This is a genomic window from Nitrospiraceae bacterium, from assembly GCA_035623075.1.
In the GTDB taxonomy this organism is placed as follows: domain Bacteria; phylum Nitrospirota; class Nitrospiria; order Nitrospirales; family Nitrospiraceae; genus DASPUC01.
In genome coordinates this window covers 1-56,960 of sequence record DASPUC010000029.1, presented here as the reverse complement: position 1 = coordinate 56,960, position 56,960 = coordinate 1, and the positions used below count along the sequence as shown (strand labels likewise).

Genomic DNA, 56,960 nt, shown 5'->3' with positions numbered 1-56,960 from the left:
GAAAGACTTTTTCGTCCTTTTTCTTCTTGGCTTTCCCCTTCAATTCTTGCGCGATGTGCCAGGCAATCGCTTCACCCTCGCGATCAGGGTCTGGCGCAAGATAGACCTTGTCCGCCGCTTCCGCTTTCTGCTTGATCTCGGCTAACACTTTCGATTTACCCTTGATCGTCACATAGTGCGGCTTGAAATCGTGCTCTAAATCGATCCCGAGCTTGCTGGTGGGTAAATCCTTGACGTGCCCGACCGAGGCCATCACCGTATAACCCCGACCAAGATATTTGGTGATCGTCCGTGCCTTGGTGGGAGACTCAACAATAATGAGCGATTTGGCCATGAACACTCCGTCTCTGAAAGGTCGCTAGCGTATTATCCGTATCAAATATAGCAGACACATGCAACTGGGCGACTTCCTCCGGCGCCTCCTAGGTCTTCAGGTAGCGTTGCCCCGGCAGCTGACGCACTCGCTGTTGTAGTTCGAGCGATAAGAGCGCAGTGACCACTGCTGACGCGTGGAGGCCTGTCTGTTCAATTACAATATCCACTGAGGCTGGGATATACGAGAGAGCATCATACACGAGCGCTTCCTCTTTTCCCAAGTGATCAACGGTTTTCTTGAGCGGCACCGAATCGTGCAGTTTCACCCGGAGCTCCGGGTCCAACTGCGGCATCAATACATGTAACACATCCTGCGCCTGCTCGACCAATCCAGCTCCATCTTTCAGCAAGCTATTCGTTCCTCGACTTGTCTCTTCCTTCACGTGACCGGGCACCGCAAACACTTCCCGCCCCTGGTCCGCAGCTAACCTCGCCGTGATCAACGACCCACTGTTCATCGCGGCCTCGGTCACGATCACGCCCAAGGACAATCCGCTGATGATGCGGTTACGGCGCGGAAAATGATGACTGTGGGGCGACGTGCCCATCGGAAGTTCAGACAGGACGGCACCGTGTTCTTCGATTTGTTTCCGAAGGCGATCATGCTCCGGCGGATAGGTACGGTCAATTCCACACCCGAGGACGGCGATGGTGCGCCCATTCGCGTTTAACGCACCTCGGTGCGCCGCTGCATCAACACCACGGGCCAATCCACTGATGATCGTGACGCCTGTCGCAGCAAGATCGCGGCTCAGCTCTTCCGTCACGAGCCGACCAGAAGGCGAAGCTCTGCGCGCACCGACGATCGCCACGGCCAGTCTATCTTCGTCAGTCAAGGTCCCGGCGACATACAGGAGGGGCGGCGGGTCCGGGATCATCTTCAGTCGAACAGGATAGTCTCGATCCAAGACGCTAAGCATCCGTGTACGATGCCGTTCGATAGCCGTCCACTCGCGATCGATCCTCCGTCGACTGTGCGTATCAGGTCCCTTGTGAATGGCCGCGGCCAGTTGGAGACTGCACCCTCCTTCCATCAGTTCATCGATTGACGCTGCACATACGGCTTCTGGAGTCTTCCACTGCTGGACAAGTTTGAGCACTGTCGCATCTCCCACCCCTTCGATGGCTCGCAACCAGAGCCAGGATTCCAATGAAGTTCGGTTCATTCGAGGAGTCAACGTATGGAGGGCACATCCTCGCGGGAGTTGAGCAGGCACACCGCTGAGAGACTCGCCACGCTTCGTCTACTTCCAATAGCATCCATTTAGACCACCGTTAAGTCATACTGTTCCAGATGAAGCCGTTCATCCGGCATCACGATCATTTTCGCCGAACAGTCCCGTTCGAGAGTCTCGATTCCCTGACGTTCTTCATCTTGGAGTAATCCTGCAACGGTCGGATGCGCTCCGATCACGATCCGCTGCTGTTCCGCTCCCTTCCCGATTCGGCGAATCTCTCGGAAAATTTCATACGCCACGGTCGTCGGAGACTTGGTATACCCCCGCCCTTCGCAATAATGACAAGGCTCCGACAATGAGCGAAGCAGATCCTCGCGCACGCGTTCCCGTGAGATTTCGATCAATCCCAGATCAGAAATTCTCGAAATCCTCGTCCTCGCCTTGTCCGCCGCCATGGCGTCGACCAACGCGTGATAGACTTTGTCGCGGTTTTTTTCTCGTTCCATGTCGATGAAGTCGACGATGATAATGCCACCGATCCCCCGCAACCTGATCTGATAGGCTACCTCCTTGGCCGCCTCCAGATTGTTTCGAAGGATGGTTTCTTCTTGGTCTCGCTTTCCAACAAACCGGCCGGTATTGACGTCGATCACCGTCATAGCTTCGGTATGATCGATCACGAGGTAGCCGCCTGATTTCAGCCACACTTTCCGGCTGAGGGCGCGCGTGAGCTCTTGTTCGACACCGAGATGATCGAACAGACTCTCCTCCTTATCATAGTAATGGATGCGGGAGGTCTGTTCCGGTGAGAATCGCTGAACGAAATCACGCACCGCTTCATACTCCTGTCTGGAATCGATCCACAAGCGGTCGACCTTCTTTCCAAACAGATCGCGCACGACGCGAAAACTAAGACTTAAATCGGCATGGAGCAATGCCGGCGCAGCTAACTGAGCCCGCTTGGCCAGAATGTCCTGCCACAGCACGTGTAAGAATTCCACGTCGGATCGCAGCTCATCTTCCTTGACCCCTTCACTCACCGTTCGCACAATATAGCCACACCCCGGATGACGTACTCGTTTCATGATGTCTTTGAGCCGTCCCCGTTCCTCGTCTCGCGCAATCCGTCGTGACACTCCGATATGCTCCACGTTGGGCATAAAGACGAGATACCGTCCCGGGAACGAGACATAGGTCGTGACCCGGGGTCCTTTTGTGCCGATTGGGCCTTTTGAGATTTGGACCATCAGCTCTTGCCCTTCGCTCACCAACTGCTCGATGGGTTTCGAGCTCTGCCGGCGGGGCCGTAGCATATCCGCGTCCTTGTCGTCATCTTCATCTGTGTCCACCAAGGTATCGCCCGGCTCGGAATCCAACGACAAATCGGAGACATGCAGAAAGGCGGCCTTGTCGAGACCGATATCCACAAACGCTGCCTGCATGCCAGGCAACACCTTTGCTACCTTGCCCTTGTACACATTCCCAACAAAGTCTTTTTGCTTGGCACGATCCCCGAAGAGGTCCGTCACCACTCCGCCGTCTATGACAGCTACACGGGTTTCTTCTCGTGCGACCGAAATCGCAATTTCCATACTCATACCCTACTCCTTCCGTTCAGAAGGATGATTGACGCGACGTATCTGCCGAACGCGGGAGAGCCCGAGGTTCAGTGTGTCTTGTTATGATGCGTCGAGACAATTGTCCTTCCGATAATAAAAATGTATCGATGTGTCGGCTCCTCCACGGGACGCCAGACACCACATTCAATAAAACAAACTCAAGCGTCGCCGCTTGACGTTGAGTAATAACCCCAATGAGGCCATTGTCATGATGGTCGCACTGCCGCCGTAACTCATCAGCGGAAGCGGAATTCCGACGATCGGGAACATACCGGCAGTCATGCCGATGTTCACCACCACGCAGAAACACAACATGCAAATGATGCCGACCGCGAGCAAGGCCCCCAATTGATCCTTGGCTTTGGCCGCAATCTCCAATGACAGCCAGATGAGCGCGACGAATAAAAGCAACAAGGCTAGCACCCCGAGAAAACCCCATTCTTCCGCGAACACCGAAAACACGAAATCGGTGTGGCCTTCGGGCAGAAACTTCAACTGGCTCTGGGTCCCTCCGTAGAGACCTTTTCCCAACAGCTCGCCTGCGCCGATGGCAATTCTGGATTGCAACGCATGATACCCCTTGCCTCCAGGGTCATAGGCCGGGTCGACGAATGCCATAATGCGCTGTCGCTGGTAATCATGCAAGGAGCCCCACATCGCTTCCCAGGCGAAGGGGAACAACATCAGCGAAAACAAGAGAATGACGCCCAGCGCCTGAGACCGCATACCAACGATCAACAACATCGCAGCATACACTGCTAGAAAGCTGAGCCCGCTTCCCAGATCCGGCTGTTTCAGAATAAGCAATAGTCCGGGCAACATCAACAATCCCGGCATCACCACACGTTGCAACCACCCGACGCGAGGCACTTTGGAGTAGTAGTGGGCCAGCACGAGAATCAGGATCAGTTTGGCAAATTCCGACGGTTGAAACGCGAATGGCCCGATTGGAATCCACCGTTGTGCTCCCCGACTTGTTTTTCCTTCGACCAACACCACCGCCAACAAGACGAGGATGATGGCGTAGGCAGGATAGGCCAAGCGGGCAATCCGATGATAGTCCCATACCAGCATGACGAAGAAGGCGACCGTGCCCAGCAGAATCCAGATGATCTGCTTGGCAAAAAACGGGAGCCCCGGCCCTGTCTGGTCATGCGTTACGCTGAAGATTGAGAGCACTCCGATGGACAGAATCAGAAACACGAGAGCAATGAAGCGGATGTCAAAATTGTCGACTCTCCGTGTATCCATCATCCGATCAATCATGAGTCACAACCTCGGCGATGGAAGCTGTAGGAACAGACTCAGCCTTTGCTGCCAGAGTCGGCGGCTGAGACCAGAGCTTCGCATGCAATTCAATCAGTTCTTTGGCCAACGGTGCCGCAGCCGATCCCCCGTGCCCCATATGTTCTGCCAACACGGCGACAGCGATTTTCGGGGACTCTACCGGTGCAAATGCCACAAACCAGGCATGGTCACGCAACTTCTTGGGAATGTCCTTCTCGGGACCGGTCCGGAGTGCTGCCGTTTGGGCTGTTCCGGTTTTTCCTGCAATCGCCACGACGGAAGATTTGGCCCTGGTTCCTGTCCCCTCCTTGACCACGCCGGCTAAGGCATCTTGAATGAGTTCGAGCGCTTGAGGCTTGACCGGCAATTTCCGTTTAGGAGCAGACGGCAGCTGCTGCAACTGGCTCGATGTTCGATCCATAATCCCCTGAACCAACCGGGGCCGGTACATCACACCGTTGTTCGCGACTGTCCCGATTAAGCTCGCCATCTGCAATGGTGTGACGGTCACATACCCCTGCCCGATGGAGGCGGAGATCGTTTCGCCCGGCAACCACGGTTCATGCTTCGCTTTCTGCTTCCAGTCCGTGGAAGGAACGATACCGACTCGCTCGGAGGGCAGCTCGACCCCAGTCTCTTCGCCCAGACCGAACTGGTGGGCATAGGAGGCAATCGTATCGATGCCCATCCGTTGCCCGACGGTGTAGAAGTATACGTCACACGAGTGGACCAGGGCTTGATGAAGGTTGACAGATCCATGACCTCCGGCTTTCCAATCTCGATAGACACGTTTTCCAAACTGGTACCCGCCGTTGCATTGTACGGTGCTCGAAGGACTCACAGTCTTCGTTTCCAACGCCGCCGCAGCCATCAAGATTTTAAACGTCGATCCAGGTGGATACTGTCCCTGCGAGGCCCGATTGTTCAAGGGGCGACCCTCATCCTGAACGATCTCCACCCACTGTTTTGGCGTCAGTTCCCGTGAGAGGACATTCGGGTCAAACGCCGGCCGGCTGGCCATCGCGAGGATATCCCCGTTGGTCGGATCAAGCGCCACAATGGCGCCGGATTCCTCTCCCAAGAGCTTTTCCGCCAGAGCCTGGAGTCTGAGATCTATCGTTAGATAGAGATCGTTCCCGGCCTGCGGCTGGTCGACGACGACCGTCCGCTTCTCATGGCCCAATGCATCGACCTCGACGCTCTTCAATCCGGCCAGTCCTCGCACATGCCGATCAAAAAATTTTTCCACTCCGTATTGTCCGACGATACTCCCTTGATGAAGATCGGCATATTCCGGCCTCTCCAATTGTTCAGCCGACACTTCTCCGACGTACCCCAAAAGATGCGCGGCCGTGACGCCGCCAGGATAATTCCGTTGCGATTCGACTTGGATCATGACGCCAGGCAAGTCCAACCGGTGAGATTCGATGAGCGTCGCCTCGCGAAGCGTCAGCCGATCCTTGATTTTTCGAGGAAGCTGCTTTCCACCACGACCGGCGAGTTTCTTCTGTACGACTGCAGGATCCAATCCGATGAGATTCGTCAGCGCATCGATTAAGGCATCGCGGTCTTTCACATCTTCAAGCGACACATAAAGACTGAAACTCGGGACATTGTTCGCCAACAAGACACCTTGTCGGTCGTAGATAAGACCGCGAGCCGGTTCCAGCGTAACCGAACGAGTGCGATTGTTTTCCGACAGGTCTCGATAATACGGGCCTTCTCGGATCTGCAGGTGCCAAAGTCGGAAGGCTAACAAGCCGACGACGAGTAACAGGCCGACTCGCAGGACAGCCAATCGTCGTTGCACCTCTCCTAATTCCGAATCCTGAAATCCGATGCTCGCCATCATTCGGCCCGCTGTTGATCACGCGCCATCGCTAGTACCGAGACGCCATGCTGAATCGATCCCTGATGAACCACTCGGACCCGAGCCAATATATTCCTGCCGCAAGAAGAGCGTCATAACAGGCCTGCGGAAGCATGATTGACCACACCCGCCACCATGACCCGGAAAGGGATGTGAGAGTGAGGATCTCTACGAGGCCGCTCAGGCACGATAAGGCAAAGACCCCAATTCCCATGAGCGTGGGCGATACATGAGCGAGATGCCGTCCCATCATCCCAGCACAAAATCCGGCTCCTCCCTTTGTCACAAGACTGATCCACAATTCACCGGCCGAAAAGAGATTTAATGCCCACCCGATTACAAGTCCGACAACCACACCCTGGAGTTCGCCTGTGAACAAGCCAACAAAGCAGGCGGCTATGAGTCCCATATCCGGTTTGATCTCCCAGACTGTCACGTGGAGTAGGAGCGTCGCTTGGAGTGGAATGAGAAGCAAGACCAATCCGCTATAGATCAAGACATTCATGGTGATGGCTCAGGACTTCTTGTCGCTCCTTCAATCCGAACTGGAGGACTGGCCGCGCGGGTCCTGAATGACGAGCACCTCTTCGAGACGCCCCATGTCAACGTCAGGCATCAATTCTGCAGATTGAAAGAGAGCGCCTTCCGCTCTGTCGATCCCTGTAATTGTGCCGAGCGGCAGGCCTCGCGGGAACCCTCCCACGAGGCCGGACGTCACGACCCGATCTCCATTGCGGACAGTCGAGAGCAATGGAATGTATTTCAATCTGGCCAATCCCTGCTGAGTGCCCTCGACAATTCCTTCATCCCTCGTGCGCTGAATGAGGCCAGCGATGGCATTGTTGGGATCGGTGACCAACAATACGACTGCCGTCGCCCCGGTCGTTTTCACCACGCGACCGACGACCCCCGCCGGTGTCACCACGCCCATATCCGACCTGATGCCGTCACTCTCACCTTTATTGATGATCACTGACCGATATAGGTTGGTCGCATCTCGTCCGATCACCTGCGCCGCAACGATCGCAGACGGCGCCTGTTCCTTGAACTTCAAAAGAGACTTCAATCGCTCGGTGGCCGCAGCGGCTTCGCGAAGCTGACCATTTTGCCCTCGGAGGAGGTCCATATCCTTCCGCAACCGCTCGTTTTCTTCTCTCACCCCTTGCAGGGCGACATAGCCCGCCCAGAGTTCGGAAATCCCGTGATCGATCGAGCTAATTGCCTGCAATGGAAGACTCAACACTTCGCCCAGTGGACTGCTGACGTATTGTAACAACCCTTGACTTTGGCTGGGGAGCAGGAAGAGGGCGACCAATAGCAAGACAATCGACGCCAGCACCAGGCGTCTGGTCCCAGAAGGCGAGCGAAAATTGACCATCCACATGAAGGATGGAACCTTACCGGAAGGTGTTGGCTTGAGACATCACCGAGACTTTGGCGAGCAAATCGAGCTCATCGAGGATCTTACCGACCCCCAATACGACAGAAGTTAAGGGATCGTCCACCGTAATAATCGGCAGGTTCGTTTCCTCCCGGAACCGAGTATCCATGCCCTTCAGTAACGATCCACCGCCCGTCAGCACAATGCCGCGATCGATGATATCTCCCGCCAACTCAGGTGGGGTATTTTCCAACGCCACCTTGATTGCGTTGACGATTGTTCCGATGGGTTCCTGCAAAGCTTCTCGAACTTCCGCGTCGTCGATCACCAGCGTCCGCGGAATGCCGGAGATCAGATCGCGGCCTTTTATCATCATCGTTTTACGTTCTTCGAACGGATACGCGGACCCGATTTCGAACTTGATCCGTTCCGCCATATGTTCGCCGATCAGGAGATTATATTTCTTTTTAATGTAGTTCATGATCGCATCGTCCATGCGATCGCCCGCCACCTTGACGGATTCGCTGTAGACAATCCCCCCGAGTGAGATGACCGCGATATCCGTGGTGCCACCGCCGACGTCGACGACCATATTCCCGGACGGCTCGGTAATCGGGAGCCCCGCCCCGATCGCCGCAGCCACTGGCTCCTCGATGAGATAGACTTCTCGAGCACCAGCCAGTTCCGCCGAATCCCGGACAGCCCGCTGTTCCACCTGAGTGATCCGAGAGGGCACACCGATAATGATGCGGGGGCGTACGAACGCACTCCGATTGTGGGCCTTCTGAATGAAGCGTTTGAGCATCTGCTCGGCCATCTCGAAGTCGGCGATGACACCTTCTTTCATCGGTCGAACCGCAACGATGTTGCCTGGCGTCCGGCCCAACATCTTCTTGGCATCAGCCCCGACAGCGAGCACCTTTTCGGTTTTTTTCTCGACGGCCACAACCGACGGCTCGTTTAAGACGATGCCTTTCCCGTGCACGTAGACCAGTGTGGTCGCCGTCCCCAGGTCGATCGCCAGATCGTTGGAGAACCATCCGAAAATGTCGCTCGCAAACCCCACGGTCAATCTCCCTTCCGTCTCGATTGGCCCAGTTTCTCTACCGGTCAGTCAGGCAGCGCCAGCCGACCCGCATCGACGACCTGAGTGCCGGCAACCTCATCACCAAGCCGCCGTCCCTGTTCATTACCAACGACCAACACAGTTTCAAATGCCAGAATCGCCACCGATGCAATCCACCCTACATACGGGACTGCGAACGCGACCTGAGCGGCAGCAAACGGAAGATTGCGGATGATGGATTCCCGAAACCCTGCTGTTTCGCGTGTGCCGGGGAGGATCGTTTGGAGACCGATCAGCCGTTTCCCGATACTCTGCCCACCGGCAAATCCATCGGCCACCAAGACATAGGCTAAGCCGGCGAGGAATCCGATCGGAGCCAATACTTCACTTGCCGCACCAACGATAAAACAGTCGATGAGCTTGGCGATACACCGGTTCAGAACCTGCGCCTTGGGATAGACCGCAGAACCGGCCGGATGGATCCTGCCCACCTCCTCCGCCAAAGGCTCTCCTCGTAATTAGTGGCAAAGTATAACAAATTGCCCGATCGAGCACAAATAAAGACCGTTCTTTGTCATCTGGGCAAGAGCCCCGTCTCAACCAGTCTCCCGCATGCGTATTCACGGTTTGTTCGAACGCGGCGCAAACCGGATCGTCGTCCCTTGCGTTTGAAAAATTCCCTGAGTAGAATCCGCAGGCGTCGGCTCATCAGACAACCTGTGCGAGAGCACGCATGATCAAAATACTCCGGTACACGCACGATCGTTTTCCGTGGCTGTTGGCGGTCGCGATGGGGTTCATCGCGGTGACCTTTGTCGTAGGAATGGGTTGGTGGGGATTTGGTGGGCAATCCGGCAATGTGGTCGCCTCGGTTGGGGATCTCACCGTGTCCCGTGATGAATTCAAGCGCGCGTATGAAAACACCTATCGAGTATACAAAGAAAAAGTTCCAGGAGAATTCAAGGACGAAACAATTAAACAATATGTGGTGGAACAGCTCGTCGAAAATAACTTGTGGCTCATCGTGGCGAAGGAAATGGGCATGACGGTTTCCAACGACGAACTCCGCGATGTGATCACGAAAATACCGGACTTCCAAAGGAACGGAACGTTCGATTCGGAAATCTACCGCCGAGTGTTGGCCATCAATCATATGACTCCGTCGGTCTTTGAGGCCATGGAGACGAAAGACATTCTGACGATCAAAGCTAAAATGGTGGTACGCGATGCGGTGGCATTAACCCCGAGCGAACTAGCCGAAGCGCAGGCTCTCATGGTTCGGCAGCCGGAATCCGATCCTGCCAAGGCTACAGCTGCACGGGACCGTGCCGTGCAAGACATGCTGTTTCAGAAACAACAACGAGCGCTGACGGCGTACACCGAGGCTCTCAAAGCAAGACTTCCGATTAAGATACATCGGGAACTGTTGTAGAAATAAGCACGGGCCGTTGTAAGAGGAACCGGCCCACAAATTTGCAGTCTCCTCCCGTCAATCACTCACCGGGGCCTTTTGCCGCTTACAAAATCAGCATGGCATCCCCATAACTGTAGAATCGATAGCGGGCACGCACGGCCTCTTCATAGGCGTGCCGCAGCAGCGAGTTGCCCGCCAGTGCGGACACGAGCATCAAGAGCGTGGTGCGCGGTAGGTGAAAGTTCGTCAGCAGCGCGTTCACGACCTTGAACGAAAATCCAGGTACAATGAACAAATTTGTCTCGCCCTGATACGGCTGAAGCTTCTCCCCACCTTGAACAGCAGTTTCCAACGCACGGACAACCGTGGTCCCCACAGCAATCACTCTTCCTCCCTTCGACTTGGTGTACTCGATGGCCTGAATCGCTTCAGGCCCCACGTCAATCCATTCACTGCCCATCCGATGGTCTTCGATCCGATCCACGGTAACCGGCTTGAAAGTTCCAGGTCCGACGTGCAGGGTCACGGCCGTCAATCCGACGCCCCGGGTCTTCAATCGCCCGAGAAGCTCGGACGTGAAGTGAAGCCCCGCTGTGGGAGCTGCAACAGCACCTTCATCCTTTGCAAAGACCGTCTGGTACCAATCACAATCCTCCTCTGTCGGCGACCTCTTGATGTATGGCGGCAACGGCATGCGGCCATACAAGCGGAAGAACTCTTGGACGGCCTCTCCCGTCTCGATCCGAACGGTGGTCCGGTCAGCCTCACGCGCGATGACGACCACATGGGCGTCTGGACCAACCTCAATGATCTGTCCTGGCGTCAATTTGCCTCTGACCATCACCTCCCACGTGTGATCGGGCAGCTCCTTGACAAACAGCATCTCAATGGAGACTCCTGACGGACGTTTCCAACCCGCCACTCGGGCCGCACGGACTTTCGTGTCGTTGACGACCAACAAGTCGCCCGGATTCAACAGCTCAGGCAGCTCTTTGATGGAGCGGTGGGCTAGAGACTGGTCCGTCGTGTTAATGACCAACAGTCTGGCCCGGTCCCGAGGAAGAACCGGATGCATTGCGACGAGCGAGGAATCAAACGGGAAGTCGAACTCGGACAACTGCATCAGGAGGACGGCAGGGTCGGTGGCTTTGTCAACGCCATGTTTCGCAGTTCGGTACCAGGATAGTAATAGTTGAGAATAGTGGTATACGAATAACCCAGTTCGGCCAGTTGCTTGGCCCCCCATTGGCACATACCCACAGCATGGCCGGCTCCATAGCCCGACAAAACAATATCTTGACCGATCGAGTCGACCGTAAATTGCGTGCTCGGGACGAGCGAGTATCCGATCGCCTTCCGTAAATCTTCACCACGCAAGACCAATTCGCCTCCTGAGTGGAGGATTCGGAGCGTCGCCACACGACCAGCTCGGCTGAATGTCACCGGCGTCAGGGTCGCGATTGTTCCCACGGGAAAACCCTGTTGGCGCAGGTTCTGCTCTAGCGTATCGATCTTGAACGAAGCTTTCCACTGATAGAACGGCGATTCAAGATCAAAGGGACACTCCACGCCCTTCAGATAGGGAAGATCCTTCGACCAAACATTCATGGCGTCTTCGGTCAGCCCGGCAGCCGTGGAAGAGAAGGCCGCATAGATGGGCGCATTTTGATAGGTGATTACTAGGCCGCGCGTCGCTTCCACCGCCTGCTGCACGCCGACGTCGATGCCGTGTTTACCCCGATAGACCTGATCCTGCACCGTGGCAACGACGTCATAGTCCCGGGTCGCACTCAACATCTGCTGGTAGAGGGCGTAGGTCCGGGCCGCGACCGCCTGCGATTTGAGCATCTCCGGATGCCATGTCGAATTGACTTCAGCAGGCACGACGCCTTTCACATATTCTTCAAGATCCACCTGGTTGATGAGGAGAAACCCGTTTCCTTTCCGGACCAGGTGAACCAATCCGCTCACCGGCACCGTCGTCCCCGGATCGCTTCCGGAACCACTCATTCCATAGCCATTCCCCGTTTGCTTGCGATAGATCAGCGTGAGCCCTTGTTCTCCAGCACGAAGAGTCAGCTGCTCGGAGGCAAGGCGCACACCATTGAGCAAGAAGCCACTGCCGTTGACCGTAATCTGTGCCGCGGACTTGATGGCTTGTCCGCGATCCTTGGAGTCCGTCATCCAGATCGGCCCCTCCGCGCGGACATCCAGCCTAAGTACCTCGGCGGACAGCAGGACGCGGATGGACTGGGCCGCTGCCGTCCCGGACAAGGAACCCATTAATAGGACCCCGGCCACAAGGCCCAGCCCCAGCCCTCGCTTACCTCGACCTAGCGGCGAAATAACCATGATACTAAATAGAATACCAGACTGAGAACCGCACTGAGCACGAGGCTGGTAACTATTGGAAAGTGGAAAGAGAATTGGTCCCGCTTAATGGACACATCACCGGGAAGCTTGCCGAGCCACCCGAATAACGCACCGAGGCTTGGGAACCGGTCGCTGAACACGATCAACACGCCAACCGTGGCCACGGCCAACCCAATGGCGATCAAGATCCTGCCGAGACTTTCCCATTCCGTCATCGACCTCTCACCAAGCATTCAGCGATTTGCACTGCGTTGAGCGCCGCTCCTTTGCGGAGATTATCCGATACCACCCAGAGGTTCAGACCGTTGGCGATCGTGGTATCCTCGCGGACCCGCCCCACGAAGACCTCATCCTTTCCTGTTGCGTCCAACGGCATAGGATACAACTTTTTCCCAGGATCGTCATAGACGATCACGCCCGGCATCGCCGCCAGTGCTGCTCTAGCTTCGTTTTGATTCAGTGGCCGCTCCAACTCAATATTGATCGCCTCGGAATGGCAGCGCATCACGGGAACACGCACGGTCGTCGAGGTGACCCGCAAGTGGGGAGCATCCAATATCTTTTGCGTCTCGCGCACAATTTTCACTTCTTCCGAACAGTCTCCGCCCTCCGAAAATGATCCAATATGTGGTAGGAGATTGAACGCAATTTGATAGGGATAGACCTCAGCTTTCACGTCGCGAAACGACATCAAGGCTCTGGTCTGATCGAGAAGTTCATTCATCGCCGCCGAACCGGTTCCTGACACGGACTGAAACGTCGTCACGATCACGCGCTTGATCCCGGCTGCCTCATGAAGCGGCTTCAGTGCCATGACGAGCGGCGTCGTGGTGCAATTCGGTATCGAGACAATCCCGCGCGGGATCGTCTGCAAAGCGGATGCATTGACCTCAGGTACGACCAGCGGGACATCTGCCTCCATCCGAAAGATGCCGCTATCATCGATGACGACGATTCCCGCCGCGGCTAAACGCGGCCCGTACTCTCGGCTAATCGCATCGGTGGCAGAAATGAACGCGATATCGATACCGGCAAACGAGGAGGTCGTCGTCAATTCCTCGACCTTCCACTCCCTGTCTTGACAGGTCATCACTTCGCCGGCCGATCGTTTCGAGGCGAACAGGCGCAACGATTCGAGCGGGAACTTCCGTTCTTCCAGGATGTCGAGAGATTCCTTCCCGACCGCACCAGTAGCCCCGATGATCGCGACGACGTACGATGATTTCTTCTTCAACATGGATCCCGATCCTACGGCTGTTCGATTTCTCTGATGCGGTGATTAAAGGTGTCGGCCACAAAGAGATATCCGGACTGATCGATGACAATTCCAAAAGGATAGCTCAGACTCGCGTCCAAGGCGGAACCTCCATCCCCTCCATACCGGGCCGCTCCTTGTCCAGCCACCCGTTCAAGCTGTCCGGTGGTACGATTCCATCGCCTGATAAGGTGATTGTCCGAATCCGTTATGTAGAGGTTGCCTCGCAGGTCAAGGGCAATACCGGATGGGCGCGAAAGACTGGGGGAAGTAGGCTCAGTTGGCCCCTGATACCGATATTCACCTCCATCGCCCACGACGGTCCTGATCAGACCGGTCGCAGAGTCGACTGCACGGATCCGGCCGTTGAAGGTATCGGCGATATACAGGGTTCCATCGGAGTCCAACGCCAAGCCGCTTGGTCCAGCAAGACTCGCTTCGGTAGCGGGAATTCCGTCTCCATTATACCCGGCTGTTCCGGTCCCCGCGACGGTGCGGATCAATCCTGTGATCAAGTCCACTGCGCGCACTCGATTGTTGCTTTGATCCGCAACGTAGAGAATGTCCTTCTCGCTGATCGCCAAAGCCGCCGGCTCATTGAGCGCAGCAGCCGTCGCAGCGCCCCCATCGCCAGCATATCGTGATTGTCCTGTTCCAGCCACTGTCGCGATCATTCCATTCATCGTATCCACGCGACGAACCCGATGATTCATCGTATCCGCGATATAGAGATAGCCGTCCCGATCAACCGCAACAGCAGTCGGAAAATTCAAGAGCGCTTCGACTGCCGGACCGCCATCGCCACCGAACCTTGTTGCAACTGCGGTAGCGTTGACAATATATCGCACGGTCCCGCTCAGATCGGTTTGTTGGGCGAATTGATGAGACCCGGTTACTTCCCCATCAGCCAGAGGGTCCGAGCTTTCAATTTCTCCTGGCCCAGTCCCAATCCCTGTCTGGGGAAGGGCCGTCGCTCCTTGAGCAGACCCAGCCACGGTACTGATCAGTCCGGTCATCCGCTCAATTCGTCGCACCACGTGATTCTCGGAATCGGCAATGAAAATGTTCCCGTGGTTGTCGATCGTGACATGCTTCGGTTCATTCAGAAGGGCGGCAACCGCCGCACGGCCATCACCGGACCATCCGGGGTCCCCGATACCGGCGACCGTCACAATCCGTCCCACTTTGCTTGTGGTGCCCATTAGCGTTCCGTTACCAACCCTTAATTGAGATTTCGCAGAATCGCATCACCCATCTCACTCGTACCGACGACGCGGGCGCCGGGTCCCTGAATGTCCTTTGTCCGATAGCCGAGATCCAGGGTCTTTACAATCGCCTGCTCGATCGCCTCCGCTTCCTTATCGAGTTGGAAGGCATAGGACAGCATCATGGCGGCCGACGCAATCGTAGCGATGGGATTCGCGATATTCTTGCCGGCAATATCAGGAGCGCTTCCATGTATTGGCTCAAACAGTCCCACCTGAGCCCCCACGCTCGCCGAGGGCAACATGCCGATCGAACCGGTCAACATGGCCGCTTCGTCGCTCAGGATATCACCGAACATGTTATTGCACAGCATCACGTCGAACTGCCGTGGATTGCGCACGAGCTGCATCGCTGCATTATCCACGTATATATGGTTAAGCTCGACATCCGGGTATTGCGTCTGAACATCACTCACGATTCGGCGCCAGAGTTCGGACGACTCCAGGACATTCGCTTTATCGACCGATGTCACTTTCTTGCGCCGTTTTCTCGCAGCGTCGAACGCGACTTTTGCAATGCGTTTGATTTCCGCCGTCGTATAGATTTCCGTGTTGATCCCCCGCTCTTCTCCATTCGGCAGCTTCTCGATGCCTTTGGGCTTGCCAAAATAGATGCCGCCGGTCAATTCCCGGACTACGAGAATGTCGATTCCTTCGATGATCTCACGTCTCAAGGACGAGGCGTCGGCCAACATTGGGTATAACTTTGCCGGCCTCAGGTTCGCATATAGACCCAGATGCTCACGCAAGCCTAGGAGTGCTCGTTCTGGTCGCAGACTGTATTCGAGCCCTTCCCACTTCGGACCACCGACTGCCCCTAGGAGGACGGCATCACTCTGCTTGGCCAGGGCCAGCGTATCTTGAGGCAGGGGAACTCCGACCTTATCGATGGCTTGCCCACCAACATCGCCCGTGGCAAATTCAAAGCTATGGCCAAATTTCTCAGCCACGACTTTGAGAACCTTGACAGCCTCGGGAACGATCTCCCGTCCGACTCCGTCACCAGCCAAGACTGCAATTTTCGCTTTCACAGTGCCCATCTCCCTCTTGTTCCTAGAACCAACCCTCTACTCCAGAATCACTTCGTCTTCCGGCTTCCACGCAGGATCGACGAGGCAGAGAAACTCGATATCAATACTTCCGGTATTCTCCAGTGACTGGGTCTCTCCTGGAGGCACATAGAGCGTCGTCCCAGCCTCAACCGCGATGACCTGATCATGGATCATGAAACGTCCTTGACCGACAATGAAATAGTAGACTTCCGAAGAAGCCAAGACGTGCCGCCTGGACCGTTGACCTGGTCCCAACGTCCCATGGGCAAGGCTATAACCCAGTTTCAGCTGGTGCTTAGCTGGATGGAAGATCTCCCGTAGACGGGTATGGTCGCCGGCTAAAAACACTGGGCGCTCTAATGGTGTGACCTTGAACACGAGTGCGCCCTCTCACTCCTGCAGCAGCATTCCTCAAGTTATTCGCGCACTCTACCGTGGCGCCACTTCTCAAATCAAGTTCACCTTCTGCTCGCCTTGCGCTTGCTTCGCTGCCAAATACGCGAGCTTGTTCAGCGCGTTGAGGTAGGCCCTTGCCGATGCTGCGATGATATCCGTATCGGCTCCGTGGCCGGATACTGTGCGTCCATCCTCTTGAACTCTTACCGAAACTTCACCCTGGGCATCGGTCCCCCCCGTAATCGCTTTCACCGCATACATGAGGAGCTTGCTCTTTGTCTGAGTCATCGCCGCGATGGTACGATACACCGCGTCAACCGGCCCATCGCCGGTCCCGGTTTGTTTCACAGACCGTCCGTCTATTTCGAGTTCGACCATCGCAGTCGGTACACGATCCGTGCCGCTCTCAACGTGGAACGACTTGAGCCTCATCCGCTCCGCCATCTTCGCCAACTCTTCAGAAACAATGACTTCAATATCTTCCTCGTAGATCTCTTTCTTCTGATCGGCCAACTTCTTGAACCGTTCGAAGGCATGGTTAATCTCCTCATCCGTCAATTTGTATCCCAGTTCTTCGAGTCGTTGTCTAAATGCATGCCGGCCGGAAAGCTTGCCCATCACCATCTTGCTCTCGATCAACCCGATCGATTCCGGCCGCATAATTTCATAGGTCGTCTTGTCCTTCAGCAGTCCATCCTGGTGAATGCCCGAAGTATGCGCAAACGCATTCGCGCCCACGATGGCCTTATTGGGTTGCACGACCATCCCGGTAATCTTGCTCACAAGCCTGCTGGTCTTGGAAATCTCTTCTGAACGAACCTGTGTGTCGGCATGGTAGAGATCTTTTCTCGTCCGGAGTCCCATGACGACTTCCTCCAAGGAAGTATTGCCGGCTCGTTCGCCGATCCCATTGACCGTGCATTCGATTTGACCGGCTCCCTCAAGCACAGCCGCCAAGCTATTGGCCACAGCCAATCCTAAGTCGTTGTGGCAATGGATCGAGATCACAGCCTTCGCACTATTTGGCACCTTGTCACGAATACCCCGAATCAGCTGGCCGAATTCCTGCGGAATCGCATAGCCGACGGTATCCGGGATATTGACGGTCCCAGCTCCGGCCGCGATCACCGCTTCGATAACCTCATAGAGATAGGCCGGGTCGGACCGACTCGCATCCATCGGTGAGAATTCGACATCATCGACGTACCCTCTCGCCCGCTGGACCATCTCAACCGCACGTTTCTTCGCTTCCTCACGGGTCATACGAAACTGGTGTTTCAAATGAATGTCCGATGTGGAGAGGAAGGTGTGAATCCGGATTTTTGGCGCCCCTTTGAGCGCGTCCCACGCTCGATCAATATCCTCCGGGCGGGCCCGTGCCAAACTGCAGATCGTCGGCCCTTCCACCTCCTGTGCGATCCGCCTCACTGCCTCGAAGTCGCCGGGAGAACTGTAGGCAAACCCGGCTTCGATAATGTCAACGCCGAGATGCGCCAGTTGCTTCGCCACCATAATTTTTTCTTCTACGTTCATGCTGGCGCCGGGAGATTGTTCTCCGTCTCGCAACGTCGTATCGAAAATCCGTATCATACGTGTCATGTCACACCTCCCACTCGACAAGCTGCTCAAAAAGTTCTTGCTTCTTACCCGCCCACCCTTGGCGCGCCGAGACGCACCGTTTCCCAAGCAAGGCCGCAGGGAGAGAGAACCCCGAGGCGTACATGTTCGCTACGTCGAGGGGTTCGAACGACTGAGAACGAGGCAGGAAGGCTTTTTCAGCAGCTTGAAGCACAAAAGCCTCCATCCCATCAGACAGGGACGAAGGCTCTACGCACTCCGTGGTACCACCCTGGTTCGGTCATGGACGGCTGGTTTTGCCGTTCATCACCCTCGATTCGGCCCGTTACGGGGGCAAGACGGAATCCGCTACTCTCGGTTCACGGATTCGGCTCAGAGGCGAGTTCCGCGCTCAACGGGCTGGTTCACACCATCCACCAGCTCTCTTGTTTCCGTCCGAGGCGCGTACTATTCCTCGTCACAGCCACTAAAACTTCGGTTCGATAATCGACTGCTCGGCTCTCCCCATCGGACGCTTTCCGATCACTTTGGCAACGAGCCCGACGAGCCGCTCCGCCGGACCGAGCAAGGCATATCCGGCGAAGATTACAAATAACATAACTTGAGGCCACGATGCTACTAGCATCAGGGCGAGAATTCCCCACACCAGATAAGTGAAGTGGCGCCCGCCCCGAAACTTCATATCCTTGAAGCTGCGGTACTTAATCGTGCTGACCATTAAGAATGACAGAGATAGGGTAATGAACAACACGAGAATTGGCCTGATTTCTGCCCCCATCCGCACAATGTAATGATCGAAGATCACGAGCGATGCCACTACACCCGCTGCAGCAGGGATGGCCAACCCGGTGAAGTATTTGCTATCGGATAACGCCACGGTTGCGTTGAACCGCGCCAGCCGCACGGCTCCCATGGCGACATAGGCAAACATCACTGCGATTCCAAAGGTTCCTTGACCGCTCAACGCCCATGAATAAATCAGCAGGCCCGGCGCCACGCCGAACGATACCACATCGGACAGGGAATCATATTCAAGTCCGAAATGACTCGTGCTGTTGGTCAGCCGAGCGGACTTTCCATCCAACACGTCGAACACCATCGCGACCAGAATTGCAATCGCGGCCGCCATGTAGTTGGCATTGAACACGGACAAGATCGCATAGACTCCGCAGAATAAATTGCCTGTCGTGAACAGATTGGGGATCAGATGCATGGCATGCCGCTGCCTGGCAGCTCGTCCCATCGCTTGACGCAAACCGGCAGTTTTCATCGCAGCACCCCCACGATCGTTTCGCCACCCTTTACCCGATCACCGACTGAGACCTTCAAGGCTGTCCCAAGCGGGAGAAACGTGTCCATGCGGGAACCGAATCGGATGAGTCCGAATCGTTCACCCCGCGCCACACGGTCACCCGGCGAGAGCCAGCAGACGATACGCCGCGCGATCAGCCCCGCGACTTGGACACAGAGCACTTTCGCACCCTGCGACGTTCGGAGAAACAGAGCATTTTGTTCGTTCTTCAACGTCGCTTCCGGTTTGCTCGCCACCAGATAAGCTCCTGGCTGATACTGAATGTCTTCGACCACCCCTTCACACGGGACGCGATTCACGTGCACATCGAAGACGTTCAAAAAGATCGTGAGCCGAACACTTCGATCCTTTATAAATCGAGGTTCAAACTCCTCCTCGATGCTGATCACCGTGCCGTCGCCTGGCGCGACGACTAATCCGGGTCCTTGAGGAATGACTCTCGCAGGATTTCTGAAAAACCAGGCCGTGAAGAGGGTGAGCCCTCCGGCCAGCAATGCAACAACCGCCCACCCCAAAAACCCTGCAAGCAGTGTAACGCCGCCTCCGATTCCAACGAAAGGAATTCCCTCTTTGACGATCGGCACGCCGACGGCACGGTCCGCCACAGGCTCCTCGAACTTCAGTTCTTACTCTTATCGACCAGCTGGTCTTTCTTGAGCCAGGGCATCATCGCCCGCAACTTGGCTCCGACCGCTTCGATTGGATGGCCTTCGCCTTTGGCAAGCAGCGCATTGTAGACGGGGCGATTGGCTTGATTTTCGAGCACCCATTCCTTGGCGAATTGGCCACTCTGAATCTCGCCGAGGATTTTTTTCATTTCCTGCTTCGTCTGGTCCGTCACTATGCGTGGGCCGCGGGTGATGTCGCCGTACTTGGCCGTTGTGCTGATGGAATACCGCATATTGGCGATGCCACCCTGGTAGATTAAATCGACGATCAATTTCACTTCATGGAGACATTCAAAATAGGCCATCTCAGGAGAGTAGCCTGCCTCGACCAACGTTTCGTAGCCTGCTTGAATGAGAGACGTCAGGCCTCCACAGAGCACGACCTGTTCGCCGAAGAGATCGGTTTCCGTTTCTTCTCGGAAGTTCGTCTCGATCACGCCGGCTCGTCCGCCCCCGATGGCACTGGCGTAAGCTAATCCGACCTGCCGCGTGGTGCCGCTTGGATCTTGGTGAATAGCCAGCAAGCAGGGTACCCCGCTGCCCTTCGTATATTCTGATCGGACGAGGTGACCCGGCCCTTTCGGCGCCACCATGAACACATTCACGGTGGACGGCGGCACGATTTGACCGAAATGAATGTTGAATCCGTGGCCGAACGCAAGATACGCCCCCGGCTTGAGATGTGGTGCCACGTCCTGCCGATAGATCGCCGCTTGCGCTTCATCCGGGGCTAAGATCATCACGACATCGGACGCCTTCACCGCATCGGCCACCGGCATGACTTTAAGGCCGCTCTGCTCAGCCTTCTTCCAGGACGCGCCCTCTCGTAAGCCGATGACCACCTCCACACCGCTCTCTTTCATGTTCAGTGCATGGGCATGGCCTTGACTGCCGTAGCCGATGACAGCGACCTTCTTGTTGCGAATCTGTTGAAGGTCTGCATCCTTATCGTAATAAATCTTCATCATCTACTCCTCACTAAGACATGTCCTGTTGAGAATGCTGTCGGGGTCCCGAAGATCGTCGAAGTTCTATTCGCGAACCACCTTCTTGGGCTGGGCCGACACGGACCGGATCGGTTCGCGTGCAACAGCCACTCGGCCTGTTCGCGTGAGTTCCTTGATGCCGAGAGGCTGCAGTAGATTGATGATGGCTTCAATCTTCTTGGGATCGCCCGTCACCTCGATGGTGTAGGTCGCTGGTGTGGAGTCGACTACATTGGCGCGGAAGATATCCGCGATCCGCAAAGCCTCCGCCCGATCCTCTGCTCGCGTATGAACCTTAATGAGCGCCGTTTCCCGCGACACAAAGTCACTTTCGTTCAGATCAACCACCTTGATGACGTCGATCAACTTGTTCAGCTGTTTGACGATCTGCTCGATGATCCGATCGTCTCCCGACGTGACGATCGTCATCTGCGACATCGATGAATCGAGAGTTGGAGCTACCGAGAGGCTTTCAATGTTGAACCCTCGACCGCTAAAGAGCCCAGCGATCCGGGACAACACGCCAAACTTATTCTCTACGGTAACGGAAATAATGTGTTCCATGCGCGAACGGCGCCGAAGGCGGGTCTATCCATTCAACCTTCGGCACTCCCCTTCTAAGCCGTCAGGACGGTATCTTTGTCTTCCGGCAGAACTTTTCCTACCGCAGATTGTTTCTTTTTCAATTCGGGTGGATCTTCGAGAATCATCTCGTGGTTGCAGCCGCCGGCTGGAATCATTGGATAGCAGTTCTCATAGGGATAGGTCGGCACATCGACGATCACCGGTTTGTCGACGGCGATGGCTTCCTTCAACACGTTGTCGAGATCCCCAACTTTGTTTGCCCGGAGACCCACTGCACCGTATGCATCGGCCAGTTTCACGAAATCAGGCGTCGTATCCAGATAGCTCGAGGCATACCGTCCGTTGTAGAAAAGGTCCTGCCACTGACGCACCATGCCGTGGAATCGATTGTTGAGGATAATGACCTTCACCGGCAGCTTGTGGACGACCGCAGTCGCCATTTCTTGCATATTCATTTGAATACTGCCATCCCCGGCGACACAAAGCACGAGCCTGTTGCGGAACGCCGCCTGTGCACCCATAGCTGCGGGCAATCCAAAACCCATCGTCCCAAGCCCACCGGAGGTCAGCCAGCGATTCGGTTGTGCGAGCTTGAAATGTTGGGCGGCCCACATCTGGTGCTGGCCCACGTCCGTGGACACGATCGGGTCCCTATCCTTTGTCAACTCATACAATCGACGGACTACATGTTGCGGCTTTATCGGCCCATCTGTCTCCTGCTGATAGGTCAACGGATGCGCCTGCTGCCACTCTCGAATCTGGTCCCACCACGGCTTGCGAAGCTCTTTCTGCTCACCATTGACGGTCGCACGCAAAATCTGATTCAACTCTCTGAGCACCGCCTTGCAATCTCCCACAATCGGAATGTCCACGTGAATGTTCTTCCGAATGGATGTGGGATCAATATCTACGTGAATGATTTTGGCATAGGGACAGAATTCCGACACTTTACCCGTTACCCGGTCGTCAAACCGCGCCCCGATCGCGATGACGAGATCGGAGTAGTGCACGGCCATGTTGGCCTGATACGTTCCGTGCATCCCCATCATGCCCAGGGACAGCGGATGTTCGCCGGGAAACGCGCCTAACCCCATAAGTGTCATATCGACGGGGATCTGCGTCATTTCGGCAAGCTCAAGCAATTCCTGCGAGGCACCGGAAAATACCACGCCTCCGCCAACATACAAGATGGGCTTCTTGGCCTTCATGATAGCTTCGGCGGCTTGCTTGATTTGCCACTTATTTCCTTCGTACGTCGGATTGTAGCCACGGATCGAGACGGAGTTCGGGTAGTGATACTCTGTTTGGTTCTGGGCAACGTCCTTCGGAATATCGACCAGTACCGGTCCCGGGCGGCCGGTCGTCGCGATATAGAATGCTTCCTTAATTGTGGTCGCGAGGTCGCTCACGTCCTTCACGAGGAAATTATATTTGGTACAGGGACGGCTCAGTCCGACATTGTCCGCCTCCTGGAAAGCATCATTTCCAATGAGGTGAGTCGGTACCTGACCGCTAAAGCACACAAGCGGCACAGAATCCATATAGGCATCCGCCAGCGCCGTAATAACGTTGGTCATCCCGGGACCGGAAGTGACCAAGGCCACGCCAGCCTTGCCTGTCGCCTTGGCGTACCCTTCCGCCATGTGACCAGCTCCCTGTTCATGGCGGGTGAGTACAACTTCAATCTCCTTTTGCTGATGCAGCATGTCGAAAATCTTCAAGACGACACCACCCGGCAGCGCGAAGATGGTTTTCACCCCTTCCCGTTTCAGGCATTCGATGAAGATTTCAGCCCCTGTGAGCTTCATACCAGCCCTCCTCTCCCTCGCCATTTCTCCATAACCCGGCGGAGGGAATCGCTCGACATGCACGGCAAACAATACACAGACACCTCCCCCCAGATTTTTCAGAAGCATCTGAAAAATCAAGAAGAAAGATGTGCGATCCTATCACCACCCCTTGTACCCGTCAATAGGATGTCGGTTAAGCCGAGTTCCATCGCCTTCTTCCCCGCTCGCAATAATTCATTTGGAAGACTGACTAGGGATGGGCGGTAAACAAGTATAAAAGCGCGCTGGAGAGGATCTATAAGCCGGATTCTGTCCCGCCTGGATGTTGAGTCCCAGACGGAGGTGATCATTTCTCTGGGATTCGAGTTGCCTCGAACCTCGAGCGACCTACCCGAAGACCTCGGCCGGGCCAGCCGTTCCGCAGGATCGCGAACAATCGCGCGGGTGTCTTCCTATTTGGCCTTGCATCGGGCGACGCTTACCGTGCCGGTGATGTCGCCACCACCGCGGTGGGCTCTTACTCCACCGTTTCACCCTTACCTGATCCGCAGCGACTAGAAATGGGGTCCCATCGCCTTGGCCATCGGCGGTCTATTCTCTGTGGTGCCGGTGTCGGATCGCTCCGCCTGGGTGTTACCCAGCGCCCCGCCCCTGAAGTCCGGACTTTCCTCTCGCAGCGTTGCCGCCACGAGCGATCACCCGATCATCTTCAACGCGCAGGCTCAGTATAGGAGAGGTTCGAAGAGGTTGCAAGGGTAAGACGAGTACAGAACACTCAACTGAGGGCTTAATCTACTGAAGCCGCGAGCTTCGTTTTCGATTCATCCCACTTGTACCATACCCCTGCGAGCTGCTTCTGTTGCTTGACAAAACGTTTGAGCCGGGTTTGGTCTTCCTTGGAGGAGCGAATAAATTCCAGCCCCACCCGGTTTTTTTCAACCCAGCGCACGACGGCCAGGGGAACATTCAACGGGATCTGATGATCAGGTATGAAGACACGGAGGTGTACTGAATCCCCGCGCTTCATTGCCTTGTGCGCCCCCTCGAGTTGGCACCCAGAGAGCGAGACATTGCTGATCCGGCCTTTGCCGAGAGCCAGCTCTCCTACGTAGACCACAGCACACTCGAGCGGAACACGGGCCCCATATCGAGACGCCATTGGTACCTCCTAAGTGACAAGAGTCGCTTCGGAGAGAATCGCATACCTAACCACCGAGGCCAACCCTACGAAAGGCCGGACTCGCGCAGTACGAAAGGAGGTGCCGGCAGATGTCCGCTCAGGACCTAACGGCTTCGAACACCAAAGTTAGCGGGCCGATATGGCAGGGAGTTCAGCAGCTGGTACAGACTGCCGGGTTTGATAGATATCCATTGCTTCCGGCATCCATTTCTTCAGTTGGGCAATCCTCGTTTCATGGCCTGGATGGGTCGATAGGAACTCAGAAGGTCCCCCTCCGCGAGTCAGCTGTGCCATTCGTTCCCAAAGGTGGATAGACTCACGTGGGTCGTATCCCGCGTCCGCAGCGAGCAAAATCCCGATGTAATCAGCTTCGGATTCGTGAGCCCGACTGAACGGAAGCAACACCCCAACTTGAGCCCCCGCTCCCAACGCCGCCATCGCCCCCTGAGACAACAAAGGATTCATGTGACTGGCACCTGCAGCCGCCCCAACCACTTGAAGCGCCGCATTCGTAAGTTCACCTTGGCTCATCCTCTCAGCACCGTGACGCGCCAAGGCGTGAGTTACCTCGTGCCCTAAGACCGCGGCAAGTCCCGCTTCGGTTTTCGCGACCGGAAAGATACCGGTGTACACGGCAATTTTCCCGCCCGGAAGCGCAAACGCATTCATCGTCTTATCATCCTTGATCACGGTGACTTCCCACTGAAATTGCTTGGCCATCTCGGCGTATTTGGAACGTTTGGCCGCCTCGATGATACGGGCCGCCACTCTCTTAACCGGCTCGATCTCACGGGGATCTTGCGATAGGTGCACTTTGGGATCATTTTTTACCTGTTGGTAAGCCTGCGTACCGAGCTGCATCTCTTCAGGAACAGACGTCATGAGTAATTGAGACCGTCCGGTATAGGGATTGGTTTCGCAGCCGCTCAGAAGGAACAGCGGACTACTGCCCAGGACCAACAGGACAATGCGCGTTACCCATCTGATCATCGTTGAAACTCGCAGCTCAGCATTTGCTTATCAGCTTGATCAAAATTGACCGACCTTCGGTGCTCTGCTAGATTAGCGCGCCGCCAGAAGATTTTCTACCAGGGAAGCTTGGCTGTGGCCGAGAGCACTTCGCGCGCTTCGATCGAACGCATCGGCATCGACGAATCCGGCAAAGGAGATTATTTCGGTCCGCTGGTGATCGCGGCCGTCTTTGTCGACGCGACGACGCAAGGCGAACTTTCCCTCATGGAGGTGCGAGACAGCAAGAAGATTTCCGACGGCCGCATCCTCGAAATGGCACCGGACATTCGTACGATCTGTCCTCACAGCATCATCGCGATCGGCCCCCAACGATACAATGAACTCTACAGGAAGATTCTCAATTTGAATCGCCTGCTCGCATGGGGTCACGCCAAGGCGTTGGAAACTTTGCTGGAGCGCGTCTCGTGCGATCGCGCTATCGCCGATCAATTCGGTGATGAGCGATTGATTCTGAGTGCGTTGCAAGAGAAAGGTCGGAAGATCACGCTGGAGCAGCGACCCAAAGCGGAGGTTGATCTCGCCGTTGCAGCCGCCTCGATTCTCGCACGCGCGGAATTCCTAGTGAGATTGAAACGGCTCTCGACCGAGGTCGGGACTATCCTCCCCAAGGGGGCATCGCCAGCCGTTGAGCTCGCCGCCCGTATGATCGTGAAGAAGCACGGGCAAGACCGCTTGAGCACCGTCGCCAAGCTTCATTTCAAGACCACAAAGGCCGTGCTTGGGGCAGCAGCTCTTACCTAGACGGATTCGCCAACTTCGAGATCGGAAGGTTTGACCTGATCCTGCGGTGGCTTCTGCTCGGGCGACACATCGCCATCCCAATACAACATCCGATGGCAATAGGGACAGGCGTGGAGATCCTGGGAACGTTTCACTTCAGCAATCAGTTGCGGGGGAATCTGAAGCCGGCATCCTGAACAGATGCCGCCTTGCACCGAAGCCAGTGCCTGGTCTTTCCTGGCTGCTTTCAGTTTTGTGTATCGTTCGAGTAAGCTCTTATCTATATGGGCCGCGCGCTCCCGTTGTTGCGCCTCAAGTTCGGCCAGTTCTTGCATGAGTCTCTGATCGCGTTCCTCTAGTACCTGCTTTTCCTGCACGAAGGACTTCTCCGCAACATTGACCTTCTCTTGCGCTTCCTTCGAAACCCGCTGCAGTTGTTCGATTTTTTCCATGCAACCCAAGATCTTGTCTTCGATCTCAAACTTCTTCTTGTTCGCTAACTCCAATTCGAAAAGATGGGCTTGATACTCCTGGTTGGTCTTTAACTGCGACGCCCGCTCCTTCAATTTTTCAACACGATCTTCATGAGCTTCGAGATCCTTCTCATTACTCTTCCGCTCTTTTACCAGCGCGTCGATGGCGGACATCGTACCTTGCAACACCCGTCTTGCTTCCTGCAGCGGAGCCTCGACCGCATAGAGCCGTTGTGGGATTTGTCGACGTTCGTCTTTGATCTCCATGATGCGGAGGTCAAACTTTTGCAGCTCGATGAGGGGGGAAAGATTCGAGTTCAATGCACTCCTACATACGGAGGCCGCATAGACGGCCCGACTGCGCCGCGCACCGGCCTCGCTGGTGGGCCCACTAGGACTCGAACCTAGGACCAGCTGATTATGAGTCAGCCGCTCTAACCACCTGAGCTATGGGCCCCATCAGGAAGTCTGCGGTTGACCCATCGCGCCTGGCCCGCAGACACGAGCGGCTGATTGTAGGACGCTGCTGAAACGGAGTCAATTGACGCCGGCATCTGACCTACATGCTTTCGACGAAGCTGCGCAGCTTCTTGCTGCGGCTCGGATGGCGCAATTTGCGCAATGCTTTGGCTTCGATCTGACGGATGCGTTCGCGCGTCACTTCAAAGTCTTGACCGACCTCTTCGAGTGTATGATCCGTCGCCTCGCCGATACCAAACCGTTTCCGAAGCACCTTCTCTTCCCTTGGCGTCAACGTTTCCAACGCACTATTGATTTGCCGCTGCAAGTCATAGCGAATCGCCGCTTCCAACGGAGATATCGCCTTCTTGTCTTCGATGAAATCGCCCAGATGGCTGTCTTCCTCTTCACCGATCGGAGTTTCGAGCGAGATCGGCTCCCGCGCGATCTTCAGAATCTTCCGGACCTTATCGAGCGGCAAGTCCATTCGCTCCGCGATTTCCTCGGGGGTGGGTTCGCGTCCAAGCTTTTGCACGAGATGTCGTGAGGTCCTGATCAGTTTATTGATCGTCTCAATCATGTGGACTGGAATGCGGATCGTCCGGGCTTGATCGGCGATCGCTCGCGTAATGGCCTGACGGATCCACCAGGTAGCATAGGTGCTGAACTTGTATCCGCGTTTGTATTCGAATTTATCCACGGCCTTCATCAAGCCGATGTTTCCCTCTTGAATCAAATCCAAGAATTGTAGCCCGCGGTTCGTGTACTTCTTGGCAATACTGACGACAAGCCGAAGATTGGCCTCAACCAATTCGGCCTTTCCCCGTTTGACCTTTTCTTCCGCCACATCGAGATGTTTGACGGCATCTTTGATCTCATCGGCGGACACCAGCGCTTCTTCGGTTTCCAATTGCCTGATGCGGGCCTTGGCCGCCTGAAAGATTTTTTTGATGTCGGAGAGGGTGTCTTCTGAACAGCCCGACTTGCGCTTAACGGTGAGAAAACTCTTTCGATCGCGGCACAGCTTCCTGAGGGCCTCGGCGCCTGCTTCACCGCCGATTCCGAGCCGTCGCTGACAACTGCCGATCTCCCGCTCCGCCGTCCGAATCTGGACCGCCAAGTCTCGCACGCGCTGGACCATGCGATCCTTGAGCACGCCATGGAGGTTGACAGACTCCATCTTGTCGACGATCTGCTCGCGGATGGTGTCGATCTGCTTTTTGATTTTTTTCAGCTTTGTCGCATCGCCGTTGGCATGGCGAGATTTCTCATACAGTCCCTTGAGCGAGGTCGAGATTTTTCTGACGGAGTTCAACCCTTCGAGAGTCTTGAGGCGAAGTTCCTCGTAATCTTTCTCGACTTCCTCTTCTTCAAAATCTTCCTCGGTCTCCTGGATCGGCACAATCTCGCGCACGTCGATCTTGCCGTTCTTGAGTTGGTCGCGCAACGACAGTACAAACTCGATCGTCATCGGCATTCCATAGATGACAGAGGCGATATCTCGCTTGCCTTCTTCGATCCGCTTGGCAATCTCGATTTCCCCTTCACGACTCAGGAGCGCGACGCTGCCCATCTCCTTGAGATAGAGGCGAACTGGGTCATCGGTCCGGCTGAGCGCTCCCGGAGTCAGATCGATTTCTTTCTCGCCATCCTCTCCAGCATCCCCTTCATCGTCGTCACTCGCTTCCTCGCTGTCGCGGCTTTTCCGAGGCCGCTCCGCTCCGCCTGCCGGAGCGTCGACGATTTCGATGTCCATTTCGCCGAACATCGCCATGATGCTCCCGAACTGTTCGGAGGACACGACTTCCGCGGGTAACGTACTATTCAACTCGTCATAGGTCAGAAAGCCTTTTTCTTTCCCGATCGCGATCAGCTTCTTGACCTCGACGAGCAACTCTTGTTTCGGCATGACTACTCCTTTACCAGAGAGAGAGACCCGGCCGACGATTGACCGGATTTTTGCATTCGCAATTCGTTCACGCGGGCATTGAGCGATCGCGCATCTTCTGTACGGCCCTCACGTTCTGCTTCCTTCAGTTGCGCGATCAGCTCCCGCAGCACCGCCTCCGCCCGCTTACGGTCTAACGTATCCAGACACCCTTTCACATGAGCCCGCACATCGTCAAAGTGGTCCTCGCGCATGGAGAGTTCTGTGGCCACGGTTCCGCACTCCGGATGGTCGACGATCGAATCGAGCAAGTTTCGAAGACCGATCCGACCATCCCGATCAAGACAGGTCAGCGCGGCTTCAACGATGAGGCGACAAGCCGGTACCGAAAAGGCCTCCGGCCTGAGTCGTCGCACATCAGTTGGTGACAGCTGTCCCTGAAGCAAGAGAAACACGAGATCCCGTTCCTCAGCCGGCCCCTTGAACAACTGTGCAGAAGGGGCAGTCTCCCCTCGGCGAGTCGTTACTCGAGGTGCAGACTTCTGGATCAGGGCCGGATACCGCTCGATCAACCGCTGTTGATTGATCCCGAGTCGCTCCGCCACGAGCCGGATGCGTTCCTCTCGTTCGATTGGGTGCTCACTCTTTTGCAAAATTCGCAGGATTTCGTCCACGCTTCGGATCCGTTCCTCGAGCGTACTCGACTGCGCTGCCTTCAAACTCTGCTCCAACGCAAAATCCAAGAGACTCGGAGCTTGTGCTTCCAATCGCACAAACGCATCCGGCCCTTCGTGTCGCACATAGGTATCGGGGTCTTCGCCTTCCGGAAGCGTAACGACCGTCACTCCCATCCCGCTGTTGACGAACAGATCCAATCCCCGTAACGCCGCCCGGACCCCGGCTTGATCGGGATCGAACAGCAGCACAACTTTCGAAGCAAATCGCCGCAATACCTGAATATGCTCGGGGGTTAGGGCAGTTCCCAATGTGGCCACCGTATGCGTGAGGCCTGCTTGATGCAACGCGATGGCGTCAAAGTAGCCTTCAACGACGATCACGGTCTTCAAACGGGCAACGGCTTCACGGGCCACATCGAGCGCGAAGAGAGTCTGGCCCTTCCTAAACAGCGGCGTATCAGGAGAGTTCAAATATTTTGGCGTACCTTCGCCGAGAATGCGCCCTCCGAACCCCACTACGCGCTTACGGAGGTCGACGATCGGAAACATCACACGACCGCGAAACCGATCATAAAACCCGGACGCATGCTCTCGCGCCACAGTCAATCCAGCTGCTGCCAACTCGCTCGCTGAAAACCCTTGTTTCGCGAGTGCTGTGCTCAAGCCATCCCAGTCAGGTGGTACGTAGCCAATTCCAAACCGTTCGATGATCGCCGCCTCAATGCCTCGACTGGCTAAATACGCGCGGGCCGGCGCTCCAGTGGTTTGGTCGCGAAGATTGCCCTGAAACCACGAAGCAGTCGCTTGATTGAGTCGCTCGATTCGACCTGACGGTGCTGCTTGAGAACCTGCACCGCCCGCACTCTCCTTGACTTCGACGCCAACCTTTTCCGCTAGCTCGCGCACCGTGTCAGGAAAACTTGCTCCTGTAATGCGCATTAAAAAACTAAACACGTTGCCGCCAGCACCACAGCCGAAGCAGTGAAAGATTTGGCGCGAGGAACTGACCGTGAAAGAGGGAGTTTTTTCCTGATGGAAGGGACACAGTCCCTTCAAATTTTGACCGGCCCTTGTCAGATTGACGTGCTGCCCAACGACCTCAGCAATGTCGATCCGATCCCGGATTTGATTGATCACGTCTTCGGAAATCAGTCCTCGACCCACGGGAGTCGCAGCTCCTCATTCCCCCTCGAACCAGACCAGGGGTTTGAAACGTATCTTCTCGAAAAAATTGATCGGTCAGGTTATCAGACGGGCAAGAATTCTGTCAAACCTGGTAGAACTTGAGGCCATGTCTCGGCACATGGGCATGGGGAAGGTAAAACGAGGCTTTTTTGACGTCTCCCTACCCAGGCGGCCAGGCCATATGTCGGCCGCCCAAGATGTGGAAGTGCAGGTGAAAAACTGACTGTCCCCCATCCCGCCCAGTGTTAGTCACCAACCGGTATCCGTTCTCGGCCAGTCCCTTGAGTTTGGCGATCTTTGTACAGGCCAGCACCAGTCGCCCCAACAATCCTTGATCTTGTTCCTCCAATTCCTGCACCGACACCACGTGTCGCTTGGGAATGACCAGCGAGTGGACCGGGGCCTGAGGGTGCAGATCGTCGAATGCCACGACCTGGTCGTCTTCATAGATCAGCTTCGACGGGATCGACTTGTTGGCAATCTTACAAAAGATGCAGTCGCTCATGAACCGGCCCCTTTCCGCAAACCTGGCTTACCGAACCGAGTCGCCAATTCTTGATAGACCTCTTGAAGCGTAATGTCATGATAGCCGAGGGCAATTAAGGTGTGGAAGAGCAGATCCGCCGTCTCATAGATGATCTCATCTTTCTTCCCGCCCTTCCCCGCCAGAACCACTTCGCCAGCTTCTTCCACGACTTTCTTCAGTACCCGATCGACGCCTCCGTCCAAGAGCCTGGAGGTATAGGAGTCGTTGGATGGTTGTCGCTTACGATCCTGGATCGTCTGATAAAGCCGCTCGAGAATGCCGCCCCAAGCCTCGGAAGTTTTCACACCCGGCTGATCAATGCGGGAGAAGAAGCAGGTTTTCTCACCGGTATGGCAGGTCGGACCGGTCGGCTCGGCCTTTACCAACAGAGCATCACCGTCGCAATCCACGAAAAGATCCTTGACTACGAGCTTGTGGCCGGATGTTTCCCCCTTCTCCCAGAGTGTCTCACGGGATCGGCTCCAGAAATGCACGGATTTGGTCGTGACTGTTTTGTGCAGCGCCTCCTTGTTCATGAAGGCCACCATTAGCACTGTGCCGTCGCGCCAATCCTGCACCACGGCTGGAATCAAACCCTGAGCATCAAACTTCAGCTGAGTAAGATCCATTATCGAACCGCGACTCCTTTTGCACGGAGATACGCTTTGGCTTCGGGAATCGTATGGGTCCGGTAGTGGAATATCGATGCGGCCAACACCGCATCTGCCTTCCCGGTCACGAAGCCATCGTACAGATGATCTAATGTGCCGACACCGCCCGAGGCGATCACCGGAATCGAAACCGTTTCTGACACGGCGGCCGTCAAAGCCAAGTCATAGCCGGTTTGCTGCCCGTCCTGATCCATGCTGGTCAACAAAATCTCACCGGCGCCGTACTGCTCCATCTTCTTTGCCCACTCCACAACGTCGATTCCAGTCGGTTTTCGGCCTCCGTGCGTGAAGACCTCCCAACCTTCAGCCGGAGAAGCACGGCGCTTTGCGTCGATGGCTACAACAATGCACTGCGTCCCGAACCGTTCCGCCGCTTCCTTGACGAATTCCGGCCGTTCGACCGCTGCGGTGTTGATACTCACTTTGTCGGCTCCAGCATTGAGCAAGGCACGGATGTCTTCAAGCGTGCGCACTCCTCCGCCAACCGTTAATGGCATGAATACCCGCTCGGCGGTCCGTTCCACCACGTCGATGATCGTCTTCCGGTTTTCATGAGAGGCCGTAATGTCGAGGAAGCAGAGTTCGTCCGCTCCTTCGCGATCATAGACCGTCGCCACCTCGACCGGATCGCCCGCATCGCGCAGGTTCACGAAGCTCACACCCTTAACGACGCGGCCACCCGTCACATCGAGGCAAGGAATAATGCGTTTGGTCAGCATACTCGCACACTACGCTCGCTCATAGCACGGGATAAGGGGCTAGCGTTAGTCTCTCCTCCGTCGAATCAATTCCTGCTGATCACCTCTCGCCTCTCGCCTCAAACCCCTCGTCTACTGATGCCGCGGCAGTTGCATAATCGAGGTTGCCATCGTAAAGAGCCTTCCCCACGATCGCCCCTTCGACTCGAGGCCCAAGCGACCGAATCGCGCGCAGGTCTTCTAGACGCGTAATGCCACCCGACGCAATGACGGGGAAAGACGAACGCTCAACGACTTCACGCAGCGCCTGGATGTTCGGCCCGCCCAGCATGCCGTCACGGGCAATATCGGTATAGATGACCGCGCCCAACTCGTAGTCCGACAATTCTTTCAACAGGTCAATCGCCTTGGTTTCAGATACCGATGTCCAACCCCTGACAGCCACTTTCCCGTCACGGGCATCGAGCCCGAGCAGAATGCGGCGAGGGAACTCCTTGCACGCTCGTTCCAAGAATATCCGATCCGTCAAGGCGGCGGTGCCCAGCACCACACGGGAAATTCCCGTAGCGAGGTACCGGCGTACCGTATCGATATGCCTGATACCCCCACCCACTTGCACCTTCACACTCACGGTTTCGACGATCGACTGAATCTCTGGAAGATTGCGCGGTTCGCCATCTACGGCCCCGTTCAGGTCGACGACATGGATCAACCTTGCCCCCTGCTCTTGCCAGCGGCGGGCCACAGCAGGCACATCGCTGGAATAGACCGTCTCCGCCGCCATATCGCCTTGACGGAGCCGCACACAACGTCCATCTTTTAAATCAATCGCCGGAATAACGATCATCCGAGAACCAGTTTCGACAGGCTACTTGCTGGGGGAACCGAACGGGAATTCCTTCAAGACCTCGTCGACACCATATTGAGCAAGCTCCTCTGCCGTGACGAAGGCACCCCACCGCTGGAGAAAACCCAACATATCCTCGGTCATGGGCCGCTGACGCTCGTAATAATTGCCGATCCAGAGGACCGTCTCGTCGGGCGCGACGACTTTCACTTCAAATCCCACAGCGGCTGGAGGATCGGCTCCTAGCCTGCTGCCTACGCGTTCTTGGAACACGAGCACACGGCCGACCAACGCCGCATCCGTTTTGAGTTGTGCCGCGATAGCGGCCCCGACCGCCTCCGACGTCGTCTTGGTCAGATCCGCGTTAGCTGAAGATGCCTTCACCGACTCGCTCGGAAGCGAGACCGTGACGCCTTCTTTTATACGCAACCTCGTCCAAAAAAGTTGCGTGATCTTCTCGGCCGCATAGGCCGGCACAGTAACCGTTTGCCGCGTCGGCGGCTCTGCGCTCGACGGCACCGCCACGGATATATCGGATCGACGTACGCTCTGCGGCGTCGCAAAGAACGGATCGCCGAGCTCCCGTACTTGCGGCGTGTTCAATGTCGTGAAGGGCACCAGCGCCAATGTCCGAACCGGATACCGAGTCAATTCTGATGACGACTTCGTCGTGACTTTTTGGCCGCTGCACCCGATAGCTGCGAACACAGCCAGTCCGACCGCTGCTGTCGACCACCGTCTCCGGCTCACCAGACTCACTTCCATGCCCCAAAGTTCTTAATAAGCTGCAACCCGACCGTTTGACTCTTTTCCGGATGAAACTGGCAACCCACCACATTGTCCCGCCAGATGCTCGATACAAACGGAATACCGTAGGTCGTTGTGGTCGCAGCGATCTGCCGATCACTGGGATCTACGAAATAAGAATGTACGAAATACCAATTGGCGCCATCCGCAATTCCGCTGAACAACGGACAGGCCCGCTGGAAATGGGCCTGGTTCCAGCCCATATGCGGGATTTTTAGACGCCTGCCTTCATGCTTGTCGACCATAAACCGTCTCACCCTTCCAGGAACGATGCCGAGCCCCTTGTGGAGCCCGAATTCTTCGCTTTCCGTAAACAGCAATTGCAGTCCGAGGCAGATTCCCAGAAAGGGTTTCCCTGATTGAATGGTCGACCTGATCGGCTCGATCAAGCGGTATCGCTCTAGATTTGCCATGCAGTCGCCAAAGGCGCCGACCCCGGGCAAGACAACGTGACTGGCGTTCTTGATCGTCGTTACGTCACGCGTCACGACCGCTTGATGTCCAACAGCTTCAAACGCCTTATGGACACTTCGCAAGTTGCCCATCCCGTAGTCGATGATCGCAATCATAGCCCTTCGTGGAGGCGAGGGGTTCGAGGCCTAAGGGGCTAGAGGAAGCCTCTTGCCTGACCCGACGGCACTAACAATACCGCAACCTGCGGCGTCCTGCTACTCCCATCCGTCCAAACAAAAAGAGGGACAGGTTGCTCCTGGAGCCTGTCCCTCTTGCCCTTCCGGCCCTCTCAACTCTGAGGTCGCTTACAATATTCCCTTTGTGGACAATACTTTCCCCGCCAACCGCTCCTCCAGCATCGTTGCTTGATCGAGTGCCTTGGCTAGCGCCTTGAAAATCGCCTCCATGATGTGGTGCGGGTTACGGCCATATAGAAGGTTCACGTGCAGATTCAGCCCGCCGTGTGTGACGAAGGCTTGGAAAAAATCTTCGAAGAGCCCGAGGTCGAACGCCTTGATCTTCCGATCCGTTAGTTTCACGTTATACACGAGATAGGGACGCCCGCTGAGATCGACCGTCACTTGCGCCAGCGTTTCATCGAGCGGCGCCGAGGCAAACCCGAATCGCTTGATCCCCGCCTTCTCGCCCAAGGCCTGATGCAGGGCTTGGCCCATGACAATGCCGACATCTTCGACCGTGTGGTGTTCATCGATATCGATATCACCTTTAGCGAGAACAGTCAGGTCGAAAAACCCATGTTTCGCCAGTAGCTCCAGCATGTGATCGAAGAAGCGGATCGACGTGTTAATTTTCCCCTGCCCGCTGCCGTCTAATGTCCATTCGACGCGAATGTCTGTCTCCTTGGTCGCGCGCTGGACCGACGCTTGCCTGGGAGCTGCTCCGTTTTTTTTCATGAGAACCTGCTTTGGGCCGACTTTGCATGGGCGTCGAACCCTTCAATGTGCGCGAGGCGAATGAGATGGTCTTTCACCTTACTCAGCTCCTCTTTCGTGCAATGCACAATGTTGCTAATCTTCGTATAGTCATGGACGGACAAGGCCGAGAAGAAGCGGGCCGTGCCGCCTGTCGGCAAGACGTGATTTGGGCCGGCCACGTAATCTGCCAGCGACGGCGGGGTATACCGACCGAGGAAGAACGCGCCTCCATGCCGGATTTTCTCCAGATAATCGAAAGGCTCATCCACCGAAAGCGTCACATGCTCTGCCGCGATCTCGTTGGCTAGATCGATCGCCTCGTCCATCGTGGTGACAACAAACGTCACCGCATGTCGCGAGATCGATTTCGCCGCAATCTTTTCGCGCTGCAACCCCTTCAACTGATCGCCAATCTCCTGGGCCACATCTTTCGCCAACTGACGGGATGTCGTGACTAAATACACCTGTGCGTCTTCATCGTGCTCCGCCTCGCAGAGGAGATCGGCCGCTACATGCTCCGGCTTTGCGTTGTCGTCTGCAACGATGAGCAACTCGCTCGGGCCCGCTACCATATCGATCCCCACGGTCCCGTAAAGCATGCGCTTTGCCGTCGCTACGTAGATGTTGCCAGGCCCGATAATCTTATCGACCCTGGCGATTGTGGCCGTTCCGAAAGCCAACGCGCCGATCGCTTGCACCCCTCCCACGCGGTAAATTTCCGTCACACCGGCGAGATCCGCCGCCACCAACAGATAAGGGTTGATTCCATCTTTCTGTGGAGGCGTGCACATGACGATGCGCGGCACGCCGGCGACTCTCGCGGGTATGGCGCACATCAGTACTGAGGAAGGGTACACCGCCTTACCACCAGGCACATACACCCCGACGGAATCAATCGGTGTGACGAGTTGTCCCAACGTAGCTCCATGGTCTTGATACATCCAGGTTTTCATGCGTTGGCGCTCGTGGAACGCTGCGATGCGCTGCGCGGCAAATCGCAAGGCATCCCCTTCATCTTTGCGAATGCGATAATAGGCTTCTTTGATTTCTTCCGCAGTCACTCGGACAGCCGCCGGCTTCAACGTTACGCGATCGAACTGCTTGGTGTAGCGGAAGACTGCGCGGTCCCCTCCCCGTTCCACTGCCTGGAGAATCGTCTTGACGGACTTTTCCACTGCCGCGCCCTGAACCCGTGCGCGGCCTGCGACCTTCTTGACCGTCGTGGTAAACGCGCGGTCGCTTGACGATACGATCTTCATGCTCATTTGCGAGCTCGTTTTGCGGTCCGGCTCGACCTTCGTGGAGCGGTACCCTTCTTGACTGCTGCCACTGTCCGCAATTTTCGGATCAGCTCCGTCACCGCTGCATGTTTCAGTTTGAGGCTGGCCCGATTCACGATCAATCTGGCCGTGGAGCGGGCAATGAGTTCGACTTCGACGAGATCGTGTGCTTGTAAGGTGCTCCCCGTTTCGACGAGGTCAACGACCCGGTCGGCTAAACCGACGATCGGTGCGAGCTCGATCGATCCATAGAGCTTGATGAGTTCGACCGGCACGCCGTGCTGATTGAAATACTGTTCCGTGATGTTCGGGTACTTCGTGGCCACCCGAATCTTCGACGACAATCGATTGCGCGACCCCTGCCCCCGAAGCGCAGCGACGGCAATTCTACACGCTCCGAACCCTAAATCCAATGGCTCGTAGACATCGCTATCCTGCTCCAGGAGCACATCCTTTCCGCAGATTCCGACATCCGCAGCCCCATATTCGACGTAGGTCGGCACATCGGTCGGCCTCACGATAAGAAAGGTGATCCCGATCTCAGGGCAGGGGAAAACCAGCTTCCGGCTGTCCGTCGTCACACTCGTAGACGCATATCCGGCCAGGCGGAATACCTCCAGCGTGGGATCGAGGAGCTTGCCTTTGGATAACGCGATCGTCAGCATGGGTTCATGGCCCGGGTGTCGTGGCCATCCCTTCCTTCCTGCGCTCAATCTTGGCCCCCAACCCACGGAGCTTTTCCTCGATCCGCTCATAGCCACGGTCGAGATGGTAGACGCGCAAGACCTCGGTCACGCCTTCCGCCGCCAGACCGGCAAGAATCAACCCCGCGCTGGCCCGAAGATCGGAGGCCATGACCGGAGCGCCGGCGAGCCCTGTCGGACCGGTGACGACCGCGCGATTCCCTTCGATTTTGATGTCCGCTCCCATACGCCACAGTTCTTCGACATGCATGAAGCGGCTTTCGAACACCGTTTCGGTAATCACACTCGTCCCCTCGGAAACGGTCATGAGCGCCACCATCTGCGCCTGCATATCGGTCGGAAATCCCGGGAATGGTAGTGTCCGGATGTCCACACTCTTCAGTCGTTTCTCCACGCTGAGCTGTACCCGTTCTTTTTGAATGTGGACGGTTGCGCCCGCTTCGCGCAGTTTGATCAAGAGCGCCTCCAGATGGTCGGGCCGACACCGATTCACGGTGACCGACCCTTTCGTGATCGCCCCAGCTACGAGATGTGTTCCGGCTTCAATGCGGTCCGGAATCACTTCGTGATCGCTGCCTCGGAGCTCGCGAACTCCTTCGATCGTGATCACATCCGTCCCGGCTCCCGTAATGCGCGCGCCCCGCTTGACAAGAAAATTGGCTAGGTCGACGATTTCCGGCTCTTTCGCGGCATTTTCGATGACTGTTGTGCCCTGTGCGAGTGATGCAGCCATCATGAGATTCTCGGTGCCCGTCACGGTCGTGGTATCGCAATAGATCCTGGCCCCTATCAATCGCTTCGCCTTTGCCCGAATGTAGCCGTGCTCGATAGACACTTCCGCTCCCAGCTTCGCGAGTCCTGCGAGGTGCAGATTGACGGGCCGGGAACCAATCGCACAGCCTCCGGGCATCGAGACTCTCGCTTCGCCCCATCGCGCGAGTAGCGGCCCTAAGACCAGGACGGAGGCTCGCATGGTCTTCACAAGGTCATAGGGTGCCTGTGTCGAATGAATGACGTCGGCCCGCACGACGGCACGATTGCCTTCATGTACAACGGACGCGCCCAACATGCGCAGCAGCTTGCCCATGGTCATGACATCAACAACGCGGGGCACGTTGGTGAGAACACACTTCTCACCACCCAGGATCGTCGAGGCCAAGAGCGGCAAGGCCGAATTTTTGGCGCCGCTCACTTGCACTTCTCCGTGCAGTGGAACTCCACCTGTGATGACGATGCGATCCATGGCGAATGTATCTACACCTCTCGCCGTTCTGCGATCACGACCCGTTCAATACCTGCTGCATCCCTGAGAAGACACACAGGCCCATAACCATCGATTGATTCCAAGATCTGGCGTATCGCTCCCCCTTGGCCTGCTCCGATTTCCATGATCAACGCACCACCAGGAGATAGATAACGTCGCGCGTCCTTCAGGAGTCGCTCATGACCCTCTGTCCCATGAGGCCCTGCCACCAGTGCCTGCCGTGGTTCGAAATCCCGGACCTCCGGCTGCAGATCAAGCCAGTCGGCTTCAGTCACATACGGGGGATTCGCGACTATCACGTCCACGCACCAGTCCAGCTTCATCTCTTCCAGCGGCGACAGCATGTCCCCTTCCAGCCACGTGATTGGATCACTCAGCGCATGACGGAGAGCATTCTGCCGAGCATTTTGCAGCGCGGCACGCGAAACATCGATTGCGATCACGCGAATACGGGGCCTGAGACGAGCAACCGCCACAGCAATGCACCCGGATCCGGTGCAGACATCGACAAGAGTAGCCTCCTGTGCTGGAGAAACACGCCGAATCACTTCCTCAACAAGCAATTCAGTCTCTGGCCTCGGAATAAGCACGGCCGGTGTGACCGCACACTCCATCCCGCAAAATTCCTGCGTCCCAAGAATGTACTGGAGTGGTTCGCGCGCGAGGCGCCGAGCGACAAGAGCCTGCACCCTGGCGATTTCGCTTGTGGAGAGCAGCCGGTCGCGCTCGATGATTTGCGCCACGCCTGAGAGACCGATCACAAACTCGACCAACCAGACCGCTTCTTGCTGGCTCGACTCAATCCCAGCCGTCGCTAACCGCGCACGGATGTTTCGGATAAGCGATCCGACCGTCACGCATGCAGCATCTGCCGTGGAGGTACAATCGCTCCTCATGACGCCTCAGCCACGGCGGCGTGACCCTGTTGCACGCGCAAGGCATCGATGAGCTCGTCGAGATCACCGGCCATGACATAGTCCAGCTTGTGCAACGTCACGCCGATTCGATGGTCTGTCACGCGATTTTGCGGAAAGTTGTACGTGCGAATCTTTTCGCTGCGATCGCCGGTCCCGACCTGGGCTTTGCGGCTCTGTGCAATTTCTGCTTCCTGTTTTTCTCGTTCAGCCTCGACAATCCTGGCACGCAAAGTCCGCATTGCTTTGTTCCGGTTCTTCAACTGTGATCTCTCATCCTGGCAACTCACCACGATTCCGGTGGGAATGTGCGTAATCCGTACGGCCGAATACGTTGTATTGACGCTTTGCCCGCCGGCACCAGAGGAACAGAACGTATCGATGCGTAAGTCCTTGGGGTCGATCTGAACTTCGACCTCATCGACTTCGGGCATGACGGCGACCGTGACGGTCGAGGTATGAATACGGCCGGCCGCCTCCGTTACCGGCACTCGCTGGACTCGATGCACCCCGCTCTCATATTTGAACAGTCCATATCCACCCTTGCCCTCGATCACGGCGATCACGGTTTTATAGCCACCCTTACCAGTTTCGGAGGCCTCAACGATTTCGACCTTCAGCTTGTGCCGCTCCGCGAATTTCACATACATGCGAAACAGATCACCGGCAAAGAGGGCCGCCTCATCCCCGCCGGTTCCGGCACGGATCTCCAAGAAGAGGTTCTTCTCATCGCGAGGATCTTTCGGCGTCAGATACTCCAGCACCTGCGCTTCGACCTCGCTCCGCTCCGTACTCAACCGCGCGCGCTCTTCGACAGCCAGCGAATGGATCTCCGCGCCGGCGGCCGGATCGTCGAGCATGTGAGCGGCTTCGGCCAATTGCTTCGTGAGCTCCTGATACCGGCGAAACAGCTGTGCGACTGGTTCAAGCTCGGTCCGTTCCTTGTTGATCTTATGCAGTATCGCGGGCTGACTCATGAAAGAGGAATCCATGAGCTGCGAAGTCAGCTCGTCGTATCGCCCCGCCACGCCTTCCCATTTCTTCAAGAGTGCTGCGTCCATGAGGCCTTTCCCATCCTTCTCTGTCTCGACTCCTTGCCCACAAAAAAAGAGACCCTGCTCCATCGCGAAGCAGGGTCTCTTCTATGGTACTCGGAGTTGCTACTTCCCCTTTTTCGCGTACTTCTTCTTGAACCGTTCGACACGACCTTCGGTATCGACGATTTTCTGCGTTCCGGTAAAGAACGGATGGCAATTCGAACAAATGTCGACATTAATATCGCCCACCGTCGAACGCGTCTTGAACTTGTTGCCGCAGGCACAATGGACCGTGGCTTCTCGGTATACCGGGTGAATCCCTTTTTTCATAACCGTCAACTCCTTACATCACGGTTGCAGTACGGCACAGCCCCGTGCAGTGGCGCGACACTGTATCTCGACAAGGGGTCAAGATACAAGCGGCCTGCTAGCGGTTCATCGACTGCAGAAATTCTTGGTTGGTCTTGGTCCCCTGGACCTTGTCCATCAGGAATTCCATCGCCTCCATGGTCCCCAATGGGCTGAGCACCTTGCGGAGGATCCACATCTTATTAAGACGATCCTTGTCCACCAGCAGCTCTTCCTTTCTTGTCCCGGACTGACTGATATCAATCGCCGGGAAGATCCGCTTATCAGCCAGACGGCGGTCAAGATGTACTTCCATGTTACCGGTGCCCTTGAACTCCTCAAAGATCACGTCGTCCATGCGGCTACCCGTGTCAACCAGAGCGGTGGCCATGATCGTCAGACTGCCGCCGTTCTCAATATTCCGCGCTGCGCCAAAGAACCGCTTCGGTCTCTGCAAGGCATTTGAATCGAGGCCGCCAGACAGAACCTTGCCACTGGGCGGCGCGATGGTGTTATACGCTCGCGCAAGGCGCGTAATGCTGTCCAGCAGGATCACGACGTCCTTCTTGTGCTCGACCAGCCGCTTCGCCTTCTCAAGGACCATTTCCGCGACTTGGGCATGACGCTGGGCCGGTTCGTCAAATGTCGAGCTTATGACCTCCGCCTTCACTTGTCGCTGCCAGTCAGTCACTTCTTCCGGCCGTTCGTCGATCAGCAGCACGATCAAGGTCACTTCTTTATGGTTCTTGAGGATGGCTCGCGCGATGGCTTGGAGCAGCATGGTTTTCCCGGTTCGAGGCGCGGCTACGATGAGTCCCCGCTGTCCCTTCCCGATGGGCGTAATCAGATCCATAACTCGCGTACAGTATTCTTCGCGGTCGAATTCGAGGTTGATTCGTTCTTCCGGATAGAGGGGAGTCAGGTTGTCGAAAAGAATTTTGTCGCGGGCGACTTCCGGATCTTCATAGTTAACCTTCTCGACCTTGAGCAGCGCGAAGTATCGTTCGCTTTCCTTCGGTGGTCTAATCTGTCCTGAAACAATGTCCCCCGTACGAAGATTGAATCGGCGAATCTGCGAGGGGGAGATGTAGATGTCATCGGGGCCGGGAAGGTAGTTGGAGTCGGGAGCTCGCAGGAATCCGAATCCGTCCGGCAGGGTTTCGAGGACGCCCTCGCCAAAGACCACGCCGTTTTTTTCCGTCTGAGCTTGGAGGATCGCGAAGATCAGCTCCTGCTTACGAAGGTTGGCCGCCCCCTCGATTTTGAGGTCCCGCGCGACGTCGTTTAAGTCGGCGATGGTTTTCTGCTTCAACTCAGCAAGATGCATAACCTCCCCCTTGGTTTGTGGCATACGAATCCTCTCAAGCTCCAGGCTTACTGCTCACAAGACACTCCCGAATCGGACAATCATGGGCCAAACGGTCGACAACTGGATGGTGAATGAATTGACGCTGGTTCGTGTGCTCGTTTTTGAAATGGAGAGGGTTTAGTTCTGAAGGGCCTATTCGTTTAGGTCCGCTGTCGTCACGCTTGAGCTGCTTGCGCGAACTGGGAGGGCGTCCGCCATTTCACAACGATGCTGAACTCTCTCGTCTCTCATTCGACTAATGTAGCTTTTTTCGAGACAGGCCCCGGAAGTCTTATCAGCGGAGGAATGTTTGAGCCGAACGCTAACCTTGATTAATGATACCTCGCACGAATCTCCTTGTCAATATATACGATTTTCCCACGGACCTCGTCAGCGGCGGAACGTATTTGGTGCTATGCCCTCTACGCATGCTACCTTGTACACCCCAGCAAGGTTGCAGCCTAGAAGGGGGTGTGTTAAAGGAAAGAGCGCAGCGAGGTATCCAATGGCGAACGGCGAAGAATACGAACGCACATTCACCGTTTCCGAAGCCAATCATCTGATTCCGCAGCTTCACACGCGGTTTACCTCGATCCAGCAGGCCAAAGCAATCCTCCTCCAGACAAAGCAGGAGATTCAGAAAGCGAGTGCTCAGGCTCGATATGGAGGTGGTAGCTCCGTAGGTCACTTGTATATTTCAGGCTTGCAGCAGGTCAGCACCAACCTGCAAGCCATTCACGAACTCGGTGTGCTCGTCAAGGATGTGGATATCGGACTATGCGACTTTCCCCATCTCCGGGACGGACGCATCGTCTACCTCTGCTGGAAGCTCGGCGAAGATGAGGTACGATGGTGGCATGAAACTACGACCGGCTATAAGGATCGGTGCCCCCTCGAAGAACGCCGGTAAGAGCGACGTCTGCTCGTCGACTGTTTGGCTATCACACCTACCCATGAAATTCGTGATTCTAGGATTCGACGGCCCTGACGGAGAAGCCAAACGAAAAATTCATCGACCCGCCCACTTAGCCAATCTCGAACCACTGAGCGCGCAAGGGCGTGTCGTCCTGGCAGGCCCACTGACCGACAAAACCGGAAGCCTCATCATCATCGAAGCCGACTCCTTGGAGGACGCCCAAAAATTCGCCCATGCCGATCCCTATACCGTCCATGGCGTCTTCGAGCGGGTCGAAGTGCATCCCTTCTTGCAGGTCTTGCCTAAGACCGATTGATCCCTCCTTTTACTCTGACAACCCGCTCAACCTCGCAACTCATTGAATCATATATATTCTTTCTGAGAATACGGTCAGCCAAGTCTGAGCCAGTTCTTCCACTTTCGATGCATTGCTGGTGTACCTATTGAGCGGTATATTTTCATTATGATTCTACAGCGATTCATACGGCTTTTCCTCATTCCCCTGTTGATCGCTTCCTCAACAACCCCGAGCCTCGCGGCCTCCACAAAAATCGTGGTTGCAGAAGGCCAGTATGTGATGGCGGATGGAGACACTCTCGCAGGAGCGGAGGAAAAGGTTCTGCAACGAGCGCAACGCCGAGCGGTGGAAGAGGCAGGGATCTATTTAGAATCAACCTTCCTCGACGTGGAAAAAGATTCGGGAGGACGCGTTTCACAAACGAGTTCCTTGGAAATACGGACCATTGCTGCCGCAATCACTCAAACCGAAATTCTTGAATCACGGCGGTCGTTTGAAAACGAGCGTCCGGTGTTTTTCATCCGCATCAGGGCCACGGTCAATCTCGACAGCCTCGCAGAGGCCGTCAGGCGGATGAAATCGGACGAACAACTGGCACGCCATTTCCGCCAGCTACAACAAGAGAATCATCAACTACGGGCGCAGCTTCAGGATCTACAATCGCAGCCCTCAGGCGTTCGCACACTGGTGATCGAACCAACCGGCCGAGGAGAAGCGTACTATCGTACCCGCACCCTCTTGGATCAAGCCATTCATACCAACAACCTGACTGACAAAATCGCCCTCACGTCGGAAGCCATCGATCTCGACGGACGACAGGTTGAGTCATTGATTGTAAGAGGGCAAACATTTCTGCAATTGGTTTCTCTGGCATTTTCTCAACATAAAAAAACAGCCGACTACGAACCATATCTCTACAAAGCAAAGGCCGATTTTGACCATGCGGTGACGATTGACAACAAAAACGCGTGGGCCTGGTTGGGGCAAGGAGACGTCTACAGTTGGCTCAAGCGTACTGAGGACGCCGCAACCTCCTATGAACGGGTTCTTGAACTGGATCCTTTTTTTGACGTCGCGCGACAACGACTGATCGGACTCTATACGACTCAAGCACGACGACAGGCGGAAGCAAAACAATGGCAGCCGGCTCTCGGTACATTGAAGAAACTCCTCTCCACGGAGACGTCGGAGAGTTGGATTCCCTATCAAAAGGAAGCCTATCTCCTTCGTAGCGAAATCTATGTGAAGCTGAATCAGCCAGAGCAGGCAATCGACGATCTGTCCACCGTAATTCGAGTGGATCCCACGAACGCAAATGCTCTCTTAGCCAGAGCGAAATTGTACAGAGAACGACTTCAAGGTCGATTGGCGAAGGATGATCTAGAACGGGCCTGTGTCCTGGGTTCAATCCATGCGTGTGAGCAATTGCCGTAACGGAGAGACACCGTCTAACCAATTGAATTTAAATACGTATATTCCGTGCGTGTTCGCAAATATTTTCATACGCTCAGGAAATGCAGCACCATTCTGTTAGTTTGACAATGTCGAAGACGGCCACCTATAATGCGCGCTCCGATCTCGCTGGGGCCTTCGACATTCGCATCCTCTATACTGGGACAAAAGGCCTAAGCTGGTCCGGTCCGATAGCCCAAAATTCCCCTACGGTGGGCCTTCTGTCGGGTTGCAGAACGACTTGAAAAAGCTTAGAGTGAACAAAGGTTTCACGAGTTGAATGACGAGTCGGTCCTGTCCTTCTAATCCCTTAGCGTCGGAGAGTAAGTCCGCATGACTCAGTATCGCGTACTCCCAGGGCCAGAGCATTTTTTACCCCCTGCTGCGGCAAGCATGGGAATCCGCTTGCCAAATCCCGGAGAGGCTCATATCAATGGCGTAATCGTGCCGGAAGAGAAAGCCTACGAGGAAGCGGCCAGGCAATTCCTCATGGCAAAAGTTCCCACGATTTTCCCAGGACCTCTCGTCCTGTGGGCATGGAACGAAAAGGCCGCGAAGAAGGCGACCGCCATCCGCCATCTGTTCAACACCCTCAAAGTATGCGTGCAGCCTGGACAGAACCCGATGCTGATTCCGATGCCGGATTATCGGCCGAAGTACCCCAAGATCAATCCTGAAGTGGAAATCAACCCAAACCATCCGAATCTCACCATTTGGCACAACAAGATCGATGCCTGCATGTTTGTCGGCGTCCACTGCCACCAAGCCAACTTGTCGTTGAAGATTATTCGCGGCGGCACGTCCTGCTATACCATCGCGATGTGCGCGCAAGCAGGCCATGAAGACGCCATGCTGTCGTTCCGTGACGCATCCGTCGAAAAAATTATGCGATTAGCGGACACTGTGAAACGATTGAAAGGTAGCGTCCAACCACGGCTGGGAACAGCCGCGAGCACCGCCTCAAACTAGGTGTTTGAGGGACCGGGCAAGAGGGAAAGGAGGCTGGGGCCATGGCAGACACACACTCAGTCATCGGCACGCAAAATAAGAAAGGCCAGACGTACACCGACACATGGAAAATGATGAATGAGGCCCCGCGCACGCCTTCCTTCTTCACCGGAAGCGAAGTGATCAAGGAGGCCATTCGCCGCGCCAGCTGTGATGTCATGATCGCCTATCCGATCACGCCACAAAGCGAAGCCGCCGCCTTGATTGGCGAACTTTTTGCCGAAGGCTACATTGGCGACTACTTCCGTGGTGAGAGCGAATTCGCCGTCATGTCGCAGTGTGCGGGCGCCGCATTCGGCGGAGCGCGCGTGTTTACGACGACCGCTGGGCCAGGCACGATGCGCGCGATGGAAAACTTCCCGATGTGGGCCGGCGCCAGGCTCCCGATCCAGATGATCGTGACCTGCCGTGGCATCAATTCGCCGCTGTCGATCCAGCCTGACACGCTGGAAATTTCCTATCTGCTAAACACCGGCATGTTGGTGTGGCACGCAGAGACCGCACAGGACTTCTTTGATTGGATTCTCAAAGGCTACATGGTCTCGGAGGAACCGGATGTTCATTTGCCGTTAGCGCTCTGCTGCGATGGGTTCTTCGTCACACACACGAAAGACGTCGTAAACCTGACACCGGCCGACATGTGTTTGCCACCCTATGATCCCTATCGCTCACCGGTCCCCTGCATGGATATGGAGTGTCCGCCGGTCCGGATGATGCGCGACCCCTTTGTCATGAAGAGTAATTACATCAGCTACGCCACCCACGCGAGTTGGCAACAGGAAGTGTGGGCAGCAGTCGAGCGGTCCCGAAAGCATTCGATTCATTGGCTGAACGGATTGATCGACAGCGAAAATACCGACGCGGACATCATGATCGTGACCTCCGGCACCGCCGTTTCACAAGGACGTGAAGCGATCCGCTTGTTGGAGGACGAAGGTATCCGATGTGGACTGGTCAAGATCAAAACGTTGCGACCCTGGCCGGAAGAGGAAATTCGCGAAGCCACGAAGAACGCGACACATATCTTCGTGCCGGAATTCAACGTGACAGGCTGGCTGGCAAAAGAAATTCGCGCATCAATCCCAAATCACCAGCGAGTCCATGCTGGCCCGCACGTGTGTGGAGGCATGACAATGCCGCCGGAAATCATCGTGTCCGAAATCAAGACCGCCCTTGGCATGCGGACCATGTCGTTGGCTGGTCGTGGAAGCTGAGCAGCGGAATATTGACGAGAAAACTAATTCCGATTGAGTTGCCCTGAGGAGGCCTTCATGAGTAAAGAACGGATCAAGATCTCAGACGCCCTGTACGACATCATGCCGTCGGACTATCAGGACCTCGTAAAGAGCGCCACCTACGGCAAGGAAGATCGAGGGTGGAAGGACATTGGCACCTCAAAGGAGCTGATCGAACAACATTCTCTGTGCGCCGGTTGTCCGGAATCGATGGCCTTCCGCTACATCCTGGCTTCGCTCCCAAACCCGGAAGATACGGTTATGGTGGGCTCCACCGGATGCACCAGCTTGGTGTTTCCTATGGTAGCTGTGCATAACATTCACTCCCTCTTCGGGAACCAGAACGCGATCGCCTCGGGCTTGAAGCGCGCGTTGACGGTTCGTTTCCCCGGACGTACGAAGGACGTTGTGGTCTTGGCCGGTGATGGCGCGACAGTCGACATTGGGCTCGACATGACGTTGCAGGCCTGGTTTCGTCAGGAGAAGTTCACCACGATCTGCTTTGACAACGAGCTCTACGCTAACACCGGCGGTCAAGAGAGCGGGCTCATGCAGAAGGGCTTTGTCGCCAAGATGGCGCCGGTTGGCAAGCTGTTCGACAAGGTTCGCCTCCCGGAGATTGCTCGGGAATCCGGCTGCCACTATGTCGTCAACTGCACAGTCAGCAAGCCGTCGCTCGTGGAAAAGGTCGTTCGCAATGCCGTCATGGTCGCGCGAGAGATCGGCCCGACCTACTTGCAGCTGTACACCCCCTGCATTCTTGAAATCGGCAAGAACAGCATGGAAGGCCTCCAAGAAATGCGCGACTCAGAGAAGCCGACTGAGCGGTTCGCCTACAAAGAATACGTCAGCGAACCGGCAAAACAGTTGTTGGCCGAAATGGCCGCGAAAGAGAAGGAACGCAAAGCAGCTGCTAAGCAACTTACCTCACAGGAAGCCTAGTCCGAATCTGGAGGAGAGACGGCCATGATCAAGAAAAGACTGAACATCCGGATGTCGGGACTCGGCGGTCAGGGCGCTGTCACGGCCGCGCATGTCATGGCCATGGCGGCGAATAAGGACGGCAAGTTTTCCATCTCCAACCCCTTCTTCGGCGCCGAGAAACGCATGGCGCCGGCTGAAAGCTATTGTCGAATCGGCATCGAGCGCATCTACGACCGTGGTGAGTTAGTGTTCCCGGATGTTATTGAGGTGTTTCACCCCCAGGTCATCACGATGGGCAAGAGCTACACCATGCCCTTCTACTCGGGTGTGAAGGAAGGTGGTGTGGTTATCATCAACTCCGCCCAGTCTCTTCTGTCGGAAGAAGACATTCAGCGGCTCAAGGACTTGAACGTCGCCGTGTTTTACATTGCTGGAACAGAGCTCGCGATCGAAGTCGCCGGTACCGAGTTGTCTACCAACATGACCATGATTGGTTCTGTGGCCGGCATTACCAAATGCGTTTCAATGGACGCGCTCGACGGCGCGCTCCAGGAACGCTTCGGAAAGAAATTCGTGGCCTCCGGTGGTACGGCATCCTTAGACGAAGCCATTAAGAAAAAATTCGCCAAAAAAGAAATGCTTTTGGCGAAGAATCTGGCAACTGTGAAGCGGTCCTACGAAATCGCGAGCGAATGGGCTGAAAAGAATAAGATTGAGTTGCGAGTCGGCAATCCGGCCGTCGCCGCCTAAGAGTTAAGAGAAGGAACCACGTTGCATGTATAATGTCGCGCAAGTCATCGATGAGAAGTGCACAGCCAAGAAGGGTTGCCGGTTGTGCATCATGTATTGCCCGGAAGCAAATTGCCTGGACCTCAATGTCACCAAGATGGTCGCAGAAGTAAACATTGATCGCTGCAAGGGCTGCGAACTCTGTGTGGTCGTCTGTAATGCAGCCAAGCACCAGGCAATCGTCATGCAGGCTGTCAGTGCGAGCGGAGAATTGATGAGTCGCAAAGGTGAGTCGGCTGCGCTAGGCCAAGCCTATCAAGGGTAACTGTTCATGTAAGCGGGGCTCCCGCACAAGACCCCATGGCGCCAACGCTATGGGGTTTTTTGTTGGTCCCGTGGCTGAGGAAATGCTATGCGAAATGAAGACAACGTGATCGATGAGCTACTAAAGGAAATTGCCGTCCTGATTCACGAATATCCTAAAGCTATTGAACGTCGCGCCGCGGAGATTCAGGCCAGTGGAAAAGACCCTGAGTTGGTGGAGAAACTCGTGAAAGCCGCCGATACCATGCGCGACAGCGGAAACCTCTACATCACGTGGGCCAAACATTTTGCGGCATTGGCCGAAGGCAATACCGACGCATCATCGGACGAAGACGAGACTGAAGATTTTGACGTTTAGGGCACACTCGACGTAACGAGTCAGTCGAAAAAACACTCCCCTTCAGCCCTCCACTTTTGTTAATATACTGTCTCTGTTAACCTGATCACGTAACGAGTTCCCCGGTAGCTCAGTTGGTAGAGCAGCCGGCTGTTAACCGGCTGGTCGCAGGTTCGAGTCCTGCCCGGGGAGCCAATCTAGATCGAACGTGGGCACTGCCCCCTGCGGAGTGCCCACGTTGCTTTCTCCAGCCACACGCGCCACCCTCGCATTGCTTCCTTTCATGACCAGCTGACGGTTCCGGTAGCGGATCTCCTCAACCAAAAGCTTCAGGTACTTCTTGCTGAACACACGGTCTTTGCCCAACAATCGCTCACGCAATGCAGCCGTGAATGCGTGTATCTTCTTCTCTCCAAGAGCCTCCACTGGCATCTGCTTGAGTCGTCGCAACCCCGCAATCTCAGTCAGCAACGCCTGCCGTTGCGCTTGAAGCTTGTTGGCCCGCTCACTCAACGAGGAATCCATCGGCAACAATCCCTTTTCGACCGCCTCATACAGCTTCTGGCTTCGCTGTTGCACACTGGTCAATTCCTTCGTCAGCTGCTTCACTCTGCTCTCGTGTGAGGCTTGTGACTGGCTCAAGCGTTTTCGAAGACCCTCCAGGATTGTTCGGACGCGTGACGCGGTAAAGACCCGATCCGCCAAGGAGGACAGGACCAGCTGGTCCACTTGTTCCGTCGGCAGATTGTCACTGGTGCAGGTGTCTTTCCCTTTCAGAATCCGGTTCGAGCACTTGTAATAGCGATACTTCCCGCTTTTCCCTGTCGCCAAGGTCATCCCCGCCCCACAGACCCCACACTTCAACAGCCCAGTTAAGAGCGTGGGACAATTCACCACGCGCGGGGGCACACGCTCCGGAGAACGCGATGCCAATTTCTCTTGGACAGCCCTAAAGAGGTTTTCCCTGACAATCGGTTCCACCTTGATGAGGACCCACTCGTCCCGAGGCTTCACGCGCCGGACCGCACCTCCTCGCTTCTCGTATTTGTTGAAATAGTGCTCCCCGATATAGGCCCGGTTGGTCAACACCTCATAGACTCGGCCACTGGTCCATTCTCGCCCGCGAACCAACAGACCTTCCTGATTAAACTGTGCGGCTAGGCCATGGACACCCAGGTCCCGGCCCCGATCCCCTGATAGATAGCGCTCGAATACCCGTTTGACCACGACCGCCTCTGCCTCATCGATCTCCAACTGCTTTTTCTTCCCCTTGTTCCCCGGCAGTGCAACCTCGACCGCTCGGTATCCCACAGGCGGACGTGAGCCATTAAAAAATCCTTGCCGGGCATTCTCGCGCATGGCTCGGAGCGTATGCTTCCCGTTCTCTTTGCTTTGATATTCGTCGAACACGCTGAAGATCCGGCGGATCATTTCCCCCGAAGGATCGTCACTCGTCTGCTGCGTGATGGAGAGCACACGAACGCCACACCGCTTGAGGTTCCGTTCGTACAAGCCGAATTCCAGCGAGTCCCGAAAGAAACGAGAGAGGCTATGCACCACAATCGCCTCGAAGGGAGAAGGACTCACACAGGCTTCCGCGATCATCCGTTGAAAGACCGGGCGCCGATCATCCGTAGCGGATGCGCCGGGCTCCACATATTCAGTTGCCGCACTGTGGCCTTGGGCTTTGCACCACGCCCGCATCTGGCTCAGTTGATCCGGTATCGAGAGATCTTTCTCGGCCTGTTTACTCGTCGAGACTCGGGCATATAGAGCAACAATCACGGATTTACCTTTCTTCGTCTTGGCTCACGAGCACCGCTTGTATCAGATTCCCCAGGGACGACTCAATCAACCGCACTTCTGCCTCCGACACGCTTTCGCTGAAATGCTCACACCGCACCGTCAACTCCGTTTCGTCAGGATCATGGGGCACGCATAGGGCACCGCCTTTCGTGCATCGTGTATTCCGGCCCCATCCTTACCGCTCCTCCCTCACCACCGGCCACCCAAGCCGGTCCAACTGCCCACCCAATCCATTCCGTCCAAACGCATCCAAGACCACCTTCCGAAACGCCTGATACTGGCTGGGCGGTAACGAGGCCTCCGCCACCAACAGGATGTGCGTGACCCGCTGATTCACCAAGTCGAGCACTTGCTGTTTGGTTACCATTCCCCCAACTCGATCGCTTTGATTCGTTTTTGCACATCGAATTTCCAGCTCAGGGGATCGAACAGCCGGTGCAAGCGATCCCCCAGCAAGCGAAGCGCATCTTCTTCGCTCATCATCGGCTGGCCCTCCTTTACACAGGACACCGCGGCCACCCGCTTGAGGTAGCCGTAGACACTAATCGTCAGTCGGATCAATCGTTCGTCCAGCACCAATTCTTTTCCATCGATCTGCTTAGACTCCAGCGCGTGTAATTCGGCAATGCGCTGCTGCACATCCACCCACAACGGGTGCAGTGGCCAGCGTGAACGGTTCGAATCCTGCGTCGGAACCCGTAGCGTATCATGATGCTCAGCCAGGTACTGAAGTACCCTCCCCTCCTGCTCCTGCAGATCGACAAACGTACTGATGTGAAAACTCCGCAACACGGGTTTCCTGACCTGCCATTCAATGCGCCAGACGTTCTCCTGTTGTCCCCAGAGCTCATGAAACCACACCTTGGCACTCTGCTGCCGGATCTCCGCGACTTTGTCATACACACGCAACACCACACCTCCTCTGCCAAAGGTAAAGGTTTGGATCGCGCCATTCTCACGGTGCTGACTGTCCTTGTCTGATTGGCTGACGAAGCAATCGGCATCGAAGTCCCGTTCGGCAAGGGCATAATCAAAACAGAAATCCACACGTGAGAGTGTTTCCGCTTGTTGAACGTCGCAGCCGATCATTCGAGCCCAGTTGAGCAACCGCTGATGCAGTGTCCAGGCCGTATGCTTCCACAGACCTTGGCTTTTGAAGGTGACGAAGCACGACGGATGATTAAACTCCCCAACTTCGATCTTAAAATCCTCATTTGTCAAAACGAAGGGATAACCAGAACTGCTTCCATAGGGATGCAGGAAAAACTCCGTTCCTCCGAGCTTAATCGCACGCGGCTCTCGGCTCTTGTCCATCCGGAGTTGTTCCTTCATGACAGCGAGCTTGGCGAAGTCGAGGTGTTTTGAGGCAGGTGGACCGAGGTAATAGGCACACTGGACCGTATCAATGCCATGCAGGAGCAGTTGTGGTGATTCGACGGCCATGATCTCTAGTGCTTTTTCCGAGCCTTGGATGAAGACATCACCGACCCCAATTCCTTCAGGACCTCTCCCGTGAGCTTCTGTAAGCCTTTTGCGACCTGTTCTTTATGGCCGACCTTGGCTTGTTCGAAGGTCGTGGCCATCATGTCCAGGATCGGTTGTTGTTCGGCTAACAGCTCGCGGATCACTTCCGCGCGCGGTTTTTCCATCGCACGGGACAATCGCGTAACGGTGTCATACAACTCTGTTGGCAAGGACAGCAGCACTCGATGAGGGGCGCTCTTGGGTTTTGGGCTCATCTATATCCCTCCGTTATAGCTATAGCTTGCTTCTTATATCTTCGTGCTATAGATATTGTCAAGCGGCATCCTGACGAGCCACGAAGGTAAGTATTCCTAGGCCCCCGTGTTACTGCGACGGGGGCTCTTCCCCGCCCGTCCGGCTCGCGCCGGATCGGGCGGCACCTGCCTAAAGAGGCACCATTCAGAACGCTACGGAACGGATGGTTTTGATGAGGACGAGATGAAATCAATTCGGATGGGAAGCCGAAGGAAAGCAAGCAGGCCCTGCCGATAAACATATCGACAAGGCCCGCATGAATGGTCCCAATAGCCGTAGTGCTTACTTAATCATGATCAGCTTTCCGCCCGGGTCCTTAGGATTCAGATGATCCCGATAGGTCAGTGTGTTTCCCACTGTTGCATACATGAGATCGCTGAGAGGCACGCCAATATATTTACTTTCACCCGGCTTGAGCACGACCTGCGCCTTCAAGACTGTGGGAGCAGCCTGGGTCCCATCCGCCGTCATCAGAAATCCCCGATCCACCGTCGACTTGTTCGTCACCTTGATCACCACGGGAGCGCCAGGCCTGACCTTAAGGTCCAGCACCGTGGTCGGCGGATAAAGAACCTTGAGACTGCCGACTTCTGTCGCGTAGATTTCAAGATCGACGTCGAGTTCCTTGAACGGCTGGCCCACCACTGACCCTGTTTCCAGGTCGCCGACCTCGACCCCGCCCGCCTGGTGCGCTTCAGCGGCAGCAGCGAGCATCGTGATACCTATGCTTGCCATGATCCCTACTACAGTCCTGTGCAGCATGAATGACCTCCTCCTTTATCATAGTAAGAGTTAGAGGGCTGATGAACCAGAATCACTCGGAGCCAGGCACGGAGGCAACCCCGTTCCCTCCAGTACCTGTCCCCCGATTACTTGATCGCCAACGATCAGAAACAACACTTTCATGCGTTTGGTGTGCTGAAGAAATTTTCCAGTGGCCACAACTGTGACTTCGCGGGAACCGTCCGCCTGTGGCCGGTCATTTTCGATCGTTACGTAATAGTGGTCGAACCCCTCAAACGCCTGGTTGAATACTTGCTTACGCAGCAGGCGTTCAATGTCGAGGTCAGAAGAGGCGACGGCAAAGCCGACCGGGGGAAGGACGACACTGAGAATCAGAGCGATTAAAAGGCGCACGATATCCTATCCAAAGACGCGGCACTCTAACCCCACGTACCCGGGAACGTCTACCAACAGAAACCAATGGCTGCACACAGATGCAACAAAACCGCCGCGCCTAGAATCAAATGGACAGATGGTATTCTGAACCAGGGGAAGAACAAACGCTGATTTTACAAGAGACACGGCACGGACGGGAGTCCCCCGCCGTGCCTGCTGAGAGGAGAATGGAATCGAGCGCAGTGCCTCCCGCCCTTACTTGTCCTTCTTCTCCAAGCCGGACGGTGCGGCTTGCTCAGCATGAGCCAGAGATTCTTCGGCATGTTTGACGGCTTCCTTCGCATGTTCCAATGCCTCTTTTGCGTGGGCATCATTGCTCGCTCTGATCGATTCTTCGAGATGTTTGATCGCTTCCTTCTCGTGCTTGATCCCTTCCTTCGCATGTTTGATGCTTTCCTGCACGTGTCCGTCGCTACCAGCCAGAACCATTTCAACCGGTCCTCCGATCATGAAGACCCCGCACACTAATACTGCGAGTACACCATTGATATTGATCATGGTCAGTCCTCCCTTCCTCGGTGATATTCCCACGTGCGCAATTTGACGTCGAACGCTGGAACTTGCAAAGGCCACCAGCCGAGAGGTTCGTAACCCCTTCTTCTTGACGCCTCACATGACCGACAGACGGCAGACACCACAGGCTGCCGAACCCCTGGCCAGGGCTTGCTCCACTGAATCATACATCGCATAGACCCAGACATCCTGGTAGCCGTTGCTCCGACCATGAGCATCTATGCTGGCAAATTTTTCCATGACGAAGATTGACGCCACCCGCCCGCCACCTCCGTTCGCAAGGGCGAGGGTTTCCACGACGAACGCCGTTCCAACAGGGAAGCGTTCATCATCCGCAGACGAAGCCCCTTTGGGACAAACGTAGAGTTTCAATTCTTGGCGGGAGCGACCGGCTTCCGCCTCGACTTCAACCATTGGCCAAAGGTGATAAGTTTGCGGTACGCCTAACCTAGCCTGGTCCAATCGGACTGTCCTTCCACTCAAGCCCCTCACCGCAACCGCTAAGAGTCGAACAGCGACGACGTTGAGCGAATCGACTCGCAGACTTGCGTCCTGCGCCACGCTGCCAAGCGCCTCGACGGTCAGTTGCTTATTCGTCGGCATTGATCACCTCACCATCCCCCGAAGGGCCGAGGAATCGGAGGGAGGCCACCTCCGACACCCCGGTGACGGGTCCAGGCGAAGGGTGCACAACGCCCAGACTCGATGTTCGGTATTTCTGTTCATCCGATGCGAACCGGATGTCTTGAGCCGTGCCACCTTCTCCGCCTTCCTTCGTCAAGATCCCGTCAAGTGTCAATACCACGACCACCCAGTCGCCGACCTTGAGGTCAGCGCTGCTCATGGCTGTTCCTTCACTCCGATAGGACGTGTTGGGCGTAAGGAGAAACCCCACGGTCTTCCCTTCCTTGGTCTGGTCCGTGAGTGAATTGATAAAGGCATGCGCTCACTCAGGCGTGATCATCACCAAAACCTCCTGACTCTTCGAGGACAGTTCGAGCCAGTAGACCAGGCCCGCCTGCAGCTTGAAGTCGACGCTTTTAAAGGTCTTGTCACACCGGGATCGAAACTCGAACGCGTGCGACTCTACCCGCCCCTTGCTTGTGACGACTTTGATCCCGAGAGGAGAGACTGAGCTGATTCGATACACTCCGTCCTGCGGTACCGAAAGGCCGATGAGCCCCGCGTAGGAACCAGAGGAATTTCCTCCTGACTGCGACTCGACCAGCGCTTGCACGGCGTCGGCCCGATACAAGGTCACAGCAAGTGCAGACATGGACGGGGTCACGGGCTCCGTCTTGCCCCGGTGTGCCAGTGCGACTAGCCTGCGTGTCGGACCTTCTAGGGCTTGGGTCCATTCAGGGGGTAATTCCAACGCGTTATCCGAGCAATCCATGCCTCCCTCCGGGAAGAGGCTATGCGCCTGCGCGTTGATGGCCCCAGCCGCCACAACCGAGAGACACAGAATGCAGAGAAGACTTGTCCGTGCTACCCTCCATCCGCGCCCTCTCAGAATGGTATGCATCGCTCCTCCCAAGTGGTCACCCATAGGGCCAGGGTGGGG

General features: G+C 55.8%; 62 protein-coding genes, 2 tRNA genes, 1 other RNA gene and 1 other annotated feature (1 of these 66 running past the window's edge). Of the genes, 13 read left to right on the top strand and 52 right to left on the bottom strand.

What is annotated here, in order from left to right; translation table 11 throughout:
- From topA to VEI50_10330, 9 genes are all read right to left on the bottom strand, one after another.
- Positions 1–334 carry the 5' end (the start) of a type I DNA topoisomerase gene (topA, locus tag VEI50_10370; protein ID HXX75521.1) on the bottom strand. 2,006 nt of this gene lie to the left of the window's left edge, so the window shows 334 of its 2,340 coding nt (coding positions 1–334); its start codon is at positions 332–334; its stop codon lies off the left edge, out of view.
- A gap of 88 nt (positions 335–422) precedes the next feature.
- On the bottom strand, positions 423–1,541 hold the full coding sequence (dprA, locus tag VEI50_10365) for a DNA-processing protein DprA (protein ID HXX75520.1): 1,119 nt from the start codon (positions 1,539–1,541) through the stop codon (positions 423–425).
- Positions 1,542–1,639: 98 nt separating this feature from the next.
- On the bottom strand, positions 1,640–3,151 hold the full coding sequence (locus VEI50_10360; GenBank protein ID HXX75519.1) for an Rne/Rng family ribonuclease: 1,512 nt from the start codon (positions 3,149–3,151) through the stop codon (positions 1,640–1,642).
- A gap of 165 nt (positions 3,152–3,316) precedes the next feature.
- Positions 3,317–4,438 carry a rod shape-determining protein RodA gene (gene rodA, locus VEI50_10355; GenBank protein HXX75518.1) on the bottom strand — a complete coding sequence of 374 codons (1,122 nt, stop codon included), beginning with the start codon at positions 4,436–4,438 and terminating at the stop codon, positions 3,317–3,319.
- The gene (mrdA, locus tag VEI50_10350; GenBank protein ID HXX75517.1) at positions 4,431–6,311 is read right to left on the bottom strand and encodes a penicillin-binding protein 2; all 1,881 of its coding nucleotides are present in this window, start codon (positions 6,309–6,311) and stop codon (positions 4,431–4,433) included. Before mrdA ends, rodA begins: the two co-directional genes overlap by 8 nt.
- A 28-nt stretch (positions 6,312–6,339) precedes the next feature.
- Positions 6,340–6,834: a hypothetical protein gene (locus tag VEI50_10345; protein ID HXX75516.1), complete on the bottom strand. Its 495-nt coding sequence runs from the start codon at positions 6,832–6,834 to the stop codon at positions 6,340–6,342.
- A gap of 30 nt (positions 6,835–6,864) precedes the next feature.
- Positions 6,865–7,713 (bottom strand): rod shape-determining protein MreC, encoded by an 849-nt coding sequence (gene mreC, locus VEI50_10340; protein HXX75515.1) that lies wholly within the window; start codon positions 7,711–7,713, stop codon positions 6,865–6,867.
- A gap of 13 nt (positions 7,714–7,726) precedes the next feature.
- The gene (locus VEI50_10335; protein HXX75514.1) at positions 7,727–8,776 is read right to left on the bottom strand and encodes a rod shape-determining protein; all 1,050 of its coding nucleotides are present in this window, start codon (positions 8,774–8,776) and stop codon (positions 7,727–7,729) included.
- Positions 8,777–8,820: 44 nt separating this feature from the next.
- Positions 8,821–9,279 (bottom strand): RDD family protein, encoded by a 459-nt coding sequence (locus VEI50_10330; GenBank protein HXX75513.1) that lies wholly within the window; start codon positions 9,277–9,279, stop codon positions 8,821–8,823.
- Positions 9,280–9,509: 230 nt separating this feature from the next.
- Between VEI50_10330 and VEI50_10325 the strand changes: the two genes are divergently transcribed.
- On the top strand, positions 9,510–10,208 hold the full coding sequence (locus tag VEI50_10325; GenBank protein ID HXX75512.1) for a SurA N-terminal domain-containing protein: 699 nt from the start codon (positions 9,510–9,512) through the stop codon (positions 10,206–10,208).
- An 85-nt stretch (positions 10,209–10,293) separates the two neighbouring features.
- On the opposite strand, the gene queA is transcribed toward VEI50_10325, so the two are convergent.
- The 16 genes from queA to VEI50_10245 all read right to left on the bottom strand — a co-directional run bounded on the left by queA (position 10,294) and on the right by VEI50_10245 (position 25,620).
- Positions 10,294–11,313: a tRNA preQ1(34) S-adenosylmethionine ribosyltransferase-isomerase QueA gene (gene queA / locus VEI50_10320; GenBank protein HXX75511.1), complete on the bottom strand. Its 1,020-nt coding sequence runs from the start codon at positions 11,311–11,313 to the stop codon at positions 10,294–10,296.
- Positions 11,313–12,473: a SpoIID/LytB domain-containing protein gene (locus VEI50_10315; GenBank protein HXX75510.1), complete on the bottom strand. Its 1,161-nt coding sequence runs from the start codon at positions 12,471–12,473 to the stop codon at positions 11,313–11,315. The genes queA and VEI50_10315 overlap by 1 nt, the downstream gene beginning before the upstream one ends.
- A gap of 50 nt (positions 12,474–12,523) precedes the next feature.
- Positions 12,524–12,778: a DUF2905 domain-containing protein gene (locus VEI50_10310; GenBank protein ID HXX75509.1), complete on the bottom strand. Its 255-nt coding sequence runs from the start codon at positions 12,776–12,778 to the stop codon at positions 12,524–12,526.
- A complete protein-coding gene (locus tag VEI50_10305; protein HXX75508.1) occupies positions 12,775–13,800 on the bottom strand; it encodes an aspartate-semialdehyde dehydrogenase in 1,026 nt (341 codons plus the stop codon). The genes VEI50_10310 and VEI50_10305 overlap by 4 nt, the downstream gene beginning before the upstream one ends.
- Before the next feature lie 11 nt (positions 13,801–13,811).
- On the bottom strand, positions 13,812–15,020 hold the full coding sequence (locus VEI50_10300; protein ID HXX75507.1) for a hypothetical protein: 1,209 nt from the start codon (positions 15,018–15,020) through the stop codon (positions 13,812–13,814).
- A gap of 20 nt (positions 15,021–15,040) precedes the next feature.
- A complete protein-coding gene (gene leuB, locus VEI50_10295; GenBank protein ID HXX75506.1) occupies positions 15,041–16,123 on the bottom strand; it encodes a 3-isopropylmalate dehydrogenase in 1,083 nt (360 codons plus the stop codon).
- Positions 16,124–16,150: 27 nt separating this feature from the next.
- Positions 16,151–16,513: a cupin domain-containing protein gene (locus tag VEI50_10290; GenBank protein ID HXX75505.1), complete on the bottom strand. Its 363-nt coding sequence runs from the start codon at positions 16,511–16,513 to the stop codon at positions 16,151–16,153.
- Between the two features lie 69 nt (positions 16,514–16,582).
- A complete protein-coding gene (locus VEI50_10285) occupies positions 16,583–18,130 on the bottom strand; it encodes a 2-isopropylmalate synthase (GenBank protein HXX75504.1) in 1,548 nt (515 codons plus the stop codon).
- Between the two features lie 212 nt (positions 18,131–18,342).
- Positions 18,343–18,579 (bottom strand) — a binding site (T-box leader).
- A complete protein-coding gene (pssA, locus tag VEI50_10280; protein HXX75503.1) occupies positions 18,576–19,379 on the bottom strand; it encodes a CDP-diacylglycerol--serine O-phosphatidyltransferase in 804 nt (267 codons plus the stop codon). Its footprint overlaps the feature before it by 4 nt.
- Positions 19,376–20,026 (bottom strand): phosphatidylserine decarboxylase family protein, encoded by a 651-nt coding sequence (locus VEI50_10275; GenBank protein HXX75502.1) that lies wholly within the window; start codon positions 20,024–20,026, stop codon positions 19,376–19,378. The genes pssA and VEI50_10275 overlap by 4 nt, the downstream gene beginning before the upstream one ends.
- A gap of 14 nt (positions 20,027–20,040) precedes the next feature.
- A complete protein-coding gene (gene ilvC / locus VEI50_10270) occupies positions 20,041–21,057 on the bottom strand; it encodes a ketol-acid reductoisomerase (protein ID HXX75501.1) in 1,017 nt (338 codons plus the stop codon).
- A 63-nt stretch (positions 21,058–21,120) separates the two neighbouring features.
- Entirely contained in the window at positions 21,121–21,639 is a 519-nt protein-coding gene (gene ilvN, locus VEI50_10265; protein ID HXX75500.1) for an acetolactate synthase small subunit, read from the bottom strand.
- A 53-nt stretch (positions 21,640–21,692) separates the two neighbouring features.
- Positions 21,693–23,468 carry a biosynthetic-type acetolactate synthase large subunit gene (gene ilvB, locus VEI50_10260; protein ID HXX75499.1) on the bottom strand — a complete coding sequence of 592 codons (1,776 nt, stop codon included), beginning with the start codon at positions 23,466–23,468 and terminating at the stop codon, positions 21,693–21,695.
- A gap of 264 nt (positions 23,469–23,732) precedes the next feature.
- Positions 23,733–24,161: RNase P RNA component class A (gene rnpB / locus VEI50_10255), an RNA gene on the bottom strand.
- A gap of 76 nt (positions 24,162–24,237) precedes the next feature.
- Positions 24,238–24,609 carry a PilZ domain-containing protein gene (locus tag VEI50_10250; GenBank protein ID HXX75498.1) on the bottom strand — a complete coding sequence of 124 codons (372 nt, stop codon included), beginning with the start codon at positions 24,607–24,609 and terminating at the stop codon, positions 24,238–24,240.
- A 147-nt stretch (positions 24,610–24,756) separates the two neighbouring features.
- On the bottom strand, positions 24,757–25,620 hold the full coding sequence (locus VEI50_10245) for a M48 family metallopeptidase (protein ID HXX75497.1): 864 nt from the start codon (positions 25,618–25,620) through the stop codon (positions 24,757–24,759).
- A gap of 114 nt (positions 25,621–25,734) precedes the next feature.
- Between VEI50_10245 and rnhC the strand changes: the two genes are divergently transcribed.
- Positions 25,735–26,403 (top strand): ribonuclease HIII, encoded by a 669-nt coding sequence (rnhC, locus tag VEI50_10240; protein ID HXX75496.1) that lies wholly within the window; start codon positions 25,735–25,737, stop codon positions 26,401–26,403.
- Here the strand turns inward: rnhC and VEI50_10235 are convergent.
- The 18 genes from VEI50_10235 to rho all read right to left on the bottom strand — a co-directional run bounded on the left by VEI50_10235 (position 26,400) and on the right by rho (position 42,875).
- Entirely contained in the window at positions 26,400–27,176 is a 777-nt protein-coding gene (locus VEI50_10235; GenBank protein ID HXX75495.1) for a C4-type zinc ribbon domain-containing protein, read from the bottom strand. The genes rnhC and VEI50_10235 overlap by 4 nt on opposite strands.
- Positions 27,177–27,235: 59 nt before the next feature.
- Positions 27,236–27,312, bottom strand: a tRNA-Ile gene (locus VEI50_10230).
- A gap of 102 nt (positions 27,313–27,414) precedes the next feature.
- Positions 27,415–29,223, bottom strand: a complete 1,809-nt coding sequence (gene rpoD / locus VEI50_10225) for an RNA polymerase sigma factor RpoD (GenBank protein ID HXX75494.1) — start codon at positions 29,221–29,223, stop codon at positions 27,415–27,417.
- Positions 29,224–29,225: 2 nt separating this feature from the next.
- Positions 29,226–31,043 carry a DNA primase gene (gene dnaG / locus VEI50_10220; GenBank protein HXX75493.1) on the bottom strand — a complete coding sequence of 606 codons (1,818 nt, stop codon included), beginning with the start codon at positions 31,041–31,043 and terminating at the stop codon, positions 29,226–29,228.
- A 181-nt stretch (positions 31,044–31,224) separates the two neighbouring features.
- Positions 31,225–31,569: a histidine triad nucleotide-binding protein gene (locus tag VEI50_10215; protein ID HXX75492.1), complete on the bottom strand. Its 345-nt coding sequence runs from the start codon at positions 31,567–31,569 to the stop codon at positions 31,225–31,227.
- Positions 31,566–32,219 (bottom strand): bifunctional phosphoribosyl-AMP cyclohydrolase/phosphoribosyl-ATP diphosphatase HisIE, encoded by a 654-nt coding sequence (gene hisIE, locus VEI50_10210; GenBank protein ID HXX75491.1) that lies wholly within the window; start codon positions 32,217–32,219, stop codon positions 31,566–31,568. The genes VEI50_10215 and hisIE overlap by 4 nt, the downstream gene beginning before the upstream one ends.
- Positions 32,219–32,980 carry an imidazole glycerol phosphate synthase subunit HisF gene (gene hisF, locus VEI50_10205; protein HXX75490.1) on the bottom strand — a complete coding sequence of 254 codons (762 nt, stop codon included), beginning with the start codon at positions 32,978–32,980 and terminating at the stop codon, positions 32,219–32,221. Before hisF ends, hisIE begins: the two co-directional genes overlap by 1 nt.
- A gap of 79 nt (positions 32,981–33,059) precedes the next feature.
- Positions 33,060–33,806, bottom strand: a complete 747-nt coding sequence (hisA, locus tag VEI50_10200; protein ID HXX75489.1) for a 1-(5-phosphoribosyl)-5-[(5-phosphoribosylamino)methylideneamino]imidazole-4-carboxamide isomerase — start codon at positions 33,804–33,806, stop codon at positions 33,060–33,062.
- 21 nt (positions 33,807–33,827) lie between these two features.
- Positions 33,828–34,571 carry a hypothetical protein gene (locus tag VEI50_10195; GenBank protein ID HXX75488.1) on the bottom strand — a complete coding sequence of 248 codons (744 nt, stop codon included), beginning with the start codon at positions 34,569–34,571 and terminating at the stop codon, positions 33,828–33,830.
- Positions 34,562–35,182 (bottom strand): imidazole glycerol phosphate synthase subunit HisH, encoded by a 621-nt coding sequence (hisH, locus tag VEI50_10190; protein ID HXX75487.1) that lies wholly within the window; start codon positions 35,180–35,182, stop codon positions 34,562–34,564. Before hisH ends, VEI50_10195 begins: the two co-directional genes overlap by 10 nt.
- Before the next feature lie 189 nt (positions 35,183–35,371).
- Positions 35,372–35,980, bottom strand: a complete 609-nt coding sequence (gene hisB / locus VEI50_10185; GenBank protein HXX75486.1) for an imidazoleglycerol-phosphate dehydratase HisB — start codon at positions 35,978–35,980, stop codon at positions 35,372–35,374.
- A complete protein-coding gene (hisD, locus tag VEI50_10180; GenBank protein ID HXX75485.1) occupies positions 35,977–37,266 on the bottom strand; it encodes a histidinol dehydrogenase in 1,290 nt (429 codons plus the stop codon). The genes hisB and hisD overlap by 4 nt, the downstream gene beginning before the upstream one ends.
- Positions 37,263–37,946 (bottom strand): ATP phosphoribosyltransferase, encoded by a 684-nt coding sequence (hisG, locus tag VEI50_10175; protein ID HXX75484.1) that lies wholly within the window; start codon positions 37,944–37,946, stop codon positions 37,263–37,265. The genes hisD and hisG overlap by 4 nt, the downstream gene beginning before the upstream one ends.
- Before the next feature lie 4 nt (positions 37,947–37,950).
- Positions 37,951–39,228 carry a UDP-N-acetylglucosamine 1-carboxyvinyltransferase gene (gene murA / locus VEI50_10170; GenBank protein ID HXX75483.1) on the bottom strand — a complete coding sequence of 426 codons (1,278 nt, stop codon included), beginning with the start codon at positions 39,226–39,228 and terminating at the stop codon, positions 37,951–37,953.
- A gap of 11 nt (positions 39,229–39,239) precedes the next feature.
- Complete coding sequence (gene prmC / locus VEI50_10165; GenBank protein ID HXX75482.1) at positions 39,240–40,145, bottom strand: peptide chain release factor N(5)-glutamine methyltransferase; 906 nt, start codon at positions 40,143–40,145, stop codon at positions 39,240–39,242.
- Positions 40,142–41,224: a peptide chain release factor 1 gene (prfA, locus tag VEI50_10160; protein HXX75481.1), complete on the bottom strand. Its 1,083-nt coding sequence runs from the start codon at positions 41,222–41,224 to the stop codon at positions 40,142–40,144. The genes prmC and prfA overlap by 4 nt, the downstream gene beginning before the upstream one ends.
- Positions 41,225–41,323: 99 nt before the next feature.
- Entirely contained in the window at positions 41,324–41,530 is a 207-nt protein-coding gene (gene rpmE, locus VEI50_10155; protein ID HXX75480.1) for a 50S ribosomal protein L31, read from the bottom strand.
- A 97-nt stretch (positions 41,531–41,627) separates the two neighbouring features.
- Positions 41,628–42,875 carry a transcription termination factor Rho gene (gene rho / locus VEI50_10150; protein HXX75479.1) on the bottom strand — a complete coding sequence of 416 codons (1,248 nt, stop codon included), beginning with the start codon at positions 42,873–42,875 and terminating at the stop codon, positions 41,628–41,630.
- 526 nt (positions 42,876–43,401) lie between these two features.
- Here rho and VEI50_10145 point away from each other — a divergent pair.
- From VEI50_10145 to VEI50_10095, 11 genes are all read left to right on the top strand, one after another.
- The gene (locus VEI50_10145) at positions 43,402–43,806 is read left to right on the top strand and encodes a DUF2203 domain-containing protein (protein HXX75478.1); all 405 of its coding nucleotides are present in this window, start codon (positions 43,402–43,404) and stop codon (positions 43,804–43,806) included.
- A 43-nt stretch (positions 43,807–43,849) separates the two neighbouring features.
- On the top strand, positions 43,850–44,128 hold the full coding sequence (locus VEI50_10140; GenBank protein HXX75477.1) for a YciI family protein: 279 nt from the start codon (positions 43,850–43,852) through the stop codon (positions 44,126–44,128).
- Positions 44,129–44,275: 147 nt separating this feature from the next.
- Complete coding sequence (locus VEI50_10135) at positions 44,276–45,544, top strand: tetratricopeptide repeat protein (protein HXX75476.1); 1,269 nt, start codon at positions 44,276–44,278, stop codon at positions 45,542–45,544.
- 351 nt (positions 45,545–45,895) lie between these two features.
- Complete coding sequence (locus tag VEI50_10130) at positions 45,896–46,531, top strand: carbon monoxide dehydrogenase beta subunit family protein (protein HXX75475.1); 636 nt, start codon at positions 45,896–45,898, stop codon at positions 46,529–46,531.
- A 41-nt stretch (positions 46,532–46,572) separates the two neighbouring features.
- The gene (locus VEI50_10125) at positions 46,573–47,784 is read left to right on the top strand and encodes a transketolase C-terminal domain-containing protein (protein HXX75474.1); all 1,212 of its coding nucleotides are present in this window, start codon (positions 46,573–46,575) and stop codon (positions 47,782–47,784) included.
- Positions 47,785–47,841: 57 nt separating this feature from the next.
- On the top strand, positions 47,842–48,747 hold the full coding sequence (locus tag VEI50_10120) for a thiamine pyrophosphate-dependent enzyme (GenBank protein ID HXX75473.1): 906 nt from the start codon (positions 47,842–47,844) through the stop codon (positions 48,745–48,747).
- Between the two features lie 24 nt (positions 48,748–48,771).
- Positions 48,772–49,479 (top strand): 2-oxoacid:acceptor oxidoreductase family protein, encoded by a 708-nt coding sequence (locus VEI50_10115; GenBank protein ID HXX75472.1) that lies wholly within the window; start codon positions 48,772–48,774, stop codon positions 49,477–49,479.
- 25 nt (positions 49,480–49,504) lie between these two features.
- Complete coding sequence (locus tag VEI50_10110) at positions 49,505–49,783, top strand: pyruvate ferredoxin oxidoreductase (protein HXX75471.1); 279 nt, start codon at positions 49,505–49,507, stop codon at positions 49,781–49,783.
- Positions 49,784–49,870: 87 nt separating this feature from the next.
- Complete coding sequence (locus VEI50_10105) at positions 49,871–50,140, top strand: hypothetical protein (GenBank protein ID HXX75470.1); 270 nt, start codon at positions 49,871–49,873, stop codon at positions 50,138–50,140.
- A 98-nt stretch (positions 50,141–50,238) separates the two neighbouring features.
- Positions 50,239–50,314, top strand: a tRNA-Asn gene (locus VEI50_10100).
- A 1,176-nt stretch (positions 50,315–51,490) separates the two neighbouring features.
- Entirely contained in the window at positions 51,491–51,892 is a 402-nt protein-coding gene (locus tag VEI50_10095; GenBank protein HXX75469.1) for a hypothetical protein, read from the top strand.
- Between the two features lie 208 nt (positions 51,893–52,100).
- Here VEI50_10095 and VEI50_10090 read toward each other — a convergent pair whose 3' ends face one another.
- The 9 genes from VEI50_10090 to VEI50_10050 form a co-directional block, all read right to left on the bottom strand.
- Complete coding sequence (locus VEI50_10090) at positions 52,101–52,292, bottom strand: hypothetical protein (GenBank protein HXX75468.1); 192 nt, start codon at positions 52,290–52,292, stop codon at positions 52,101–52,103.
- Positions 52,286–53,368 carry a hypothetical protein gene (locus VEI50_10085; protein ID HXX75467.1) on the bottom strand — a complete coding sequence of 361 codons (1,083 nt, stop codon included), beginning with the start codon at positions 53,366–53,368 and terminating at the stop codon, positions 52,286–52,288. Before VEI50_10085 ends, VEI50_10090 begins: the two co-directional genes overlap by 7 nt.
- A gap of 5 nt (positions 53,369–53,373) precedes the next feature.
- A complete protein-coding gene (locus VEI50_10080; protein ID HXX75466.1) occupies positions 53,374–53,664 on the bottom strand; it encodes a ribbon-helix-helix domain-containing protein in 291 nt (96 codons plus the stop codon).
- 322 nt (positions 53,665–53,986) lie between these two features.
- Positions 53,987–54,439 carry a hypothetical protein gene (locus VEI50_10075; protein HXX75465.1) on the bottom strand — a complete coding sequence of 151 codons (453 nt, stop codon included), beginning with the start codon at positions 54,437–54,439 and terminating at the stop codon, positions 53,987–53,989.
- Positions 54,440–54,496: 57 nt separating this feature from the next.
- A complete protein-coding gene (locus VEI50_10070) occupies positions 54,497–54,841 on the bottom strand; it encodes a hypothetical protein (GenBank protein ID HXX75464.1) in 345 nt (114 codons plus the stop codon).
- Positions 54,842–55,078: 237 nt separating this feature from the next.
- Positions 55,079–55,381: a hypothetical protein gene (locus tag VEI50_10065; GenBank protein ID HXX75463.1), complete on the bottom strand. Its 303-nt coding sequence runs from the start codon at positions 55,379–55,381 to the stop codon at positions 55,079–55,081.
- Between the two features lie 111 nt (positions 55,382–55,492).
- Positions 55,493–55,999, bottom strand: coding sequence for a hypothetical protein (locus tag VEI50_10060; protein HXX75462.1), 507 nt, complete (start codon positions 55,997–55,999; stop codon positions 55,493–55,495).
- Positions 55,986–56,291, bottom strand: coding sequence for a hypothetical protein (locus VEI50_10055; protein HXX75461.1), 306 nt, complete (start codon positions 56,289–56,291; stop codon positions 55,986–55,988). Before VEI50_10055 ends, VEI50_10060 begins: the two co-directional genes overlap by 14 nt.
- Before the next feature lie 51 nt (positions 56,292–56,342).
- Positions 56,343–56,960: hypothetical protein (locus tag VEI50_10050; GenBank protein ID HXX75460.1), on the bottom strand; the 618-nt coding region annotated here is incomplete at its 5' end.

Excerpts from the sequence above, each read along its gene's own strand:
- VEI50_10140 (HXX75477.1), top strand. The coding sequence starts at position 43,850 with ATGAAATTCGTGATTCTAGGATTCGACGGCCCTGACGGAGAAGCCAAA.
- VEI50_10065 (HXX75463.1), bottom strand. The coding sequence starts at position 55,381 with ATGATCAATATCAATGGTGTACTCGCAGTATTAGTGTGCGGGGTCTTC.
- VEI50_10120 (HXX75473.1), top strand. The coding sequence starts at position 47,842 with ATGAGTAAAGAACGGATCAAGATCTCAGACGCCCTGTACGACATCATG.
- VEI50_10300 (HXX75507.1), bottom strand. The coding sequence starts at position 15,020 with ATGGGCACCACAAGCAAAGTGGGACGGATTGTGACGGTCGCCGGTATC.
- VEI50_10285 (HXX75504.1), bottom strand. The coding sequence starts at position 18,130 with ATGACACGTATGATACGGATTTTCGATACGACGTTGCGAGACGGAGAA.
- mrdA (HXX75517.1), bottom strand. The coding sequence starts at position 6,311 with ATGATGGCGAGCATCGGATTTCAGGATTCGGAATTAGGAGAGGTGCAA.
- rho (HXX75479.1), bottom strand. The coding sequence starts at position 42,875 with ATGCATCTTGCTGAGTTGAAGCAGAAAACCATCGCCGACTTAAACGAC.
- VEI50_10325 (HXX75512.1), top strand. The coding sequence starts at position 9,510 with ATGATCAAAATACTCCGGTACACGCACGATCGTTTTCCGTGGCTGTTG.
- mreC (HXX75515.1), bottom strand. The coding sequence starts at position 7,713 with ATGTGGATGGTCAATTTTCGCTCGCCTTCTGGGACCAGACGCCTGGTG.
- VEI50_10195 (HXX75488.1), bottom strand. The coding sequence starts at position 34,571 with ATGGAAGTGAGTCTGGTGAGCCGGAGACGGTGGTCGACAGCAGCGGTC.
- hisD (HXX75485.1), bottom strand. The coding sequence starts at position 37,266 with ATGAGCATGAAGATCGTATCGTCAAGCGACCGCGCGTTTACCACGACG.
- VEI50_10315 (HXX75510.1), bottom strand. The coding sequence starts at position 12,473 with ATGGGTTCCTTGTCCGGGACGGCAGCGGCCCAGTCCATCCGCGTCCTG.
- VEI50_10075 (HXX75465.1), bottom strand. The coding sequence starts at position 54,439 with ATGGCAAGCATAGGTATCACGATGCTCGCTGCTGCCGCTGAAGCGCAC.
- VEI50_10090 (HXX75468.1), bottom strand. The coding sequence starts at position 52,292 with ATGGTAACCAAACAGCAAGTGCTCGACTTGGTGAATCAGCGGGTCACG.
- hisB (HXX75486.1), bottom strand. The coding sequence starts at position 35,980 with ATGAAAAAAAACGGAGCAGCTCCCAGGCAAGCGTCGGTCCAGCGCGCG.
- murA (HXX75483.1), bottom strand. The coding sequence starts at position 39,228 with ATGGATCGCATCGTCATCACAGGTGGAGTTCCACTGCACGGAGAAGTG.
- VEI50_10080 (HXX75466.1), bottom strand. The coding sequence starts at position 53,664 with ATGAGCCCAAAACCCAAGAGCGCCCCTCATCGAGTGCTGCTGTCCTTG.
- queA (HXX75511.1), bottom strand. The coding sequence starts at position 11,313 with ATGCAGTTGTCCGAGTTCGACTTCCCGTTTGATTCCTCGCTCGTCGCA.
- VEI50_10360 (HXX75519.1), bottom strand. The coding sequence starts at position 3,151 with ATGAGTATGGAAATTGCGATTTCGGTCGCACGAGAAGAAACCCGTGTA.
- VEI50_10145 (HXX75478.1), top strand. The coding sequence starts at position 43,402 with ATGGCGAACGGCGAAGAATACGAACGCACATTCACCGTTTCCGAAGCC.
- hisA (HXX75489.1), bottom strand. The coding sequence starts at position 33,806 with ATGATCGTTATTCCGGCGATTGATTTAAAAGATGGACGTTGTGTGCGG.
- VEI50_10105 (HXX75470.1), top strand. The coding sequence starts at position 49,871 with ATGCGAAATGAAGACAACGTGATCGATGAGCTACTAAAGGAAATTGCC.
- VEI50_10305 (HXX75508.1), bottom strand. The coding sequence starts at position 13,800 with ATGTTGAAGAAGAAATCATCGTACGTCGTCGCGATCATCGGGGCTACT.
- VEI50_10095 (HXX75469.1), top strand. The coding sequence starts at position 51,491 with ATGCTTCCCGTTCTCTTTGCTTTGATATTCGTCGAACACGCTGAAGAT.
- ilvB (HXX75499.1), bottom strand. The coding sequence starts at position 23,468 with ATGAAGCTCACAGGGGCTGAAATCTTCATCGAATGCCTGAAACGGGAA.
- hisF (HXX75490.1), bottom strand. The coding sequence starts at position 32,980 with ATGCTGACCAAACGCATTATTCCTTGCCTCGATGTGACGGGTGGCCGC.
- VEI50_10250 (HXX75498.1), bottom strand. The coding sequence starts at position 24,609 with ATGGCGTCTCGATATGGGGCCCGTGTTCCGCTCGAGTGTGCTGTGGTC.
- hisG (HXX75484.1), bottom strand. The coding sequence starts at position 37,946 with ATGCTGACGATCGCGTTATCCAAAGGCAAGCTCCTCGATCCCACGCTG.
- VEI50_10135 (HXX75476.1), top strand. The coding sequence starts at position 44,276 with ATGATTCTACAGCGATTCATACGGCTTTTCCTCATTCCCCTGTTGATC.
- ilvN (HXX75500.1), bottom strand. The coding sequence starts at position 21,639 with ATGGAACACATTATTTCCGTTACCGTAGAGAATAAGTTTGGCGTGTTG.
- hisH (HXX75487.1), bottom strand. The coding sequence starts at position 35,182 with ATGATTGCGATCATCGACTACGGGATGGGCAACTTGCGAAGTGTCCAT.
- VEI50_10310 (HXX75509.1), bottom strand. The coding sequence starts at position 12,778 with ATGACGGAATGGGAAAGTCTCGGCAGGATCTTGATCGCCATTGGGTTG.
- prmC (HXX75482.1), bottom strand. The coding sequence starts at position 40,145 with ATGAGGAGCGATTGTACCTCCACGGCAGATGCTGCATGCGTGACGGTC.
- VEI50_10125 (HXX75474.1), top strand. The coding sequence starts at position 46,573 with ATGGCAGACACACACTCAGTCATCGGCACGCAAAATAAGAAAGGCCAG.
- prfA (HXX75481.1), bottom strand. The coding sequence starts at position 41,224 with ATGGACGCAGCACTCTTGAAGAAATGGGAAGGCGTGGCGGGGCGATAC.
- VEI50_10085 (HXX75467.1), bottom strand. The coding sequence starts at position 53,368 with ATGGCCGTCGAATCACCACAACTGCTCCTGCATGGCATTGATACGGTC.
- ilvC (HXX75501.1), bottom strand. The coding sequence starts at position 21,057 with ATGATGAAGATTTATTACGATAAGGATGCAGACCTTCAACAGATTCGC.
- hisIE (HXX75491.1), bottom strand. The coding sequence starts at position 32,219 with ATGGATCTTACTCAGCTGAAGTTTGATGCTCAGGGTTTGATTCCAGCC.
- dprA (HXX75520.1), bottom strand. The coding sequence starts at position 1,541 with ATGAACCGAACTTCATTGGAATCCTGGCTCTGGTTGCGAGCCATCGAA.
- VEI50_10110 (HXX75471.1), top strand. The coding sequence starts at position 49,505 with ATGTATAATGTCGCGCAAGTCATCGATGAGAAGTGCACAGCCAAGAAG.
- rpmE (HXX75480.1), bottom strand. The coding sequence starts at position 41,530 with ATGAAAAAAGGGATTCACCCGGTATACCGAGAAGCCACGGTCCATTGT.
- VEI50_10215 (HXX75492.1), bottom strand. The coding sequence starts at position 31,569 with ATGAGCGACTGCATCTTTTGTAAGATTGCCAACAAGTCGATCCCGTCG.
- rodA (HXX75518.1), bottom strand. The coding sequence starts at position 4,438 with ATGATTGATCGGATGATGGATACACGGAGAGTCGACAATTTTGACATC.
- VEI50_10130 (HXX75475.1), top strand. The coding sequence starts at position 45,896 with ATGACTCAGTATCGCGTACTCCCAGGGCCAGAGCATTTTTTACCCCCT.
- VEI50_10345 (HXX75516.1), bottom strand. The coding sequence starts at position 6,834 with ATGAATGTCTTGATCTATAGCGGATTGGTCTTGCTTCTCATTCCACTC.
- pssA (HXX75503.1), bottom strand. The coding sequence starts at position 19,379 with ATGAAAACTGCCGGTTTGCGTCAAGCGATGGGACGAGCTGCCAGGCAG.
- VEI50_10115 (HXX75472.1), top strand. The coding sequence starts at position 48,772 with ATGATCAAGAAAAGACTGAACATCCGGATGTCGGGACTCGGCGGTCAG.
- rpoD (HXX75494.1), bottom strand. The coding sequence starts at position 29,223 with ATGCCGAAACAAGAGTTGCTCGTCGAGGTCAAGAAGCTGATCGCGATC.
- leuB (HXX75506.1), bottom strand. The coding sequence starts at position 16,123 with ATGGGCACTGTGAAAGCGAAAATTGCAGTCTTGGCTGGTGACGGAGTC.
- VEI50_10245 (HXX75497.1), bottom strand. The coding sequence starts at position 25,620 with ATGATCAGATGGGTAACGCGCATTGTCCTGTTGGTCCTGGGCAGTAGT.
- VEI50_10060 (HXX75462.1), bottom strand. The coding sequence starts at position 55,999 with ATGCCGACGAATAAGCAACTGACCGTCGAGGCGCTTGGCAGCGTGGCG.